General features: G+C 64.3%; 58 protein-coding genes and 1 other RNA gene (1 of these 59 running past the window's edge). 41 read left to right on the forward strand and 18 right to left on the reverse strand.

Annotated elements, in window-relative coordinates:
- Positions 1–37 precede the first annotated feature (37 nt).
- The 11 genes from HHA01_RS05725 to HHA01_RS05775 all read right to left on the reverse strand — a co-directional run bounded on the left by HHA01_RS05725 (position 38) and on the right by HHA01_RS05775 (position 8129).
- On the reverse strand, positions 38–307 hold the full coding sequence (locus tag HHA01_RS05725; RefSeq protein WP_141318639.1) for an HPr family phosphocarrier protein: 270 nt from the start codon (positions 305–307) through the stop codon (positions 38–40).
- 4 nt (positions 308–311) lie between these two features.
- A complete protein-coding gene (gene rapZ / locus HHA01_RS05730) occupies positions 312–1229 on the reverse strand; it encodes an RNase adapter RapZ (RefSeq protein WP_141318641.1) in 918 nt (305 codons plus the stop codon).
- 46 nt (positions 1230–1275) lie between these two features.
- Positions 1276–1746, reverse strand: coding sequence for a PTS sugar transporter subunit IIA (locus tag HHA01_RS05735; RefSeq protein ID WP_141318643.1), 471 nt, complete (start codon positions 1744–1746; stop codon positions 1276–1278).
- A gap of 6 nt (positions 1747–1752) precedes the next feature.
- Positions 1753–2064 carry a ribosome hibernation-promoting factor, HPF/YfiA family gene (gene hpf / locus HHA01_RS05740; protein ID WP_141318645.1) on the reverse strand — a complete coding sequence of 104 codons (312 nt, stop codon included), beginning with the start codon at positions 2062–2064 and terminating at the stop codon, positions 1753–1755.
- A gap of 100 nt (positions 2065–2164) precedes the next feature.
- Positions 2165–3577 (reverse strand): RNA polymerase factor sigma-54, encoded by a 1413-nt coding sequence (locus HHA01_RS05745; protein ID WP_141318647.1) that lies wholly within the window; start codon positions 3575–3577, stop codon positions 2165–2167.
- Positions 3578–3746: 169 nt separating this feature from the next.
- Positions 3747–4472: an LPS export ABC transporter ATP-binding protein gene (gene lptB, locus HHA01_RS05750; RefSeq protein WP_141318648.1), complete on the reverse strand. Its 726-nt coding sequence runs from the start codon at positions 4470–4472 to the stop codon at positions 3747–3749.
- Positions 4469–4999 (reverse strand): lipopolysaccharide transport periplasmic protein LptA, encoded by a 531-nt coding sequence (gene lptA, locus HHA01_RS05755; RefSeq protein ID WP_141318650.1) that lies wholly within the window; start codon positions 4997–4999, stop codon positions 4469–4471. The genes lptB and lptA overlap by 4 nt, the downstream gene beginning before the upstream one ends.
- Positions 4996–5580, reverse strand: a complete 585-nt coding sequence (lptC, locus tag HHA01_RS05760; protein WP_141318651.1) for an LPS export ABC transporter periplasmic protein LptC — start codon at positions 5578–5580, stop codon at positions 4996–4998. The genes lptA and lptC overlap by 4 nt, the downstream gene beginning before the upstream one ends.
- Positions 5581–5584: 4 nt before the next feature.
- A complete protein-coding gene (locus tag HHA01_RS05765) occupies positions 5585–6136 on the reverse strand; it encodes a KdsC family phosphatase (RefSeq protein WP_141318652.1) in 552 nt (183 codons plus the stop codon).
- Positions 6137–6150: 14 nt separating this feature from the next.
- Positions 6151–7137, reverse strand: a complete 987-nt coding sequence (locus HHA01_RS05770; protein ID WP_141318653.1) for a KpsF/GutQ family sugar-phosphate isomerase — start codon at positions 7135–7137, stop codon at positions 6151–6153.
- A 38-nt stretch (positions 7138–7175) separates the two neighbouring features.
- On the reverse strand, positions 7176–8129 hold the full coding sequence (locus HHA01_RS05775; protein ID WP_141318654.1) for a calcium/sodium antiporter: 954 nt from the start codon (positions 8127–8129) through the stop codon (positions 7176–7178).
- Positions 8130–8270: 141 nt separating this feature from the next.
- On the opposite strand from HHA01_RS05775, the gene HHA01_RS05780 reads away from it, so the two are divergent.
- The 9 genes from HHA01_RS05780 (at position 8271) to hisD (ending at position 15011) form a co-directional block, all read left to right on the forward strand.
- Positions 8271–9083 carry an ABC transporter ATP-binding protein gene (locus HHA01_RS05780; RefSeq protein ID WP_141318655.1) on the forward strand — a complete coding sequence of 271 codons (813 nt, stop codon included), beginning with the start codon at positions 8271–8273 and terminating at the stop codon, positions 9081–9083.
- On the forward strand, positions 9080–9862 hold the full coding sequence (mlaE, locus tag HHA01_RS05785) for a lipid asymmetry maintenance ABC transporter permease subunit MlaE (RefSeq protein ID WP_141318656.1): 783 nt from the start codon (positions 9080–9082) through the stop codon (positions 9860–9862). The genes HHA01_RS05780 and mlaE overlap by 4 nt, the downstream gene beginning before the upstream one ends.
- A 16-nt stretch (positions 9863–9878) precedes the next feature.
- Positions 9879–10343, forward strand: a complete 465-nt coding sequence (gene mlaD / locus HHA01_RS05790; RefSeq protein ID WP_141318657.1) for an outer membrane lipid asymmetry maintenance protein MlaD — start codon at positions 9879–9881, stop codon at positions 10341–10343.
- The gene (locus HHA01_RS05795; RefSeq protein WP_141318659.1) at positions 10343–10999 is read left to right on the forward strand and encodes an MlaC/ttg2D family ABC transporter substrate-binding protein; all 657 of its coding nucleotides are present in this window, start codon (positions 10343–10345) and stop codon (positions 10997–10999) included. The genes mlaD and HHA01_RS05795 overlap by 1 nt, the downstream gene beginning before the upstream one ends.
- On the forward strand, positions 10996–11337 hold the full coding sequence (locus HHA01_RS05800) for an STAS domain-containing protein (RefSeq protein WP_141318661.1): 342 nt from the start codon (positions 10996–10998) through the stop codon (positions 11335–11337). Before HHA01_RS05795 ends, HHA01_RS05800 begins: the two co-directional genes overlap by 4 nt.
- Before the next feature lie 113 nt (positions 11338–11450).
- Positions 11451–11705 carry a BolA family protein gene (locus tag HHA01_RS05805; protein ID WP_141318663.1) on the forward strand — a complete coding sequence of 85 codons (255 nt, stop codon included), beginning with the start codon at positions 11451–11453 and terminating at the stop codon, positions 11703–11705.
- A 14-nt stretch (positions 11706–11719) separates the two neighbouring features.
- The gene (gene murA / locus HHA01_RS05810) at positions 11720–12982 is read left to right on the forward strand and encodes a UDP-N-acetylglucosamine 1-carboxyvinyltransferase (RefSeq protein ID WP_141318665.1); all 1263 of its coding nucleotides are present in this window, start codon (positions 11720–11722) and stop codon (positions 12980–12982) included.
- A 20-nt stretch (positions 12983–13002) separates the two neighbouring features.
- Positions 13003–13656: an ATP phosphoribosyltransferase gene (gene hisG / locus HHA01_RS05815; protein ID WP_141318667.1), complete on the forward strand. Its 654-nt coding sequence runs from the start codon at positions 13003–13005 to the stop codon at positions 13654–13656.
- Positions 13657–13688: 32 nt separating this feature from the next.
- On the forward strand, positions 13689–15011 hold the full coding sequence (hisD, locus tag HHA01_RS05820) for a histidinol dehydrogenase (RefSeq protein WP_141318669.1): 1323 nt from the start codon (positions 13689–13691) through the stop codon (positions 15009–15011).
- A gap of 67 nt (positions 15012–15078) precedes the next feature.
- On the opposite strand, the gene HHA01_RS05825 is transcribed toward hisD, so the two are convergent.
- Positions 15079–16416: a Do family serine endopeptidase gene (locus HHA01_RS05825; protein ID WP_141318671.1), complete on the reverse strand. Its 1338-nt coding sequence runs from the start codon at positions 16414–16416 to the stop codon at positions 15079–15081.
- A 97-nt stretch (positions 16417–16513) separates the two neighbouring features.
- Between HHA01_RS05825 and HHA01_RS05830 the strand changes: the two genes are divergently transcribed.
- Complete coding sequence (locus HHA01_RS05830) at positions 16514–17275, forward strand: Nif3-like dinuclear metal center hexameric protein (RefSeq protein WP_141318673.1); 762 nt, start codon at positions 16514–16516, stop codon at positions 17273–17275.
- A 110-nt stretch (positions 17276–17385) separates the two neighbouring features.
- Here HHA01_RS05830 and HHA01_RS05835 read toward each other — a convergent pair whose 3' ends face one another.
- Positions 17386–17814: a Z-ring associated ZapG family protein gene (locus tag HHA01_RS05835; RefSeq protein WP_141318675.1), complete on the reverse strand. Its 429-nt coding sequence runs from the start codon at positions 17812–17814 to the stop codon at positions 17386–17388.
- 171 nt (positions 17815–17985) lie between these two features.
- On the opposite strand from HHA01_RS05835, the gene zapE reads away from it, so the two are divergent.
- The 8 genes from zapE (at position 17986) to HHA01_RS05875 (ending at position 24406) form a co-directional block, all read left to right on the forward strand.
- Complete coding sequence (zapE, locus tag HHA01_RS05840; protein WP_141318677.1) at positions 17986–19170, forward strand: cell division protein ZapE; 1185 nt, start codon at positions 17986–17988, stop codon at positions 19168–19170.
- 277 nt (positions 19171–19447) lie between these two features.
- Positions 19448–19876: a 50S ribosomal protein L13 gene (gene rplM / locus HHA01_RS05845; protein WP_141318679.1), complete on the forward strand. Its 429-nt coding sequence runs from the start codon at positions 19448–19450 to the stop codon at positions 19874–19876.
- A gap of 13 nt (positions 19877–19889) precedes the next feature.
- Entirely contained in the window at positions 19890–20279 is a 390-nt protein-coding gene (rpsI, locus tag HHA01_RS05850) for a 30S ribosomal protein S9 (RefSeq protein WP_141318681.1), read from the forward strand.
- A 310-nt stretch (positions 20280–20589) separates the two neighbouring features.
- Positions 20590–21195, forward strand: coding sequence for a ubiquinol-cytochrome c reductase iron-sulfur subunit (gene petA, locus HHA01_RS05855; RefSeq protein WP_141318683.1), 606 nt, complete (start codon positions 20590–20592; stop codon positions 21193–21195).
- Positions 21195–22454: a cytochrome b gene (locus tag HHA01_RS05860; RefSeq protein WP_141318685.1), complete on the forward strand. Its 1260-nt coding sequence runs from the start codon at positions 21195–21197 to the stop codon at positions 22452–22454. Before petA ends, HHA01_RS05860 begins: the two co-directional genes overlap by 1 nt.
- Entirely contained in the window at positions 22454–23170 is a 717-nt protein-coding gene (locus HHA01_RS05865) for a cytochrome c1 (protein WP_141318687.1), read from the forward strand. The genes HHA01_RS05860 and HHA01_RS05865 overlap by 1 nt, the downstream gene beginning before the upstream one ends.
- Positions 23171–23264: 94 nt before the next feature.
- A complete protein-coding gene (locus HHA01_RS05870) occupies positions 23265–23891 on the forward strand; it encodes a glutathione S-transferase N-terminal domain-containing protein (RefSeq protein ID WP_141318689.1) in 627 nt (208 codons plus the stop codon).
- Positions 23892–23929: 38 nt separating this feature from the next.
- On the forward strand, positions 23930–24406 hold the full coding sequence (locus HHA01_RS05875; protein WP_141318797.1) for a ClpXP protease specificity-enhancing factor: 477 nt from the start codon (positions 23930–23932) through the stop codon (positions 24404–24406).
- Between the two features lie 109 nt (positions 24407–24515).
- On the opposite strand, the gene HHA01_RS05880 is transcribed toward HHA01_RS05875, so the two are convergent.
- From HHA01_RS05880 to HHA01_RS05895, 4 genes are read right to left on the reverse strand one after another with little or no spacing between them, the layout of a single operon-like run.
- Positions 24516–25082, reverse strand: a complete 567-nt coding sequence (locus HHA01_RS05880) for a BON domain-containing protein (RefSeq protein WP_141318691.1) — start codon at positions 25080–25082, stop codon at positions 24516–24518.
- A gap of 6 nt (positions 25083–25088) precedes the next feature.
- Positions 25089–25682, reverse strand: coding sequence for a phosphoheptose isomerase (locus HHA01_RS05885; protein ID WP_141318693.1), 594 nt, complete (start codon positions 25680–25682; stop codon positions 25089–25091).
- Positions 25683–25703: 21 nt separating this feature from the next.
- Positions 25704–26069, reverse strand: a complete 366-nt coding sequence (locus HHA01_RS05890; protein ID WP_141318695.1) for a YraN family protein — start codon at positions 26067–26069, stop codon at positions 25704–25706.
- On the reverse strand, positions 26056–27813 hold the full coding sequence (locus HHA01_RS05895; protein ID WP_141318697.1) for a penicillin-binding protein activator: 1758 nt from the start codon (positions 27811–27813) through the stop codon (positions 26056–26058). Before HHA01_RS05895 ends, HHA01_RS05890 begins: the two co-directional genes overlap by 14 nt.
- Before the next feature lie 48 nt (positions 27814–27861).
- Here HHA01_RS05895 and rsmI point away from each other — a divergent pair, with 48 nt between their 5' ends.
- The 17 genes from rsmI (at position 27862) to lpxC (ending at position 46790) form a co-directional block, all read left to right on the forward strand.
- The gene (gene rsmI / locus HHA01_RS05900; RefSeq protein WP_141318699.1) at positions 27862–28719 is read left to right on the forward strand and encodes a 16S rRNA (cytidine(1402)-2'-O)-methyltransferase; all 858 of its coding nucleotides are present in this window, start codon (positions 27862–27864) and stop codon (positions 28717–28719) included.
- Positions 28720–28752: 33 nt separating this feature from the next.
- An RNA gene (gene rnpB, locus HHA01_RS05905) (RNase P RNA component class A) lies at positions 28753–29113 on the forward strand.
- Positions 29114–29207: 94 nt separating this feature from the next.
- Positions 29208–30164 carry a 16S rRNA (cytosine(1402)-N(4))-methyltransferase RsmH gene (rsmH, locus tag HHA01_RS05910; RefSeq protein WP_141318702.1) on the forward strand — a complete coding sequence of 319 codons (957 nt, stop codon included), beginning with the start codon at positions 29208–29210 and terminating at the stop codon, positions 30162–30164.
- Between the two features lie 12 nt (positions 30165–30176).
- The gene (ftsL, locus tag HHA01_RS05915; protein WP_141318704.1) at positions 30177–30515 is read left to right on the forward strand and encodes a cell division protein FtsL; all 339 of its coding nucleotides are present in this window, start codon (positions 30177–30179) and stop codon (positions 30513–30515) included.
- The gene (locus HHA01_RS05920; protein ID WP_141318706.1) at positions 30512–32236 is read left to right on the forward strand and encodes a peptidoglycan D,D-transpeptidase FtsI family protein; all 1725 of its coding nucleotides are present in this window, start codon (positions 30512–30514) and stop codon (positions 32234–32236) included. The genes ftsL and HHA01_RS05920 overlap by 4 nt, the downstream gene beginning before the upstream one ends.
- Before the next feature lie 30 nt (positions 32237–32266).
- Positions 32267–33778: a UDP-N-acetylmuramoyl-L-alanyl-D-glutamate--2,6-diaminopimelate ligase gene (locus tag HHA01_RS05925; protein ID WP_141318708.1), complete on the forward strand. Its 1512-nt coding sequence runs from the start codon at positions 32267–32269 to the stop codon at positions 33776–33778.
- Positions 33775–35142 carry a UDP-N-acetylmuramoyl-tripeptide--D-alanyl-D-alanine ligase gene (locus tag HHA01_RS05930; RefSeq protein WP_141318710.1) on the forward strand — a complete coding sequence of 456 codons (1368 nt, stop codon included), beginning with the start codon at positions 33775–33777 and terminating at the stop codon, positions 35140–35142. The genes HHA01_RS05925 and HHA01_RS05930 overlap by 4 nt, the downstream gene beginning before the upstream one ends.
- An 8-nt stretch (positions 35143–35150) precedes the next feature.
- Complete coding sequence (gene mraY / locus HHA01_RS05935) at positions 35151–36233, forward strand: phospho-N-acetylmuramoyl-pentapeptide-transferase (protein WP_141318712.1); 1083 nt, start codon at positions 35151–35153, stop codon at positions 36231–36233.
- Positions 36234–36280: 47 nt separating this feature from the next.
- Positions 36281–37663: a UDP-N-acetylmuramoyl-L-alanine--D-glutamate ligase gene (gene murD, locus HHA01_RS05940; protein ID WP_141318714.1), complete on the forward strand. Its 1383-nt coding sequence runs from the start codon at positions 36281–36283 to the stop codon at positions 37661–37663.
- Positions 37660–38850 carry a putative lipid II flippase FtsW gene (ftsW, locus tag HHA01_RS05945; protein WP_141318716.1) on the forward strand — a complete coding sequence of 397 codons (1191 nt, stop codon included), beginning with the start codon at positions 37660–37662 and terminating at the stop codon, positions 38848–38850. Before murD ends, ftsW begins: the two co-directional genes overlap by 4 nt.
- Complete coding sequence (murG, locus tag HHA01_RS05950; protein ID WP_141318718.1) at positions 38847–39932, forward strand: undecaprenyldiphospho-muramoylpentapeptide beta-N-acetylglucosaminyltransferase; 1086 nt, start codon at positions 38847–38849, stop codon at positions 39930–39932. Before ftsW ends, murG begins: the two co-directional genes overlap by 4 nt.
- 55 nt (positions 39933–39987) lie before the next feature.
- Positions 39988–41406, forward strand: coding sequence for a UDP-N-acetylmuramate--L-alanine ligase (gene murC / locus HHA01_RS05955; RefSeq protein WP_141318799.1), 1419 nt, complete (start codon positions 39988–39990; stop codon positions 41404–41406).
- On the forward strand, positions 41403–42323 hold the full coding sequence (locus HHA01_RS05960) for a D-alanine--D-alanine ligase (protein ID WP_141318720.1): 921 nt from the start codon (positions 41403–41405) through the stop codon (positions 42321–42323). The genes murC and HHA01_RS05960 overlap by 4 nt, the downstream gene beginning before the upstream one ends.
- Entirely contained in the window at positions 42320–43045 is a 726-nt protein-coding gene (locus HHA01_RS05965) for a cell division protein FtsQ/DivIB (protein ID WP_141318722.1), read from the forward strand. The genes HHA01_RS05960 and HHA01_RS05965 overlap by 4 nt, the downstream gene beginning before the upstream one ends.
- Positions 43046–43243: 198 nt before the next feature.
- Positions 43244–44533: a cell division protein FtsA gene (gene ftsA, locus HHA01_RS05970; protein ID WP_141318724.1), complete on the forward strand. Its 1290-nt coding sequence runs from the start codon at positions 43244–43246 to the stop codon at positions 44531–44533.
- A gap of 34 nt (positions 44534–44567) precedes the next feature.
- A complete protein-coding gene (gene ftsZ, locus HHA01_RS05975) occupies positions 44568–45767 on the forward strand; it encodes a cell division protein FtsZ (protein ID WP_141318725.1) in 1200 nt (399 codons plus the stop codon).
- Positions 45768–45878: 111 nt separating this feature from the next.
- Complete coding sequence (gene lpxC / locus HHA01_RS05980; protein WP_141318727.1) at positions 45879–46790, forward strand: UDP-3-O-acyl-N-acetylglucosamine deacetylase; 912 nt, start codon at positions 45879–45881, stop codon at positions 46788–46790.
- Between the two features lie 148 nt (positions 46791–46938).
- On the opposite strand, the gene HHA01_RS05990 is transcribed toward lpxC, so the two are convergent.
- Positions 46939–47364, reverse strand: coding sequence for a DUF721 domain-containing protein (locus HHA01_RS05990; RefSeq protein ID WP_141318729.1), 426 nt, complete (start codon positions 47362–47364; stop codon positions 46939–46941).
- A gap of 145 nt (positions 47365–47509) precedes the next feature.
- Between HHA01_RS05990 and HHA01_RS05995 the strand changes: the two genes are divergently transcribed.
- From HHA01_RS05995 to HHA01_RS06020, 6 genes are all read left to right on the forward strand, one after another.
- On the forward strand, positions 47510–47875 hold the full coding sequence (locus tag HHA01_RS05995; RefSeq protein WP_246053824.1) for a hypothetical protein: 366 nt from the start codon (positions 47510–47512) through the stop codon (positions 47873–47875).
- A 60-nt stretch (positions 47876–47935) separates the two neighbouring features.
- A complete protein-coding gene (secA, locus tag HHA01_RS06000; RefSeq protein WP_141318731.1) occupies positions 47936–50662 on the forward strand; it encodes a preprotein translocase subunit SecA in 2727 nt (908 codons plus the stop codon).
- A 185-nt stretch (positions 50663–50847) separates the two neighbouring features.
- Entirely contained in the window at positions 50848–52077 is a 1230-nt protein-coding gene (gene argJ, locus HHA01_RS06005; RefSeq protein WP_141318733.1) for a bifunctional glutamate N-acetyltransferase/amino-acid acetyltransferase ArgJ, read from the forward strand.
- A gap of 99 nt (positions 52078–52176) precedes the next feature.
- Positions 52177–53124 (forward strand): Nudix family hydrolase, encoded by a 948-nt coding sequence (locus HHA01_RS06010; RefSeq protein WP_141318803.1) that lies wholly within the window; start codon positions 52177–52179, stop codon positions 53122–53124.
- A 113-nt stretch (positions 53125–53237) separates the two neighbouring features.
- A complete protein-coding gene (locus HHA01_RS06015) occupies positions 53238–54479 on the forward strand; it encodes a lipoprotein-releasing ABC transporter permease subunit (protein ID WP_141318735.1) in 1242 nt (413 codons plus the stop codon).
- Positions 54472–54788, forward strand: the beginning of a protein-coding gene (locus tag HHA01_RS06020) for an ABC transporter ATP-binding protein (protein ID WP_141318737.1). 409 nt of this gene lie beyond the right edge of the window; 317 of the gene's 726 nt are visible here — the first part of the coding sequence; it begins with the start codon at positions 54472–54474; its stop codon lies beyond the right edge, outside the window. The genes HHA01_RS06015 and HHA01_RS06020 overlap by 8 nt, the downstream gene beginning before the upstream one ends.

Consider the following 54788-nt stretch of genomic DNA (forward strand, 5'->3'; position numbering starts at 1 on the left):
TTACGGCTTACGGCTTACGGTTTACGGCTTACGGCTGTCAGGCTTCCTCGTCGAACCGTGCGTGGAACAGTTGCTCCAGCGCGTCGAGCACCGCGTCGCCGTCCTTGCCGTCGGCTTCCAGGGTCAGTTCGGTGCCGCAGGGCGCGGCGAGCATCAGCAGCGACATGACATTGGCGGCGTCGGCGCTCTGGGCGCCGTTGGAGACCGTTACGCTGGCGTTGTAGGCCTGGCAGCATTGCACCAGTCGCGTGGCGGCGCGGGCATGCAGGCCGCGCTTGTTGGTCAGGGTGAGCTTGCGGCTGGCCACGTCCTCAGGGTTCCTTCTCGCAGTCGTCCGGTGCAGGGGCCGTTTCCGGAGAGAGACGGCTGAGTTGTATGCCCAGTTCCCGGTGGCGGAGACGCACGCCGGGATAGTGCGTGGCCAGGTCGTGGGCCAGGCGCTCGGCCAGGTAGACGGAGCGGTGCTGGCCGCCGGTGCAGCCGATGGCCACGGTCAGATAGCTGCGCTGACTGGCCTGATAGCGGGGCAGCCAGCGTTCCACCCAGGCGCGGATGTCGGTCTGCATTTCCTCGACCATGGTGTAGCCGGCGAGGAAGTCGACCACATTGCGGTCGCGCCCGGTGGACTCGCGCAGCGATGGGTCCCAGTACGGGTTGGGCAGGCAGCGCGCATCGAAGACGATGTCGGCGTCCAGGGGCACGCCGCGCTTGAAGCCGAAGGATTCGACCGTCAGGGCCAGGGCCTCCGAGCCGCGATCGGCGAGCTGGTCGGCGATGCGGCTGCGCAGTTCGTGCACCGACAGGCGGGAGGTATCGATCACGAGATCGGCCAGGTCGCGAATCTCGGTCAGGGCGCTTTCTTCATGATCGATGGCCTCGGCCAGCGTCATGCGGTTGTTGCGGGTCAAGGGGTGGCGTCGGCGTGTGGCCGAGTAGCGTTCCAGCAGGATGCGCGCATCCGTGGTGAGATAGACGACCTGGCACTGAATGTCTCGCTGGCGCAGCTCCTGCAGCAGGCTGGGGAAGCGCTGCAGGGCATGCGGCAGGTTGCGGGCATCGATGCTCACGGCCACCGAGGGGTTGAGCTGGTCGCTGCGCAGTTCGTCGACCAGGGAACCCAGCAGCATGGCCGGCAGGTTGTCGATGGCATAGAAGCCGAGGTCCTCGAGCGCCTGCAGGGCAATCGATTTCCCCGAGCCTGAGCGGCCACTAATGATGACGATCTGCATGGCGGTCTCCTGGAAGGGGCTTGGGGCGAGGCCGCATAGGGGGCCGTCAGGCGGAAGACTGTCGGCGGATCGCTTCGACCAGACATTCGTGAAGGGTGTGCTGACTGTCGGCACGCCGCAGGGCGTGACGTGTCTCAGCGTCGTTCATTACTGCGGCGACCTGGCCGAGCAGTGCCAGATGGGCATCATCGGCGGCTTCGGGCACCAGCAGGACGAACACCAGGTCGACTGGCTCGCCATCCACGGCGTCGAAGTCGATGGCATCGGCCAGCTTCAGGAAGCCGGCGATGGGCGCCTTGCAGTGCGGATTCCGCGAATGCGGAATGGCCACGCCGTGGCCAATCCCGGTACTGCCCAGGCGTTCCCGGCCGATCAGGCGGCTGAAAACCTCCTGGCTGTCCAGGCTGGGGGTGTTCTGGGCGATGAAAGTACTGAAGAATTCCAGCACCCGTTTTTTGCTCCCCCCGGGCACATCGAACAGGGTGCGCTCGGGGGGCAGGATGGTTTCCAGAGTCATGATGGGTCAGCGCACGCTGGCGGCGCCCTGGGCGCGGGCCTGGGATTTTTCCTTGTGCTTCACCAGCTGCCTGTCGAGCTTGTCGGCCAGGGCATCGATGGCGGCGTACATGTCGCTGTCCTTGGCCTCGGCATGCAGGTCGGCGCCAGCGGCGTGAAGGGTACAGGTGGCTTGCTGGCGTTCCTTCTCCACGGAGAGTGTCACTTGTACGGTCGTGATGTTGTCGTAATGACGTTCGAGACGCGCGAGCTTCTCTTGTACATAGTCCCGCAGGGCGTCGGTCAATTCCACATGATGGCCGGTGAGGTTGACTTGCATGACACGCTCCTTGCTCCATGGGTTGTGGCTTGATTGTAACCCTTTTTGGAGTCGTGCAAACCCCCTGTCGCCCGCTGGCTGCGTACACTGTCGTCAACGTTCAACGCAGGCGCTTGCGTTGGCTCGAGGAAGGGATGTGCATGGACTCGCGGTACTTGGCCACGGTGCGTCGTGCCACCTCGATGCCTTCCTCGGCGAGGAGGCTGACCAGCTTGTTGTCGGACAGCGGCTTGCGTGGCGTCTCGTCCTGGATCAGCTTGCGGATGCGGGCGCGGATGGCGGTGCTGGAGTGGGCCTCGTCACCATCGCCGACGTGGCTGGAAAAGAAGTACTTGAGCTCGAAGACGCCGCGTGGGGTGTAAATGTATTTCTGGGTGGTGACCCGGGAAATCGTCGATTCGTGCATGTCCACGGCCTGGGCGATATCGGCCAGGATCAGCGGTTTCATGGCCTCCTCGCCATGCTCCAGAAAATCGATCTGGCGCGCCATGACCTCATGGCCGACCCGCAGCAGGGTGTCGTTGCGGCTGGCCAGACTCTTGAGCAGCCAGCGGGCTTCCTGCAGGTGATCCTTGAGGAACTGGTTGTCCTGGCTCTTGTCGGCGCGGCGGATGAGCGCCGCGTAATCGGGCTGAATGCGCAGGCGGGGCAGGGCGTCCGGGTTGAGTTCGACCTGCCAGCCCTGCTCGCCGCGTCGCGCGATCAGGTCGGGAATGACATAGTCATCGCCGCCGGCGGTGAAGGCGCTCCCGGGGCGCGGGTCGAGCTCTCGAATCAGCGTGATGACCTCATCGAGCGCCGCGTCGTCCAGGCTCAGGCGGCGCTTCAGCAGGCGTCGGTCATCGCCGGCCAGGGCCTCGAGGAACTGGCGGACCAGGCGCCTGGCCTGGGGCAGGTGGGGCGTCTCTCGAGGCAGGGTGGCGAGCTGCAGCAGCAGGCATTCGCTCAGGTCGCGGGCGAGGACACCGGTCGGTTCGAACTGCTGTAGCCGCTGCAGCACCCGCTCGACATCCTGGTCCGTCAGCTCGTCCAGGCCCTGGGCGCGCAATCCTTCGCGGATGTCTTCCAGTGGCTGGTCGAGGTAGCCATCGTCATTCACGGCGTCGATCAGGCTCTCGGCGACGCGCGTGTCGGGTTCTTGCATGCCGCTCATGGCGAGCTGCCAGGTCAGGTGTCCCTGCAGGCTCTGGCCGGCGGCCTGGCGTTCGAAGTCCGGCGCCTCGCCACTGCCCGTGCTGCCCAACCCGGCATCCTGATAGGTATCCGACCAGTCACTGTCGACGGTCAGTTGATCGGGAATGTCACTGGCCCAGTCGTCTTCCGGGTTGTCGCTCACGGCCTGTTCGCCGAAGTCTTCCTCGAGCTCCAGCATGGGGTTGGATTCCAGTGCCTGCTGGACTTCCTGGCGCAGGTCGAGTGTCGAGAGCTGCAGCAGGGCGATGGCCTGTTGCAGCTGAGGCGTCATGGTCAGCTGGGTGCCGAGCCGCAGTTGCAGAGAAGCCTTCATGGCCATAGACGAGAGGTCCGGGTGACGGTCTTGGGGCTTCTACCCTAATCCGGCGAGGCTCTTCATGCAAGACTCGGGCCAAATGGAGCGGGGCCGGTGGCTCGGTTCATGATTCTTGACGATGCTGTGCTGCACGGTCGGGTGGCGATCGGTGACCGAGCTCCGGTGTGCGGGGTCAGAGGCGGAAGTCCTGGCCCAGGTAGACGTCACGCACGCGCTGGTTGGCGAGAATCGTCTCGGCATCGCCCTCGGCGATGATCTGACCGTCGCCCACGATATAGGCGCCGTCGCAGATATCCAGTGTCTCGCGCACATTGTGGTCGGTGATCAGCACGCCGATGCCGCGGGTCTTCAACTGGCGAATGATGCCCTTGATCTCGCCCACCGAGATCGGATCCACCCCGGCGAAGGGTTCGTCCAGCAGGATGAAGTCGGGCTCGGTGGCCAGGGCGCGGGCGATCTCCACGCGGCGACGTTCGCCGCCGGACAGGCTCATGCCGGCGTTGTCGCGGATATGCGTCACATGGAAGTCCTCGAGCAGGGTTTCCAGTCGCTGGCGACGACCACTGCGGTCGAGGTCCTTGCGGGTCTCGAGGATCGCCATGATGTTGTCGGCCACGCTCAGCTTGCGAAAGATCGAGGCTTCCTGGGGCAAGTAGCCGATGCCGGCGCGGGCCCGTACGTGCATGGCGGCGCTCGATAGGTCATGGTCGTCGATGGCGACTCGGCCGGCATCGGCACGCACCAGTCCCACGATCATATAGAAGGAAGTGGTCTTGCCGGCCCCGTTGGGGCCGAGCAGGCCGATGACATGGCCCTGGCCGATTTCCAGACTGATGTCGTGGACGACCCGGCGGCGCTTGTAGCTCTTGGCCAGGTGGCGAGCGTGCAGCGTCTTCATTGGCCTTCCTGCTGTTCGGGTTCCAGAGTCATGCGCACGCGCTGCTTGCCCTCCACGCCTTCCGCCGAGGAACGCGCCTGGACGACCCGGCGATCAAGGAAGTATTCCAGATAGCCGCCCTTGAAGGTGTCATCCCCCTTGTGCAGTTCGGCCTGGTCGACCAGTTCGAGGCGGCGTTCCGCGACATGGTAGACGATGCGCCTGGCCCAACCCTGGACGAGGTCGGCATCAGGCGCCGGTTTCTGCTCGATGTAGGCCCGTCCGCCGGTGGCAATGGCACGCGATAGCTGACCGGCATCATTGCGGCGAATTTCCACGCGCTCGCCCTGCAGCTTCATGCTGCCCTGCTGGATGCGCACCTCCCCCTGATAGACGGCCGTGCCGGCTTGATCATCGAGCACGAGGCGGTCGGCCTCCACCTGGATGGGGGCACTGGCATCGCCCTCGAGGGCCAGGGCCTGCGGAACTGGCGTCAGCAGCAGCGTCACTGCCAGGCCCAGCAGCGGGGCCAGGGTCGGTCGCATCATGGCGCGGGATCCTCGTCGGTTGCCGGCGGGTGGTAGCCGCGGACATTGTCGGACAGTCGGGCCCGGCTGTCATCGAGCCAGACATCGAAACGTTCGGCCTGCATGCGTTGCGGCGGCTGGCGCAGCGTGACCGGTGCCTCGCTCCAGGCATGAGCCGTATCGGCATTGTAGTGCAGGACCCGGGTCGTCAGCTGCCAGCGCTCTTCGGGCGCTGCCAGGCGTACATTGCCGCTGAGCACCAGCGGCGAGCCGCCGCCTTCCAGGCGCCCCTGTTCGGCGCGTGCCGTCCAGTGGCGTCCGCTGTCATCGCGCAGCCGCAGGTATGGGCTTTCCAGTCGGGTGACATCGTCGCCGGGCGTGTGAGACAGGCGCGGCGCCTGAAGCCGCTGATGCGGGCGTCCCTGGACGTCATAGCGCGTCGCCTCGACGTCCTCGAGATAATAATCTGGCTCGCCGGATGGGCTCGGTGGCAGCGGTCCGCTCGAGCCGCTCTGGCGCTGGTCGAGCAGTGTCAGGCCGCCGCCCATGGCCAGCAACAGCAGAAACAGCCAGGTCCGAAAACCGGGTCTCGGGAGTCGCATGACGTCACTCCGGATCCTTCAGGTGGCGGGCGAGCATGGCCTCCCAGTCTCCCCGGGCCTTGAGCAGTGCATCGCAGATCTCGCGAACGGCGCCGTGGCCACCCGGGCGCTCGGTGATCCAGTCGGCATGGGCGCCGATATAGGGCGGCGCATTAGGCACACTGATGCCGATCCCGGCGTGGTGGATAGAAGCCAGGTCGGGCAGGTCATCGCCACAGTAGGCCACCTCTTCGAGCTCGAGCCCGAGCTCGTGGCTCAGCCGGCGCAGCACGGGCAGCTTGTGCGTGATGCCCTGGTGAAGGTGTGCGACCCCCAACGCCATGGCCCGCTCGGCGACCATGGGGGAATCGCGCCCAGTGATCAAGGCCACGCGCACGCCGACGCTCTGCAGCATCTTGATGCCCTGGCCGTCCAGAGTGTGAAACGCCTTGGTTTCACTGCCGTCGGACTGGAAGTAGAGCCGGCCATCGGACAGCACGCCGTCCACGTCGAGGGCCAGCAGTCGAATCCTGGCCATGCGCTCGAGCAGGGGTGAGGCGAAGGTCGTGTCAGGCATGACAACTCCGGTGATCAGATGACGCCGCTGGCCAGCAGGTCATGCATGTGCAGGGCACCGACCGGGTGACCGTCCGGATCCACCACGGCCAGCGCGGTGATGCGGTTGTCTTCCATTATGCGCACGGCCTCGGCCGCGAGGGTGTCGGGGGAGATGCGCTTGCCGGGAGCGGTCATCACGTCGTCCACCGTCAACTGGCTCAGGTCGGCATGGTGGTCCAGGGTACGCCGCAGATCACCGTCGGTGTAGACACCCACCAGGTAATCACCGGGATCGACGACACAGGTGAAGCCAAGCCCCTGTCGAGTGATTTCCAGCAGGGCATCGCGCAGCGGGCTGCCGGAAGCCACGCGCGGCAGGCGACTGCCGTGGTGCATCAGGTCCGATACGCGTAGCAAGAGTCGCTTGCCGAGGCTGCCGCCGGGATGGGACAGGGCAAAGTCTTCTTCGGTGAAACCGCGGGCCTCCAGCAGGGCCACGGCCAGGGCATCCCCCAAGGCCAGGGCGGCGGTGGTCGAGGAGGTGGGCGCCAGATCCAGGGGGCAGGCCTCGCGTTCGACGCCGGCAAAGAGGTGGGCGTCGGCATGGCGACCGAGAGTCGAATGCGGGCGTCCGGTCATGCTGATCAGGGGAGTGCCCAGGCGCTTGAGCAGGGGCAGCAGGGCGGTCACCTCGGCCGTCTCGCCGGAGTGCGACAAGGCCAGGACCACATCGCCGGGCGTGATCATGCCCAGGTCGCCATGGCTGGCCTCGCCGGGATGCACGAAGAAAGCTGGGGAGCCGGTGCTGGCCAGGGTGGCGGCAATCTTGCCGCCGATATGGCCGGACTTGCCCATGCCGGTCACCACCACACGGCCCGAGCAGCCCAGGATGAGCTCGCAGGCATGTTCGAAGTCGCCATCGAGATGCTCGATCAGGGCGCCGATGGCCTGCTGCTCCAGAGTCAGGGTGCGTATCGCGCTGTTGCGCAGCAGATCGGAAGGAGAAGTCGTGTCAGTCATGGTGTGATTGTTGCCCGTCCCGGGAGTTCTCTCAAGGCTCAAGCGCCTGCGGTGATGTGCTGGCTGCCCAGAACGATCAGGTAGGCAATGTAGATGGCGGCCAGCAGGAAGCCGGCCAGCCGCCGGATGTATCCGTGGCGTTGCCAGAGTAACAGCATGCCCAGTGCCAGGGTCAGCAGCAGCATGACCGGATAATCGCGACCGGCGGCAGCAGGATCGGTGGCACCCGGACGCAGCAGGGCGGGAATTGGCAGCACGGCGAGCATGTTGAACAGGTTGGAGCCGATGACGTTGCCGATGGCCAGGTCGTGGTGGCGTTTCAGAGCACTGGCTATGCAGGCAGACAGCTCAGGCAGGCTGGTGCCGATGGCGACGATGGTCAGGCCGATGACCAGCTCACTGATGCCAAAGCCCCGCGCAATTTCGCTGGCGCCCCAGACCAGAGCGCGCGAGCTTGCCACCATGATGGCCAGGGTCAGGGTCAACCAGAGCAGGGCGCGCAGCAGCGACATATCGGGAATTTCGGTGTCGGTATCCGAAGCGCCGGGTGTATCGGCGCGGAACAGCCACCACAGGCTGAATACCAGCAGTATCACCAGCAGCAGGCCATCCAGGCGGTCCAGTTGCCCATTGGCCAGCGCATAGCCGGCCAGGCCGGTGGCGCCGAGCAACAGCGGCAACTCCTTGCGCACAATGGAAAAACGTACCGGAATCGGCACTACCAGGGCGGTGATCCCGAGCACAAGACCGATGTTGGCGATATTGGAGCCCAGGGCATTGCCGGTGGCCAGGTTGGGCACGCCATCCAGTGTGGCCATGAGCGAGACCACGATTTCCGGGGCCGAGGTGCCGATCGACACGATCGTCATGCCGACCAACATCGTGCTCATGCCGGCGCGGTAGGCGGTCGCGGCGGCGGCGCCGACGAAGCGGTCGGCACTCCAGAGCAGGCCGACAAGACCGAGGACGACAAGCAGGGCGGGTATCAGCATGGTAGGCAGAATGTCCAAGGTGGAAAAGTGGCCTATTGAACATGCTCCATCGAGCCGGTGCAAGCGCCGCCGGTCTGCGCTGGCGCGCCGCGACCCAGTTAGGATACGATGTTCGATAATTCTCTTCAGGAACGCATACGGATGACCGACTCTCCCTTCGTTGAAGTGGAAGGCCTGCACTATGCTCGCGGCGAGACGGCGATCTTCCGCGGCATCGACATGGTCATTCCGCGTGGCCAGGTGACCGCCATCATGGGGCCCAGCGGCACCGGCAAGACCACCCTGCTCAAGCTGGTCGGCGGCCAGTTGGCCCCGGATGCCGGGCGAGTGCGCATCGATGGCGAGGACGTGCACCGGCTGTCGCGCAAGTCGCTGTTCGGCCTGCGGCGGCGCATGGGCATGCTCTTCCAGAGCGGGGCACTCTTTTCGGACCTGAATGTCTACGAGAACGTCGCCTTTCCGCTGCGGGTGCATACCGACCTGCCGGAGTCGATGATTCGCGATCTGGTACTGCTCAAGCTGCAGGCCGTGGGGTTGCGCGGTGCCCGTGAGCTGTCGCCCGCCGAGCTTTCCGGCGGCATGGCGCGCCGGGTGGCGCTGGCGCGGGCCATTGCCCTGGATCCGGAACTGATCCTGTATGACGAGCCCTTCGTCGGTCAGGATCCGATTTCCATGGGCGTGCTGGTGCAACTGATTCGGCGGCTCAATGACGCCCTCGGGCTCACGGCGGTGGTGGTATCACATGACATCAAGGAGACCCTGTCCATCGCCGATTATGTCTATGTCATCGCTGATGGCCAGGTCATGGCGCATGGCACCCCCGAGAGCCTCGATGTGGATCAGGACGCGCGAGTGCGCCAGTTCGTGCATGGCGAGCCGGATGGGCCGGTGCCCTTCCACTATCCTGCCACGGACTTCCATGCCGACCTGATGGATGCGGGAGGCCGGCAATGATCGAACGCATCAGGCGCCTCGGTCGCTGGGGTTGCTCGGCCCTGGAGAGCCTTGGCGACGCCGGAATCTTCCTCGCCCAGTCGATGTTCGGCATCCCCTCTGTCGAGGGCATTCGTCTCTGGCTGCGTCAGGTGCACTTCGTCGGTGTACTGTCGTTGGCGATCGTTCTGGTCTCGGGGTTGTTCATTGGCATGGTGCTGGCCCTGCAGGGCTATACCATCTTGGTCGACTTCGGGGCCGAGGATGCGCTGGGGCAGATGGTGGCACTCTCCTTGCTGCGAGAACTGGCGCCGGTGGTGGCCGCCCTGCTGTTTGCCGGGCGCGCCGGTTCGGCACTGACCGCGGAAATCGGCCTGATGAAGGCCACCGAGCAGCTCACCAGCATGGAAATGATCGGCGTCGACCCCTTGCGCCGCATCGTCGCGCCGCGCCTCTGGGCCGGTTTCGTGGCCCTGCCGCTGCTGACCATTGGCTTCGGGGTGGTCGGTGTCTGGGGCGGACAGCTGGTCGGGGTGCAGTGGCTGGGCGTATTCGAGGGCTCCTACTGGGGCAATATGCAGGCCAGCGTCGACTTCATCGGGGATGTCGGCAACGGTTTGCTCAAGAGCCTGGTGTTTGCCCTGGTGGTCACCTGGATCGCGGTGTATCAGGGCTATGCCCTGGTGCCCACTTCTGAAGGCATTTCGCGAGCCACCACGCGCACGGTGGTATATGCCTCCTTGGCGGTTCTCGGTCTGGATTTCCTGTTGACCGCCGTCATGTTCGGAGGTTTGTCCTGATGTTCGGAGACACGCAATGAAGCGTAGCAAGACAATGGAACTCGGCGTTGGCCTCTTCATGCTGGCCGGCATCATCGGATTGGTGTTTCTCGGTCTGAGAGTCAGCGGGCTGAGCCTGCAGACCCCGGAAAGCCGGTTCGAGCTGCAGGCCAACTTCGCCAATATCGGCGGTCTGAAGCCTCGGGCCCGGGTCACCATGGCGGGTGTCACCGTGGGCCGGGTCGAAAGCATCGAGCTGGACACCGAGTGGTATGATGCCCGGGTGGTGATGGAAATCGATGGGGAGCTGGAAGGCAAGTTGCCCGAGGACAGTACCGCGGCCATTCTGACTTCGGGATTGCTGGGTGAGCAGTACATCGGTCTCTCGGTGGGAGGCGCGCCCGAGACCCTGGAAGGTGGTGACCGGATTCGTGATACCCAATCCGCCCTGGTGCTGGAGGAGTTGATCCAGCAGTTTGTATCCAATATGGCTTCGGAGTGATGAATATGCTGACTATACCCATGGCCCGGCTGCGTGCCGGCCTGTTGCTGCTGGTTGTGTCGATGGTGGTACTGCCGGTTCAGGCGCAGGAAGGCGAGAGCCCGGAAGCCTTGATTCGCGACAGCGTCGATACCCTGATGTCGCAGATCGAGGGACGCAAGGATTATTTCGCGCAGCATCCAGACGAACTGGCGAGTGTAGTCGAGGACAATCTGGCCAAGGTGGCGGACATGCGTTACATCGCCGCCAGCGTGATGGGCCGCTATTTCAGTAATGCGACGCCTCAGCAGCGTTCGCGCTTCGTCGATACCTTCCGTCAGACCTTGATCGACACCTACTCGAAGGGGCTGGTTACCTTCGACTATCGCGAGATTCGTGTCCTCGATGACCAGGAAGGGTCGCGCTACGAGGACCAGGCCAGTGTCCACATGGAGGTGGTCGGTACGGACGGCACTGTCTATCCGGTCAGCTACACGATGCGCCTCGATGATGGTCAGTGGAAGGTTGTCAATGTGATCGTCAATGGCATCAATCTGGGACTGACCTTCCGCAACCAGTTCGATCAGGCCATGCGGGCCAACAACCGCGATTACGATGCGGTGATTGATGGTTGGGGGCCCGAGCTCGATGTGAAAGAACTGGAGGAAGGTGAGTGAGTGTCCTGCTCGAGGACGGTGCCAACCGGCTGGAGGGTGAGGGCACCACGCTGCGCGTGATCGGTCGCGTGGACTTCGAGAGTGCGGCCTCGCTGGCTGCCGCCGGCCGTGAGTGGCTGGCGGGTTGCCCGTCGGGCGGCGCCGTGACCTTCGATCTGCAGGGCATCGATCGTGTCAGCAGTGCTGCGCTCAGTGTGCTGCTCGAATGGTTGCGCACGGCCGAGCACGGCGGCCTCGACGTCGCCGGAGTGCGCCTCTCGGCGCCGCTGGCCCGGCTGACCGAGGTCGCGGAGCTGAACCGCCTGTTGCCTGATCCGAGCTGTGCCTCGAGCGCTTGAGACGATGCCAGCGGCATCGCCAAGCGCCATGCTTTTCTTTACCATGTCGGCGACAATGACGCCGACATTTTTATGCGGTGCATCCACCGACGACAGCGAAACGCGAGGACTCCATGCATCCCAGTGACGTCAAGGCGCTTCTCGAGAGCCGTATCGACGATTGCGAGTTTTATATTCAGGGCGAGGGCTGCGACTTCCAGGTGACCGCCGTGGGTGAAGCCTTCGACGGGCTGTCGCGCGTCAAGCGGCAACAACTGGTCTATGGCGCACTGTCCGACGAGATCGCCTCCGGCGCCCTCCACGCCATCACCATTCGTACTTACACCCCGCAGCAATGGCAGGATGCTGCCGAGAGCAAGGGGGCCTGAGGGTCGACCCAAACATGGACAAGCTGATCATCACCGGGGGTGGCCCCGTCGACGGAGAAGTCTGGGCGAGCGGCGCCAAGAATGCGGCGCTGCCCATTCTGTGTGCCACTCTGCTGGCCGACGAGCCCGTGACCATCGGTAACCTGCCGCACCTGCAGGATATCACCACGACCCTCGAGCTGCTCGGTCACATGGGCGTGCAGCCGGTCATGGGCGAGCGCATGAGCATTCAGCTCGATGGCGGGCAGGTCACGGACTGTCACGCGCCCTATGAGCTGGTCAAGAAGATGCGCGCCTCCATCCTGGTGCTGGGCCCCTTGCTGGCGCACTTCGGCAAGGCGGATGTCTCCCTGCCGGGGGGTTGCGCCATTGGCTCGCGTCCGGTGGACCTGCACTTGCGTGGCCTCGAGGCCATGGGCGCCGAGATCCGCGTCGAGAGTGGCTACATTCGCGCCCGGGTGGACGGACGCCTGAAAGGGGCGACCATCTTCTTCGATACGGTGACCGTGACCGGCACCGAAAACCTGCTGATGGCCGCGACCCTGGCCGAGGGCACCACCGTGCTCGAGAATGCCGCCCGCGAGCCTGAGGTGGTCGACCTGGCCGAGTGTCTGATCAAGATGGGCGCCGACATTCGTGGCCACGGCTCTGACACCATCACCATTCACGGTGTCGAACGCCTGCATGGTGCCGAGCATGACGTCATGCCCGACCGCATCGAAACCGGCACCTTCCTGGTGGCGGCGGCGTTGTCGCGGGGTCGGGTGCGGGTACGCAATACCCGGGCCGATCTGCTGGATGCCGTGCTCGCCAAGCTCGAGGAGGCCGGTGCCAAGGTGACGCATGGCGATGACTGGATCGCGCTGGACATGCAGGGCAAGCGGCCCCGGGCGGTCAGCATCCGCACGGCGCCCTATCCGGCCTTTCCCACCGACATGCAGGCCCAGTTCGTGGCAATGAATGCGGTGGCCGAGGGCACCTCGCGCGTCGTGGAGACGATATTCGAGAATCGTTTCATGCACGTCCAGGAGCTCAACCGCATGGGCGCCGATATTGCGCTCGAGGGCAATACCGCAGTGATCTCGGGCGTGGAGAGCCTGTCGGGAGCGCCGGTGATGGCGACAGACCTACGTGCCTCGGCCTCGCTGGTGATCGTGGCCATGATGGCGGCCGGCGAGACACTGGTGGACCGCATCTATCACATCGATCGTGGTTATGAGTGCATCGAGGAGAAGCTGCAACTGCTGGGCGCGAAGATTCGACGCGTGCCGGGCTGAAGTCGACAACGGGCAATACCATGAGCAAGCAATTGATCCTGGCCCTTTCCAAGGGGCGTATTCTTGACGAGACCCTGCCGCTGCTGGCGGATGCCGGCATCACGCCGGTGGAGGACCTCTCGTCGAGCCGCAAGCTGCTGTTCGATACCAACCTGGCGGATGTCAAGCTGGTGGTGATTCGGGCGACCGATGTGCCGACCTATGTGCAGTTGGGGGCCGCGGATGTCGGCGTGGCCGGCAAGGACGTGCTACTGGAGCATGGGGCCGAAGGCCTTTATGAGCCGCTGGACCTGGAGATTGCTCGCTGCAAGCTGATGACGGCCGGCATGACGGGGGCCGCGCCGAGTCAGGCACGCCGACGCGTGGCGACCAAGTTCGTCGAGGTGGCGCGGCGCTACTATGCAGAGCAGGGCGTCCAGGCCGAGGTCATCAAGTTGTACGGCGCCATGGAACTGGCTCCCCTGATGAATCTGGCCGACGAGATCGTCGACATCGTCGATACCGGCAACACCCTGCGCGCCAACGGCATGGAGCCGCGCGAACTGATCGCGCCGATCAGCACGCGTCTGGTGGTCAACAAGGCCGCCATGACCATGAAGCACGACCGCCTCAAGCCGCTGATCGCACGCTTGAACGAGGCCGTGGCCAGCCGCCGGGAAACCCAGGACGCCTGAGGCGACCAATCGTTGCAAGGGGAAGAATCATCATGCGTGAAGCGTCTGCCAACAGCCTGGAGATCAACCGGCTGGCTACCAGCGATGGCGACTTCGACACACGACTCGAGGCCCTGCTGGCCTGGGAAGGGGTGTCCGATGCCGAGGTGCAGCAACGTGTCAGCGGTATCCTGGCGGCCGTTCAACAGCGCGGCGATGCCGCCCTGGTGGAATACAGCAACCGTTTGGACCGCCTGTCCGTGGCCGGCATGGCCGAACTGACGCTCGACGCCGAACGCCTGCGTCAGGCCCATGACAACCTGCCGGCCGAGCAGCGCGAGGCATTGGCGCATGCCGCCGAGCGGATTCGCCACTATCACGAGCAGCAGAAGCCGACCTCCTGGCAGTACACCGAGGCCGACGGTACCGTGCTGGGCCAACAGGTCACGCCGCTGGATCGCGCCGGCATCTATGTGCCCGGCGGCAAGGCGGCCTATCCCTCCTCGGTGTTGATGAATGCCATTCCGGCCCATGTCGCCGGGGTTGCCGAGATCGTCATGGTAGTGCCGACCCCGGATGGCGTGCTCAACGACCTGGTGCTGGCGGCGGCCTATCTCGCCGGTGTCGACCATGTCTTCACCATCGGCGGGGCCCAGGCGGTGGCGGCACTGGCCTACGGAACCGAGACGGTGCCGCGGGTCGACAAGATCGTCGGGCCCGGCAACATCTATGTGGCGACCGCCAAGCGGGCGGTCTTCGGCCGCGTGGGCATCGACATGATCGCCGGTCCCTCGGAGATTCTGGTGGTTTCCGACGGCCAGACCGATGCCGACTGGCTGGCCATGGACCTGTTCTCCCAGGCCGAGCATGACGAGGATGCCCAGGCGATCCTGATCAGCTGGGATGCCGAGCACCTGGAAGCGGTTGCTGAGGCCATGGCGCGTCAGTTGCCGACGCTCGAGCGTGAGAACATCGTGCGCGCCTCGCTGGCGAGCCGCGGGGCCCTGATTCACTGCCGCGACCAGGACGAGGCGCTGGCGCTGATCAATCGTGTCGCCCCCGAACATCTGGAATTGTCGGTGGCGGAGCCGCAAGCCTGGCTGCCGCAGGTTCGCCACGCTGGTGCCATCTTCATGGGCCGCCACACCGCCGAGGCGCTGGGCGATTATTGCGCCGGGCCAAACCATGTGCTGCCGACCTCGGGCACGGCACGCTTCTCGTCGCCGCTGGGGGTCTACGACTTCCAGAAGCGTTCCTCGTTGATCCAGTGTTCGCCCCAGGGAGCTTCGCGGCTCGGTACCACGGCGTCGGTGCTGGCGCGGGGCGAGTCGCTCACCGCTCATGCGCGCAGTGCCGAGTACCGCATTCGCGATTGAGAGGTCCCTGGCTCCGCCTCCCCTCGATGCCCCGCCTGGCGGGGCATCGTCGTTTTCAGGCGGTGGGCTAGGGCGTCTCGCCCGCCGGGGTAGCGTTGTCTCGCCGCGCCGTGTCGTCGGCTTCGGTTCGATCCTTGGTCGAGGCGCTGGCCTCGTCATCGTCGCTACTCTCCGGCGATGACGGCGCCTCCTGGCTGTCATCCGGCTCGTCAGCGTCGCGCGGGCTGGTTGGACGAGGGCGGCTCGGGGTCGGGCGTTCGGCAACGGTGAGCGTGATTTGCCGGGTTTCGCCGTTACGCACGATGGTCACCGGTAATTGACTACCGGGCTTCACGGCTGCGATATCGCTCATGGTCTTGCGTGGGTCGCGGATGGGCTTGCCGTCGACCTTCAACAGCACGTCGCCGGGCTGCAGGCCGGCTTTGGCGGCGGGCCCGTTGGGCACGACATTGGCGATGACCACGCCATTGGTGGACTCGAGGCCGAAGGAGGCAGCCAGTTCGGCGTCGAGCTCCTGGACTTCGATGCCCAGCCAGCCGCGAATGACCCGCCCCTTGGTGACGATCTCCTTGAGAATGTTGCCGGCCAGGTTGGAGGGAATGGCGAAGCCGATGCCCTGGGAGCCGCCCGAACGCGAGAAGATGGCGGTGTTGATGCCGACCAGGGCACCCTTGGGGTTGATCAGGGCCCCGCCGGAATTGCCCGGGTTGATGGCAGCATCAGTTTGAATGAAGTCCTCGTAGGCACTCAGCCCCAGGTGGCTGCGTCCGGTGGCGCTGATGATGCCCATGGTCACGGTCTGCCCCACGCCGAAGGGGTTGCCGATGGCCAGGCTGACGTCGCCGACCGCCACTTTCTCTGAGTCACTCAGCTCGATGACCGGCAGGTCCGGCAGGTCGATGCGCAGCACCGCCAGGTCACTTTCCGGGTCGGTGCCGACCACTTCCGCCAGGGTCTCGCGGCCGTCGCGCAGCGCTACCTGAATCTGATCGGCGCCCTGGATGACATGATGGTTGGTGAGCACATAGCCTTCCTCGCTGACAATCACGCCCGAGCCCAGGCTGGAGAGCATGCGCCGCCGGCTGGGGGCATCATCGCCAAAGAATTGCCGAAAGAAGGGGTCCGACATCAGGGGGTGGGAGTCGCGCTCGACCACGCGTGACGAGTAGATGTTGACCACCGCCGGCGCGGCGCGCTTGACCGCCTGGGCATAGCTGACCGGGCCTTCATCGCGTGACAAGGGGGCGGCCTGGTGAATCTCCGGGGTCCGGGCCTGCTGGCCGCCGCTGTCGCCAGCTGTTTCACTGGCCTGACGCCCGAGCAGCTGAGGAAAGGCATTGAGCAACACCACAGCAGCCAGCACGCCGATCAGAACGGGCCAGAGATAGGGGAGAGCGCGTCGCATGCGGGAGAAGTTCCTTATGCCTGGTCGCGGGGGCTTTGGGCGCTGGTTACAATGTGCTGATGATAACATTTCCTCTCTTACCACGCCCGGAGGGTTCATGACGACGCGCGATGAAGTGGTCACCATCTGCGAGCGGGAGCTGGCCGCGTCAAGCTTCAAGGACTTCACTGCCAATGGCCTCCAGGTGGGCGGCCGGGCGCAGATCCAGCGGATACTGAGCGGGGTCACGGCGTGCCAGGCATTGCTCGACGAGGCCGTGGCCTGGCAGGCCGACATGGTGCTGGTGCATCACGGCTACTTCTGGAAGAACGAGCCGGTCAATGTCGTCGGCATGAAGCGTCAGCGCCTGGCGACCCTGCTGGGGCACGATATCAATCTGCTGGCCTATCACCTGCCGCTCGATGCCCATGGGACGCTCGGCAATAATGCCATGCTGGCCGATCGACTCGGCTTCGAGGTGGCCGGCTGTCTGGATGGTGAGCTCGGGCAGGGGCTGTTGTGGCATGGTTCGCCCAGCGCGCCGCTGACGCCCGGGGAGCTGGCCCAGCATGTTGGCGAGCGGCTGGCCCGCGAGCCCCTGTTGATCGAATCACCACAGGCCGGCGAGATTCGGCGTGTCGCCTGGTGTACCGGCGGTGCCCAGGACATGATCACTCAGGCGGCCGAGGCCGGAGCCGATGCCTTCATTTCCGGCGAGATATCCGAACGCACGACGCATCTGGCACGAGAGATGGGAATTCATTATCTGGCCGCGGGTCATCATGCCACCGAACGCTATGGCGTTCAGGCGCTGGGCGAGTGGCTGGCGCAACGTTTTGCCATTGAGCATCGTTTCGTGGATATCGATAACCCGGCCTGATCCCCATCGGCCCGCATGCAACGCCGCTGTCGGGCCTGCGGCAGGGGTTACCGATCGGGGAGAAGGGTAATGCCCGGCGGTGAGCCTGCCGGGCACGCCTGGCGCATTGGTCAGTAGCGGGGCGGTTGTGCGGGGGCGTTGTCGCCGGACTTCAGGCCGAAGTCCTCCGACAGGGTGCCGCGATTGCCATCGGCATAGTCGCGCGGGGTATCGACCCCCTGGTTGTCCTCATCGGCCTGCCCCAGGTCTGGCCGGCTGGGCTGTGCCGAGCCGAAGTGCGCGGCCGTGTCGTGCATCTCCTGCTGCAGACTGCGGCCATTGGCCAGCAGGGCCGACAGTAGACCATCGGCGCGCTCGAAGTGCTCGCTCAGCGTGCCGCGCAGCTCGGTGAGCTCGCGGTCGCGTTCGGCCAGGCGCTTGCGCAGCTTCTGGGCGCTCCGGGCGCCGCCATTGAGCAGGTGGTATCCCAATGCCCCGATACCGGCGCCGGCCAGCAGGCATGCCATGATCAGCACCCAGTTGATATTGCCTTGTTCCACGTGTGTCTCCCTGTGCGTTCGTTCGGCCTGACGGTGGTGGCTGTCAGTGGAAATTCCGTTGCCATTATAGGGCGGGCGTCAGTACCGCGGTCAACGACAGCAATGTCAGGGCCAGACGCGAAGCGTATAATCCTTTTCCTTTCGATGTCAGTCCAGAGTGGATGGTGAACCATGCCCAACAGCAATCACGGCAAGCCGCCCGAAACGTCGCCCGCGACCTCGCCGCTGGCGCGCTATCGTGCGGACCTCGAGCGTGAAGGCTTCGCACATGATCCTGCCCAGGAACGGGCTGTCGAGCACCTGCAGCGTCTCCATGACGACCTGCTGGCAACGCCGCGGGCCCGGTCCACTGCGACAGCGGGCGTGGTCGCGGGGTGGAAGGCGAAGGTCTCCGGGCTCTTCGGCAGGAAGGAGACGACGCCCGAGGTCGAGATGCCTCGCGTCACGGGGCTGTACTTCTGGGGCGGTGTCGGACGCGGCAAGACCTATCTGGTGGATGCCTTCTACGAGTCGCTGCCCTTTACCGAGAAGATGCGCACCCATTTCCACCGCTTCATGCAGCGGGTGCACAACGAGCTGGAGCACTACAAGGGAAGCTCCAATCCATTGACGCTGGTGGCCGACCGCTTCGCCGACGAGGCCAGGGTGATCTGCTTCGACGAATTCTTCGTCAAGGACATCACCGATGCGATGATCCTGGCCAACCTGCTGGAGGCCCTGTTTGCCCGCGATGTGGTGCTGGTCGCGACCTCCAACATCGAGCCGGCCGAACTCTACAAGGATGGCCTGCAGCGCGCCCGCTTTCTACCGGCCATCGACCTGCTCGAGCGCCATTGCGAGGTCGTCAACGTCGACTCGGGGGTCGACTATCGGCTGCGTACCCTGGAGCAGGCCGAGATCTTTCACTCGCCCCTGGACGATGCCGCTGAGGCTGAACTGCAGCGCAGCTTTCACTCCCTCGCGGGTGGCGAGGGCAGGCAGGGCGCGGCCATCGAGATTAACCACCGCAGCCTGATGACGCGGCGCCAGCATGAAGGCGTCGTATGGTTCGAATTCACCGAGCTGTGCGAGGGTCCGCGCAGCCAGAATGACTATATCGAGCTGGCCCGCGAGTATCACAGCGTGCTGGTCTCCAATGTGGTCCGCATGAATGGCGCCACCGACGATACGGCAAGGCGTTTCATCAACATGGTCGATGAGTTCTATGACCGTGGCGTCAAGCTGTTGATGTCCGCCGAAGCACCGGCCGAGCAGCTGTATCAGGGCGGCAGGCTCGAATTCGAGTTTCAGCGCACCCTGTCGCGGCTGCAGGAAATGCAGTCGCATGAATACCTCGCACTGCCGCATAAGCCCTGACCCGGGCTGCGCCCGGAGCTGTAAGCTATAAGCTTTAAGCGGTAAGAAAAATCTTGACCCCTTGGGGGCGGGTAGAAATCCGCTTGCTTACGGCTTACGGCTTACGGCTTACGGCTTACGCATCGTCGTTGCCATGCCAGCCGCGCATCGTGTAGAATGCGCGCTCGCTCGAACGTTGTTGTCTGCTCCACGGAGCGGGTCGGCAACCAAGAAAAATAGGGACGGTCCTGTCGCGATTCGCCGCCAGGGCTCAACGCATCAATTTGGTGATTCACCCATGAAGACGTTCACTGCCAAACCGCAGTCCGTCCAGCGCGACTGGTACGTCGTAGACGCGGCGGACAAGACGCTTGGTCGATTGGCCACTGAAATCGCTCGTCGCCTGCGCGGCAAGCACAAGCCGGAATACACCCCGCATGTCGATACCGGCGATTATATCGTCGTGATCAATGCCGAGAAGGTGAAGGTGACCGGCAACAAGGCCACCGACAAGAACTACTACCGCCATACCGGTTATCCGGGTGGCCTGCGCTCCATGAGTTTCGAACAGATGATCGATCATGCGCCTGAGCGGGTCATCGAGTTCGCGGTCAAGGGCATGCTCCCGAAGGGTCCGCTGGGTCGTGCCATGCACTCGAAGCTTAAGGTGTACGCCGGCACCGAGCATCCCCACGCCGCCCAGCAGCCGCAAGAACTGAACATCTGAGGGAGTCTTCGCCATGACACAGCAGTATTACGGCACCGGTCGCCGCAAGACCTCTACCGCACGCGTCTTTCTCAAGGCGGGTACCGGCAAGATCACCGTCAACAATCGCGAACTGAATGATTACTTCGGCCGCGTGACCGGCCACATGGTCGTGCGTCAGCCCCTCGAGCTGACCGAGACCCTGGGTCAGTTCGACGTCTACGTCACCGTCAAGGGCGGTGGTGGTTCGGCACAGGCCGGCGCCATTCGTCACGGCATCACCCGTGCGCTGATGCAGTACAATGAAGACTTCCGCAAGCCGCTGCGTGACGCGGGCTACGTGACGCGTGACGCGCGTGAAGTCGAGCGCAAGAAAATCGGTCTGCGCAAGGCGCGTCGTCGTCCGCAGTTCTCGAAGCGTTAAGTTTTTCCGCTTGCCGATACAAGCGCCCGGGCCCTGCGGCCCGGGCGCTTTTTTTATGTCGTGGGCAGTCTCGACTCAGGATTGCGTGAAACGCCCGAGTGTGGCTTCGGGGATTTTGTTGCTATGTTGTTAGCAGCAGGATGCCGCAAGGCGTAGCGACAGGATAAAAAACGGGCACCCCTGCAGTACATGACGACCGATGGCGCCCGAGCCGCCGAGCCGGATCGGGCAGGGTCCGTGGGCAAGCGGCGCCGGATGGAAGGTTGCATGGTTGTATGCTGCACGGGCCAGTCGACGGAGAGACCTGCACATGGCAGATGGTGGCGTGAACAAGGGGAGGCGCCGTTTCCTGGTGGCGGCGACCACGGTCGTTGGCGCCGCCGGAGTGGCTGCCGTGGCCGTGCCGTTCGTCTCGGCCTGGCAGCCGAGTGCCGAGGCCCGGGCGGCCGGTGCGCCGGTCAAGGTCGATATATCCAAACTGCAGCCTGGTCAGCGCATGGTGGTCGAATGGCGTGGCCGTCCCGTGTGGATTCTCGACCGTTCCACCGAAATGATCCAGCGCACCGAGATGCTGGGCGGGGAACGCCTCGCCGATCCGGCGTCCAGCAAACCGCAGCAGCCGGAATACGCCAGTGGGCCACTGCGCTCCATCCGTCCCGGGATCGGCGTCTACGTGGGCATCTGCACCCATCTGGGCTGTTCACCCTTGTTCCGTCCTGAGCCGAACGCCGAAGGCGTCGGCGTCGATGACTGGCCGGGGGGCTTCTTCTGTCCCTGTCATGGGTCGCGCTTCGATCTGGCCGGGCGGGTCTTTCGCAACGTGCCGGCGCCACTCAACCTGGAAGTGCCGCCTTACCACTTCGAGAATGACTCGGTCATCGTGGTGGGCGTCGGCGAAGGCGAGGAGGTCGGCTGATGGAACGTTCCGACAAGCCCAAGGCCGAGCGTGGCCTGATGCGCTGGGTGGATGACCGTTTCCCGGCGACCCAGATGCTGCGCGACCATCTGACGGGGTATTATGCCCCACGCAATTTCAACTTCTGGTATTTCTTCGGTTCGCTGGCGCTGCTGGTGCTGGTCAATCAGATCCTGACCGGCATCTGGTTGACCATGACCTACACGCCGACGGCGGAAGACGCCTTTGCCTCCGTCGAAACCATCATGCGTGACGTGGAGTGGGGCTGGCTGATCCGCTACCTGCACACCACGGGGGCATCGGCGTTTTTCGTGGTGATCTATCTGCACATGTTCCGCGGCCTGCTGTATGGCTCCTACAAGGCACCACGCGAGCTGGTCTGGGTATTCGGCATGGCCATTTATCTGGCCCTGATGGCCGAGGCCTTCATGGGCTACTTGCTGCCCTGGGGACAAATGTCCTATTGGGGAGCCCAGGTGATTACCTCGCTGTTCTCCGCCATTCCGGCCATCGGACCGGGGCTTGCCGAGTGGATTCGTGGTGATTACCTGGTGACCGGCATCACCCTCAACCGCTTCTTCGCCCTGCATGTCGTGGCACTGCCCATTGTGATTCTGGCGCTGGTGGTGCTGCATATCGTGGCCCTGCATGAGGTGGGCTCCAACAATCCGGACGGTATCGAGATCAAGGACAAGCTCGATACCAATGGCAAGCCGCTCGACGGTGTACCCTTTCACCCGTACTACACTCTCAAAGACCTGGTCGGTGTGGCGGTGTTTCTGTTCGTTTTCTGCGTGGTGGTCTTCTATTTCCCCGAAGGCGGCGGCTATTTCATCGAGAAGCCCAACTTCGAGCCGGCGAATCCACTGCAGACGCCGGACCACATTGCCCCGGTCTGGTATTTCACACCCTTCTACGCCATTCTGCGCGGCGTTACCTTCTCGGTATTTGGCCTCGAGGCCAAGTTCCTCGGAGTGATGGCCATGGGGCTGGCCATCGGTCTGCTGTTTGTCCTGCCCTGGCTGGACCGCAGCCGGGTACGTTCCATGCGTTACAAGGGCTGGGTGTCGCGTGCCATGCTGGGGCTTTTCGTCATCTGCTTCGTGACCCTTGGGGTGCTGGGCGTGCTGCCGTCGACCGAGACCCGCACGACCATCGCCCAGGTGTGCACCCTGGGGTATTTCGCCTATTTTCTGCTGATGCCTCTCTACACCAGGCTGGAAGGGACCAGGCCCGTGCCGGAAAGGGTGACTGACTGATGAGAAAATCACTGTTGGTATTGTGCCTCGTATGGCTGCCGATGACGGCGATCGCGGCCGGGGGCGAGAGTGCCGGGCTGCGCAGCATGACGCCGGCCTTGCAGGACAAGGCGTCGCTGCAGAACGGCATGCAGATGTTCGTCAACTACTGCATGGGATGCCATTCACTGGAGTATCAGCGTTTCTCCAGGGCCGCCGAGGACCTCGATATCCCCAGGGGACTGGTCGAGGACAACCTGATCTTTGCCGACGGACTGGCCTTCAATGATCAGATGCGTATCGCCATGGCGTCGACCCAGAGCGCGACCTGGTTCGGCACATCGCCGCCTGATCTGACCCTGGTTACCCGCCTGCACAGCAGTGACTGGGTCTATTCGTATCTGCTGGGCTTCTATCGCGACCCCGAGCGGCCGACCGGCGTGAACAACAGCGTCTTTCCCTCGGTGGCCATGCCCAATGTGCTGGAGCCCTTGCAGGGGGTCCAGGCGCAGGTCTGTCACGGTTCGGATTGCCAGCTGGAGCTGGTCGAGCCGGGCCAGCTGTCGCCCGAAGTCTTCGAAAAAGCCATGTTCGACCTGACCAACTTCCTGGTCTATGTCGGTGAGCCCTCGCGCTTGCAGGCCCGGTCGCTGGCACCCAAGGTCCTCATCTTCCTGCTTGTCTTCGCCATCCTGGCGTACATGCTGAAACGCGAATACTGGCGAGACCTGCACTGAGTCACGTTGATTCCACGCTGAGACATTCCACGGCACCCCCGGCGAGGATGGCTCGTGTTATGATGGCGTGACGAACTGATGCGAGGGTTGTTTCATGGGTGTAGTGACCAAGCGGTCATCGATGATCTTCTATTCCGGGGGCGATGATCATTGCAGTCATCGCGTGCGTATTGTGCTCGCCGAAAAGGGTGTCGCCGTGGACGTCGTCGAGGTCACCGAGGAGAGCCATCCCGAGGAGCTCGCCGACCTCAATCCGTACAACAGCGTCCCCACGCTGCTTGACCGCGACCTGGTGCTGTATGAATCCAAGGTGATGATGGAGTACCTGGACGAACGCTTCCCGCATCCCCCTCTGTTGCCCGTCTATCCGGTGGCGCGTGCCCAGAGCCGGTTGTGGATGCACCGTGTTGAACGCGAGTGGTGCCCACTGGTCGAACGCATACGCACCGCGCCCAAGAAGGAAGCCGACAAGGCACGCAAGGAATTGCGCGAGAGCCTGGTGGGCATCTCGCCGATCTTCGAGGACATGCCGTTCTTCATGAGCGAGGAATTCACCCTGGTGGACTGCTGCCTGGCCCCGATTCTGTGGCGTCTGCCGTCGCTGGGGATCGAGTTGCCGGAAAAGCAGGTGCAGCCGCTGGTGGAGTACATGGAGCGGGTCTTCGAGCGTGATGGTTTCAAGGCGGCGTTGAGCGAAGCCGAGCGCGAGATGCGCCCCTGAATTTTTTTGAAGTAGCGACCCAAGAGGGCCGAATGACGATGCATTCAAGCCGTCCCTATATTGCCAGAGCCTTGTACCAATGGCTGCTCGACAACGAGCTGACGCCCTATATCGTGGTAGATGCCGAACAGGAAGGTGTCGAGGTGCCTAGGGAGTTTGTCCAGAATGGCCAGATCGTGCTCAACATGGGCGTATCGGCGATTCGTGACCTCTCCATGGAGAACGACGCCATTGCCTTTTCGGCGCGCTTCGGCGGCAAGCCGACCCAGCTGATGGTGCCCATGGAGGCGCTGATTGCCATCTATGGCCGGGAGAATGGTGTCGGCATGGTCTTCGGTCATGAACCCGAGATGCCCGAGCCGGCCGCAGACGATGAGACCCAGGACGACAGCGCCGGGCCCTCCCTGGCAAGTGTCGACGACAGTGATGAGTCTTCCGGCGGTGAAGACAGCGCCGATACCTCGGGTGAGGACGCCCCGAAAAAGGCGCGGCCTTCGCTACGCGTCGTCAAGTGAGTGCAGGATGATTGACGGCCCTCGGCCCGCCAGCGAGTTGGGCGGGGCGTGCCGGCAACCAGCAAAACGGCAGGCCGGGTAGCCTGCCGTTTTATCTTGGTCATGCGGTTCAGTCGAGATAGTCGAAAACCTTGACAATGCGCTGCATGCCGCCGGCATTGGAGGTCACCGAGACGATGCGTTCGGCCTCGGCACGGCTGACGATGCCCATCAGGTAGACGGTCGCGTTCTCGGTGACCACCAGCAGACGACTTTCGTCGGTGGCCTCGTTGGTTGCCAGCGCGGTTCTCACCTTGGTGGTGATCCAGGTGTCGTTGAGCCGCTGCGAGTTGGGGAGGTTGGCGGCAACACTCAGCTGATTGTGAACCTTGCGAACGTGTCGGACCTGCTCGGCGACCTGTCCGGCCATGCCCTTGAGTTTCTGACTGGGCACCTGTCCGGTGAGCAATACGACACCATTGAAAGCGTCCACATTGATGCGGGCGTCGTCGAGGCGTGCGTCGGTGGCGCCGAGGTTGCGCGCGATCTTGTCCTCGATATTGTTGTCCTCGACCTTGGTTCCCTCGGTGCGCTGACCGTAGTTTTCATTGACAGGGTCGGCGTTCATCGCCGCGCAACCGGAAAGGGCCATCAGTACGATCAGTGTCAGGGCGGTGCTCAGAGTCTTGTAGGTCATAATCGGTTACTCGCTTGCGCCAAAGAGTTGTTCGTCGATCAGGTCGCACAGGCAGTGGATCACCAGCAGGTGGACTTCCTGAATACGCGCGGTCGAAGTGGCTGGTACACGAATCTCGCAGTCGTCCTGGCCCAGCAGGGAAGCCATGTTGCCGCCATCTCGCCCGGTCAGCGCCACGACCGTCATCTCGCGATCATGGGCCGCCTGGATGGCCTGAATGACATTGCCCGAGTTACCGCTGGTGGAAATGGCCAGCAGGACGTCACCGGGCTGCCCCAGCGCGCGAACTTGCTTGGAGTAGACATCGTTGTAGGTGTAGTCATTGGCGATGGAGGTCAGCGTCGAGGTGTCGGTGGTCAGGGCCACCGCCGGCAGGCTGGGACGCTCACGCTCGAAGCGGTTGAGCAGCTCCGAGGAGAAGTGCTGGCAGTCACCGGCACTGCCCCCATTGCCGCAGGCCAGGATCTTGCCTTCCGTGACCAGCGCCTGAACCATCATCTGACTGGCGACCTCGATGAAGGGCGGTAGGACTTCGCTGGCATAGGTCTTGGTATCGATGCTGGCGTTAAAGTGTCCGAGAATGCGAGTCTGGAAATCCATCTTGGCTTCCTGGTCCTTGGGTCAAAACGCTTCGAAGGCTCCCGCCACCCATTCGTACTCGAGCTCGGGAGGCGTGCCGGTCACGGCCAGCACATCGAAGCGGCAAGCACATGATAGCCCGTTGCGCTGCAGATAAAAACGCGCTGCCTGGATCAAGCGGCGCTGCTTGGTCATGGTGATGGTTTCCAGGGGGTGGCCGTGGCGCGAGTCGGCGCGATGCCGGACCTCGACAAACACCAGAGTGTCCCCGTCACGCATGACGATATCGAGTTCGCCGCCCTTGGCGTGCTGGTTGGTGGCGACCAGCTCGAGGCCGCGCGCCACCAGCCAGTCGCTCGCCAGGCGCTCGATGCGCGCGCCTCGGGTGCGTGCATCAGGGCAGGGCATCGCTGAGGCTTCCCGGTGATATCATTGGCTGTGGAATGCCCTCGCTGAAGCGGGCCCAGGGCAGCTGGCGCTGGATACGGCCATCCTCGGTGGTCGACAGGGTGCCGGTGGCACCAAAGAGCTCGCTGCCCGGAATCGCCTGGAATTGCGGCAGGCGGCGAGCCAGTTCATAGGCATCCACGCCCATGGCCATCAGGCGAAACATGGAAGGCTCGGACTCCTCACGCAACTGGCGGTAGCTGTTCACATAGGGCAGGGCATTTTCCCCACCGACGGCGGCTTCAGGGATTTGCCACGGAATATCCACGAAGCGCACGCCGTTGAGATCCCTGTCCAGTCGTGGCTGTGGGTGGCCCGTATACAGGTGGGACGTCGCGTACACCGGTAGGTCGGCGGCGTTGTAATACTCCAGCGTCGGGGGTACCTGGCGGGCGTAGTCCGGCAAGGCGAGCAGGAAGAGCATGTCCGGTTGTGGAGAGCGCACGGCCCGACGCGTGCTCTCGGTGGCCGACTGCTCCGGGTTGTAGCGCACGGTACGCACGATGTCGCCGTTGTTGGTCTGCCAGGTGTCGCGGAAGGCGGCGCCGACCCGGCGTCCCCAGTCATTGTCGGGGATCAGCAAGGAGGCGCTCTGCATGCCGTCGATCCGGCCGCGCCGGGCGACCTGGCGGGCCTCGTTTTCGGCGGACAGGCCATACTGGAAGAGCCCTTCGGCCTGGTTGTGTTCACTCGTGCCATAGTTCAGGGCCAGGGTCGGCATCGGAACCTGGTCGCGCTGCTCGAGGCGCGTGACCAGATCCTTGTCGAGAGGACCGATGACTGCCTGGGCGCCCATGCTTTCGGCCTCGGCATAGAGCGCTTCGAGGTTGCCGTCTGAGGAATCGATGAAGCTCAGCTGGGTGCCGCTGGCGCTTCGGTTGACCACCTCGAGATGGTGGACGTTCATGCCTTGCTCGATGGCGTCGGCGACGCGTTCCAGAGGGCCGGATTCGGGCAGGAAGATGGCGATATGACGAATCTCGCTGCCCCTGAGGTCGCGCAACGCCTGAAGTTTGGTGGGTAGCTGGCGGGCGGCGGGATGATTCGGATAGCGGCTGCGCCAGTCCTCAATTCGTTGGAAAAGTCGTTCGATGTCGGCACTGGTGTCGCGGGTCAGGTCAGTCAGGGCAAGCCAGGCCCGGGTATCGGACTCCTGGCTGTTGCGCAGCCTGTCCAGCGAAGGCCCGGGCAGGTTGGAGAGCTGGTTCCAGATCGGGTCATTGAGGCTGGTGTCGTCGTTGGCCGCCTGAAGACGCAGGAAGGCGGCGGCGGCCGGCAGCGGCCGGTCGAGTTCGGCCAGTGCCCGGCCCAGGCGACCCAGCAGCAGGTTGGCCTGTTCGCGCGGCGGTGTATCGTTCTTGAGCAGTTGGCCGGCCTGAACAACGGCGCGCGGATCCCCCAGGGATTCGCCCAGCTCGGAAAGCAACAGCGCCCAGCGACGACGCTGTTCGATGGATAGCTGGTCCGAGTCGAGATTCTTGACGATATCCAGTGCCTGGGGGCCACGCCCCTGACGTGCTAGGATATGCGCGGCCTCGAGTCGGGAAGCGGCAGCCGCAGCGGGTGCCTGTTGGTCAGCTCTCTGCAACAGCTGTGCCGGATCATGTGCAGGCTGGCGTTGCGTCACGCTTTGCTGCGAGGCACACCCGACCATCAGTAGTGCCAAAAGCACGGCGGCCAGCGGGCCGCGAGACGAAATCTTCATCGATCCTTCCTTGTCGCATGGTGGCGGATAGCATCCCAGGGGGCCGAAATGTCAGACGCGATAGCAGGTTCATTGTACGTGGTCGCCACGCCGATTGGGAATCTCGAGGACCTCTCGCCGCGCGCGGCGCGTCTTCTGGGTGAAGTGGCGCTTGTCGCCGCCGAGGATACCCGACATACGTCGCGGCTGCTGCGTCACCTGGGGGTCGCCCCGGCGGTGATGTCCCTGCACGAGCATAATGAAGCCGGGCGGGTCGAGCAGATCGATCGGCGACTGGCCGCCGGCGAGGACGTGGCTCTGGTCAGCGATGCTGGCACTCCCTTGATCAGTGACCCCGGCTTCGTGCTGGTGCGCGAACTACGTGCCCGACAGCGTTGCATCGTGCCGGTGCCCGGTGCCTGTGCACTGGTGGCCGCCCTGTCCGCAGCCGGGCTGGCTACTGACCAGTTTCTGTTCAATGGTTTTCTGCCGGCCAAGAGCGGCCCGCGGCGGACCCGCCTCGAGGCCCTGGTCGAGCATCAGGCCAGCCTGGTGTTCTATGAGTCACCCCATCGCATACATGCCACCCTGGCTGACCTGGCCCGAGTCTTCGGCGAGCGGCCTCTGGTTCTGGCTCGCGAGCTGACCAAGACCTTCGAGACCTTCCTTGCCGGCACGGCCGATACCCTGATCGCCAGGCTCGAGGCGGACCCGGATCAGGCGCGTGGTGAGTTCGTCATCATGGTCGAAGGGGCGCCGCCGCGGGACGTCAGCGAGAGCGTCACTATCGAGGCCGACGCACTGCTGAGCAGCCTGCTGGCCGAGGGTGTGGGCGTCAAACAGGCGGCCGGCAGCGTGGCACGCCTGCTCGGCGGCGCGCGCAAGACCTGGTACGCCCGGGCGCAACGCCTCAAGGACGGGGATTGAGGGGGTGTCGCGGCACTGGTATGCTTGGCTCCGGGAGTTGGCCAGACAGTCGCCGCCGATCGCCGCTGGCGTGTCGGGGGAGGAAAGTCCGGGCTCCACAGGGCGGAGTGCCAGGTAACGCCTGGGCGGCGTGAGCCGATGGAAAGTGCAGCAGAGAGCAGACCGCCTACGCCTCCTACGGGAGGCCGGTAAGGGTGAAAGGGTGCGGTAAGAGCGCACCGCGCGCCTGGCAACAGTGCGTGGCACGGTAAACCCCACTCGGAGCAAGACCAAATAGGAACCCCAAGGCGTGGCCCGCGCTGGGTTCGGGTAGGTTGCTTGAGAGCGCCGGTGACGGCGTTCCTAGACGAATGACTGTCCTCGACAGAACCCGGCTTATCGGCCGACTCCCACCCGGTTTACAGGGTTTTGCAGATTGTTGCCCATTGTTCATCTTTTGTCGCCGTTGCCGACGCGCACGGCCCTTCCCGAACCGCCACGAGAGCCGCATGTCGTCACCCGCTTCTGAACAACCCCCGCGCGGATTTCGCCATGCCAGCGTGCTGCTCGATGGCGCGGTCGAGACCCTGATGCATCGAGCCGAGGGCGCCTACCTGGACGCGACCTTCGGGCGGGGCGGACACTCGCGGGCGATTCTCGAACGCCTGGCCCCGCAGGGTCGCCTGCTGGCCATCGACCGTGACCCTCAGGCCATCCAGGATGCCGGCCGCATCGAGGACCCACGCTTTGCCATCGAGCGGGGCGACTTCGCCCGCCTGGGCACCATTGCCGACGCCCATGACCTGTATGGCAAGCTGGACGGTATCCTGCTCGACATCGGAGTGTCGTCGCCTCAGCTCGATGACCCGGAACGCGGCTTCAGCTTTCTGCGCGACGGCCCCCTGGACATGCGCATGGACCCGGATCAGGGCGAAAGTGCGGCGGACTGGATCGCGAAAGCCGAGGAAGGCGAAATGGCCCGCATCTTCAAGACGCTGGGCGAGGAGCGCTTTGCACGTCGCCTGGCGCGCGCCATCGTGGCCCGGCGTCGCGAGCGCCCCTTCACGCGCACCGCCGATCTGGCCGAGGTCATCAAGACGGCTCACCCGGCCTGGGAAAAGGGCAAGCACCCGGCAACGCGAGCCTTTCAGGCACTGCGCATCCATATCAATGGCGAGCTCGAACAGCTCGAAGCTGCTCTGGATGCGGCCCTGGAGGCGCTGGCGCCCGGCGGTCACCTGGTGGTCATCAGCTTCCACTCGCTGGAAGACCGTCGCGTCAAGCGCTTCATTCGTGATCATGTGCGCGGTGACACGCATCTGCCGCGCGGCGTGCCGTTGCGCGATGACCAGATCCAGCGTCGCCTGGAGGCGCTCGGCAAGGCGTGGCGTGCCAGTGCGCAAGAAGTCGAGGCTAACCCTCGCGCTCGCAGCGCCGTCATGCGGGCGGCGCGTAAACGCTATTGAAGGAGTGGTGACATGGCACAGGGACGCAATGCCTCCACGACGACGTCAACCGGCTTCGGCTGGCCGGCGGTCCGACCACGGTTGTCGATGCTGCTGCTGGTCAATGCGGTATTGCTGGGGCTTTGTCTGGCCTCGGCGCTGGCGGTGATCGCCACCAGCCATGAAGTCCGCGAACGCTATGCACGCTTGCAGAAGCTCGAGAACGAGCAGCAGCAACTGCAGACCGAGTGGGGTCGGTTACTGCTCGAAGAGAGCGCCTGGTCGTCACCGTCACGCATCGAACGCCTGGCCTCGCAACGCCTGGAGATGCGGTTGCCCGATGTGGATGAGGTCGAGGTGATCCGACCATGAGCAGAACGTCTTCCAATGGGGTAACGTCGCGCCGTCCGCGACCCATGGAGCCCATGGGTCGCGCGCGATATATCGTCATGATGGGATTGGTGCTGATCGGCCTGGGGTTGCTGGCTGGTCGCATCGTCGATCTGCATGTCTTCGAGCGTACCTTTCTCAAGGGCCAGGGTGACGCGCGCACCCTGCGCGTCGACGAGATCCCCGCTCACCGCGGCATGATCACCGACCGTCACGGCAGTCCTCTGGCCATTTCGACGCCCGTGGTCACGCTCTGGGCCAACCCTCAGGATGTACCGGAGGATGGCATTCAACGTTTGAGGCTGGCTCAGGCGTTGGGGCAGGATCTGGATGCATTGAACAAGCGCTTGGCGCGTTATTCGGAGCGTGAGTTCATGTACCTGGAGCGTCGCATGACCCCGGGAGCGGCGCAGAAAGTGCTCGACCTCCGGGTGCCGGGTGTCCATGCCCGCAAGGAGTACAAACGGTATTATCCTGCAGGGGAAGTGGCGGCCCAATTGATTGGCGTGACCAATATCGATGACAAGGGGCAAGAAGGCCTCGAGCTGGCGTACCAGCCCTATTTGGCCGGGGTGCCCGGCAAGCGGCGGGTGTTGAAGGATCGTCGCGGCCGCCTGGTGCGGGACCTCGAAGTGCTCAAGGAAGCCGAGCCCGGCGGTGACCTGACGCTGTCCATCGATCAGAGCCTGCAGTACATGGCCTATCGGGAGCTCAAGGCGGCGGTGGAAAAAAACGACGCCGATGGTGGCACTCTGGTGATGCTCGACGCGGACACCGGTGAGGTGCTTGCCATGGCCAACCAGCCCTCTTATAACCCCAATAACCGAGCCAGTCTGGACCCGGCCGGTTTGCGCAATCAGGCGATCGTCGACACCTTTGAGCCCGGCTCGGTGATCAAGCCGTTGGCCATGTCAGCCTTGCTGGAAACCGGCAAGTTTCCGCCGGATACGGTGGTGGATACCTCACCCGGCTGGATGGTGATCGATGGCTATACCATTCGTGACGTTTCCAACAACGGCAAGCTGACGCTGACGGGCATCCTGCGCAAGTCCTCCAATATCGGCATGTCCAAACTGACTCTGCAACTGGATAAGCCCGTGGTGCCTCGGCGCTATCGTGCGCTCGGTTTTGGTAGTGCACCCGGTACGGGTTTCCCGGGTGAGGCGACAGGCAGTGTGCCATCGCCGCGGGTCTGGTCGAGCAGTCAGTGGGCCGCGCTTTCCTATGGTTATGGATTGTCGGTTTCGGCACTGCAACTGGCCAGCGCCTACACGGCCATTGCCAATCACGGCAAGCGCCTGCCGCCTTCGCTATTGCGGCTGGATCAGGCACCTCAGGGGAAGCCGGTCATCGAGCCAGCGATTGCCGACAAGGTGCTGGGCATGATGGACGAGGTGGTCGCTCCCGGCACGGGCGCGCGGCGAGGCATGGTGCCTGGCTACCGTGTGGCGGGCAAAACCGGCACGGTACGCAAGGTGGGCAGTGACGGCTACCAGCAAAGCACCTATCGAGCCCTGTTCGTGGGGATTGCACCGGTCTCTGACCCGCGCATCATCACCGTGGTGATGATCGATCACCCGCGTGGCGATGAGTACTATGGTGGTGCCATCGCGGCGCCTGTCTTTTCCCGAGTGGCCGGCAGTGCACTGCGCATGCTGGATGTGCCCCCCGATCGATCGAGCCAGGACGATGATGATGAATGATCTGCGCCATGCACGGCCAATGGGGTCTGCATGCGAGTAAACGCTGCACGCCTGACGGCAGTGCTGAGCCGGTACTGGCCGGAGCGGGCCGAAGCCCTACAGGTCTTCGCATCGAGTGACGATACCCGGCTGTGTCTGGATAGCCGTGAGCTGGGCGAGGGCGATGTCTTTCTGGCCTTGCCCGGCGTGTCGGTCGATGGACGTGATTTCATCGACCAGGCCCTGTCGTCCGGTGCCCGGGTGGTACTGTCGCATTTCGAGCCCGGCGACTCGGGCGAAACATCCGCCCGAGTGCTGGGGCTGGAAGGGCTGGCCGAGCGGCTGGGTGACATCGGGCGTGAGCTCTTCGAGGTACCCGAAGACCTCGAGCTTATCGGTGTCACCGGGACCAACGGCAAGAGTTCGGTGACGCACTATATCGCCGCGCTCAGTCAGGTGCTGGGTCGCGAGGCCGGGATGATCGGCACCCTCGGGCACGGACGACCCGGAGCGCTGCAGGAAGGCAGGCTGACCACCCCCGGCCCGCTAGCGATGCAGGCGGCCCTTGGCGAACTGGCGCAGGACGGAGTACGGCGCGTGGCCATGGAAGCCTCGTCTCACGCCCTGGAGCAGCAAAGGCTGGCGGGTTGCCGAGTGGCGGCTGCGGTGTTCACCAACCTGAGTCGCGACCATCTCGACTATCATGGCGGCATGGGCGCCTACGCTGCGGCCAAGGCGCGGCTTTTCCAGCGCCCCGAACTCCGGCTGGCGGTCGTCAATGGCGATGACCCCCTGGCACGCCTGATGCTGGCGGGTCTGCCGGAGGGGGTGCGGGTGCTGGCCGTCGGTGATGATGAAGCGGTGACCCTGCGCGTGGTGGGGGTCGAGCCCTTGCCCCAGGGGCAGCGTGCGGTGATTGCCACGCCGGATGGCGAGCGGGTGCTGGAAATCGGCCTGGTGGGGAGCTTCAACCTGACCAATGTGCTGTTGGCCATGGCCGTGCTGCATGGCCTGGGCGAAGACCTCGAGGCATTGTTTGCCGCGGCGGGCGAGCTGACCCCGGTGCCTGGTCGTATGCAGGTACTGAGCGACACGCGGGGGCCGAGCGTGGTCATCGACTATGCCCACACCCCGGATGCACTGGAGAATGCGCTGGAGGCGCTGCGCCTGCATCTCCCCGACCACGGGCGCCTGTGGTGCCTGTTCGGCTGTGGCGGCGATCGCGACCCGGGCAAGCGGCCCTTGATGGCCGCCGCCGTGGAGCGCCATGCCGATGTGCCGGTGATAACCGATGACAACCCGCGCAACGAGTCGGCCGCGGCAATACGTGAGCAGATGCTGGCCGGCTTGAGCGCGGAGGCGCGCTCCCGAGCCCGCGTTCACGACGGCCGAGCGGCGGCCATCCGGCGAGTCGTTGCGGAAGCCGATGCCGAGGATGTCATCCTGATTGCCGGCAAGGGCCACGAGACCTATCAGGAAATCGCCGGGGTGCGCCACGCCTTCTCCGATCTGGAAGAGGCCAGGGCCGCCTTGGCCGAGCGTCATGCGGAGGGCGCCTCATGACGGCGGTCGGCCTGCACTATCTCAGCGACGTGGCGCGCGCGCTGGGGGCCGAGCCGCCGCGGCAGGATGCTGCGTTGACGACCATTGTCACGGACACGCGACGACTCGAGCCGGGTGCCTTGTTCGTGGCGCTGGTCGGTGAACGCTTCGATGCCCATCGCTTCCTTGCCGAAGCCAGAGAGGCGGGGGCCGTGGCGGCACTGGTCGAGACGCGTCAAAACGATCCGCTGGCGCAGATCGAAGTGGCCGACACCCGCTTGGCGTTGGGGCTTCTGGGGCGCGAGAGACGGCGTGCCTGGGCCGGTCCGCTGGCGGCGGTGACCGGCAACAGCGGCAAGACCACCGTCAAGCAGATGCTGGCCGGTATCCTGTCGCGTGGCGGCGAGACGCTGGCGACCCACGGCAACCTCAATAACGATTTCGGGGCGCCCATGACACTGCTGGGGCTGACCGCCGAGCATCGTCGGGCCGTGGTCGAACTGGGTGCCAATCATCTCGGCGAGATTGCCTGGACCACTTCCCTGGCGCTGCCTGATGTTGCGGTGATCACCAATGTCACCGGCGCACATGTGGGCGAGTTCGGTGGCATGGGTCGCATCGCCCAGGCCAAGGGCGAGATCCTGGCGGGCCTGGCCGCGACCGGCGTGGCGGTGCTCAATCGGGATGATGCCTACTTCCCGCTATGGGCCAGTCTGGCCGCGCCCCGCGAGGTGCTCGACTATGGCCTGCAGGGCCGGGGGCGTCTGCGAGCCGAGACACTGGTCTGTGATGAGCTGGGGCGCTATGCTTTCACGCTGTCCTTCGAGGGGCGGGAACTGGGACGCATTCAGCTGCCGTTGATCGGCCGCCACAATGTGTCCAACGCCCTGGCCGCGGCGGGGGCCGCGCTGGCGATGAACGTTGATCCGACGGATGTGCTGGCCGGCCTGGCCGAGGTCGAGCCGGTAGCCGGGCGGATGGGCATCATGGCTGGCCGCAATGGCGCTCGGCTGCTGGATGACACCTACAATGCCAATCCGGGCGCCGTGAAGGCGGCGCTGGAGGCCCTGGCATCCCTGCCGGCACCGAGATGGTGCCTGTTGGGCGCCATGGGCGAGCTGGGCGATGCCTCGGCGGCATGGCACGCCGAGGTGGGGCGTCATGCTCGCGCGCTCGGCATCGAGTTTCTCGGTACCCTGGGTGAGGCGGCTTTGCCGGCCAGCCAGGCCTTCGGCGAAGCGGGGTACCATTTCAATGATAGAGAGGCGTTGACGCGCCATGTTCTCCACCATCTGCCGCCGGCGGCCAGTGTGTTGGTCAAGGGCTCGCGCAGCACCGGCATGGAAGAGGTGGTGGCCGCGCTGCGCTCGGATGCATCAAGGTAACGCATTACATGCTGCTTTTTCTGGCTGACTTCCTGGCGCAGTTTCAAAGCGCCTTCAACGTCTTCGAATACCTCACCCTGAGGATGATTCTCGGCACCCTGACGGCCCTGGTGCTGTGCCTCTGGCTGGGTCCACTGGTCATACGCCGCCTGGTGGAACGCCAGATCGGCCAGGCGGTGCGCGACGATGGCCCCCAGTCACATCTGTCCAAGGCCGGCACACCGACCATGGGTGGGGCGATGATCTTGATCGCCATCGCCATCAGTACCCTGCTGTGGGCCGACCTGACCAACCACTACGTCTGGGTCGTGCTGGCGGTCACGCTGGGCTTCGGCGCCATCGGCTGGGTCGATGACTTCCGCAAGGTGGTGGAGAAGAACCCGCGTGGCCTGCCGGCACGCTGGAAGTACTTCTGGCAGTCGGCGATCGGCCTGGGCGCCGCCGTGATCCTGTATGTCACGGCCGCCTCGAGCGTCGAAACGAGCCTGATCGTGCCCTTGTTCAAGGAATTCGTGTTGCCGCTGGGCGTCTTCTATGTCGTGCTCACCTATCTGGTGATCGTCGGCAGCTCCAATGCGGTCAACCTGACCGACGGCCTCGATGGCCTGGCCATCATGCCCACCGTGCTGGTGGCCATGGGGCTGGCGGTCTTCGCCTATGCGAGTGGCAATGTGGTCTTCGCCGAGTACCTGCAGATCCCCATGATCCCCGGTGCCGGTGAGCTCGCCGTGTTCTGCGCGACCATCGCCGGCGCCGGTCTGGGGTTTCTGTGGTTCAATACCTATCCGGCCCAGGTCTTCATGGGCGATGTCGGTGCCCTGGCGCTGGGCGCCGCCCTCGGCGTGGTAGCAGTCATCGTGCGCCAGGAAATCGTGCTGTTCATCATGGGCGGTATCTTCGTTCTCGAGACGGTCTCGGTGATGCTGCAGGTTGCCTCCTACAAGCTGACCGGGCGGCGTATCTTCCGCATGGCTCCCTTGCATCATCATTATGAGCTCAAGGGCTGGCCCGAACCGCGTGTCATCGTGCGTTTCTGGATCATCACCGTGGTTCTGGTGCTGGTCGGTCTGGCCACACTGAAGATTCGTTGAGGCTCCCGCGCGGAGCTTTCGGTCGATCACGACGCGAGGAGCCGTTCATGGTCAAGGTACCCGAGGGAGTCACGCTGGTGGTCGGGCTGGGTATCTCGGGGCGTGCCATCTGCCGCCACCTGGAGCGCCTGGGCCGTCCCTTCATGGTGGCCGATACGCGTGACCGCCCACCGGGGCTGGACGCCTTTCGCGCGGCGCACCCCGGGGTCGAGGTACATTGTGGTGCCCTGGCCGATGTCGACATGCGTGCGGCGCGGGAGGTCGTCGTCAGCCCCGGGGTCGACCCGCGCGTCGCCGAGCTCGCCGCTCTGGATGACTGCTGCAGCGAATCGGGCGACCCCTTGGTGGTCGGCGAGATGGCCCTGTTCAGCCGCGCCTGTCGGGCGCCCATCGCTGCCATCACCGGGTCGAATGCCAAGTCCACGGTTACCACGCTGCTGGCTGAAATGGCCGACGCAGCCGGCCGCAAGGTGGCCGTCGGCGGCAACCTGGGAACAGCGGCGCTTGACCTGTTGGCCGAGCAGCCGCATGCCGAGCTTTATGTGCTGGAGGTTTCGAGCTTCCAGCTCGAGACGACCCCCTGTCTGGGAGCGACTACCGCGGCCTTTCTCAACCTCTCCGAGGATCACCTCGATCGGCATGGCGACATGGATGGTTATCGCGACGCCAAGCAGGCCATCTTTCGTGGTGCGCAGCATGCCGTGGTCAATGCCGAGGAACCGGCGACCTGGCCGGACAGGGCGTTGCCGTCTGTCGAGCGCTTTACCACGCAACACCCGGCTGACGGCGAGTGGGGCATCGCCAAGCACGGCGAGGGTGCGGATACCTGGCTGGTACATGGCGCCACCCCTCTGATGCCCACGGCGGCCATGCGGCTCCAGGGGCGTCACAATCAGGCCAATGCCCTGGCCGCACTGGCCATGGGGCAGCACCTGGGGTTGCCGATGCCCGAGATGAGGCGCGTGCTGGAACGCTTCATCGGCCTGCCGCACCGTTGCGAGTGGGTCGCCGATGTTGACGACGTGCGCTGGATCAATGACTCCAAGGGCACCAATGTGGGGGCCACCCTGGCGGCCATCGCCGGGATCGGCCCGACCCTGGAGGGCCGCCTGGTCCTGCTGGCGGGCGGGGTCGGCAAGGGGGCGGACTTCTCTCCTCTGGTAGCGCCGCTGCAGCAGTATGGCCGTGAGGCGATATTGTTCGGCCAGGATGCCGAGCGGCTGGCTACGAGCCTTCGTCATGGCTTGCCGATACGGCGCGTGGAAAACCTGTGTGACGCCATGCAACAGGCGGCCGAATCCGCTCGGCCGGGCGATTGTGTGCTGCTGTCGCCGGCCTGTGCCAGCCTTGATCAATTCAGCGATTATCAGGCGCGCGGCGAGGCCTTCCGCAAGGCCGTGAAGCAGATGATACGCAAGGAGGCGCCATGAGTCGCTTATCTCGTCTACGCGAGCAGCTTTCGACCCGTGACCAGGTCTGTGATGGCTGGCTGCTGGTAACGACGCTGTCACTTGTCTTGATCGGCTGGGTGATGGTCACTTCGGCATCAACGGGGGTCGCGACCAGCCTGACCGGCAATCCCTGGTATTTCAGTATTCGTCACGGGGTGTTCGTGGTGGTCGCGGTGGGCATCACCCTGGTGGTGCTGCGCATCCCGCTGGCCTGGTGGAAGGCTAATGGCCCCTTGTTGTTGTTGGGCGGCCTCATACTGCTGGCCCTGGTGCTGCTGGTCGGGCGTGAGGTCAACGGCAGCAAGCGGTGGCTTTCGGTCCCTGGTGTGCCCATCAATGTCCAGGCATCGGAAGTCGCCAAACTGTGCCTGATCGTTTATCTGGCCGGCTACCTGGAGCGCTTTCTGCCCCAGGTGCGTCGTCAGTGGGGGGCCTTTCTGCGGCCGCTGGCGGTGATGGCGGTCGTCGGAGTACTGCTGATTCTCGAACCCGATTATGGCGCCGTGGTGGTGATGACCGGCTGTGTCATGGGCATGCTGCTGATGGCCGGGGCTCCCTGGGGACGGTTTCTGTTGCTGATGGTGCTGGTCGCCGCCCTGGGTGGCTTGCTGGCGGTGGCCGAGCCTTATCGCATGGAGCGTTTGACCAGTTTCATTGATCCCTGGGCGGATCAGTTTGCCAGCGGTTATCAACTGACCCAGGCGCTGATCGCCTTCGGTCGCGGCGGATGGTTCGGCACCGGCCTCGGCAACAGCGTGCAGAAGCTATTCTATCTCCCCGAGGCGCACACCGACTTCGTGTTCGCGGTGCTGGCCGAGGAACTTGGTTTGATCGGGGCGATTGCCGTGATCGGGCTGTTCGCCCTGCTTGTGTGGCGCGCCATGGCCGTGGGGCGTCGCGCCGAGCTGGCGCAGTGGCCCTTCGCGGCCTACCTGTGTTACGGCATTGCGCTGGTGATCGGCGCCCAGGCCTTCATCAATATGGCCGTGAGCACCGGCATGTTGCCGACCAAGGGGCTGACCCTGCCGCTGCTCAGTTATGGCGGTTCGAGCCTGGCCATCAGTGCCGCCATGGTGGGTATCCTGCTGCGTGCCGATATCGAGACGCGGCAACTGGTACGTCGACAGCAACCCACGGCCCCCAAAGCCAAGGAGGCCCACGCATGACAACACAGTCAGGTCGTCGTGTACTGGTGATGGCCGGTGGCACCGGGGGGCATGTGATTCCGGCCCTGTCGCTGGCACGTGCCCTGGCTGAGCGCGGCGTGGAAGTTGAATGGCTGGGCAGTCCGCGCGGCATCGAGAATCAGCTGGTGCCGCAAGCCGGGTTTGCCCTGCATCGCATCGCGGTGAATGGGCTGCGCGGCAATGGCGTGACGGGCTGGCTGGTGGCGCCCTGGCGGCTGGGCCGGGCGGTCTGGGAGGCGTATCGGGTGGTGCGTGACTTCGACCCCCAGCTGGTGGTCGGTCTCGGCGGTTTTGCCAGTGGTCCGGGTGGCCTGGCAGCCTGGCTGACTCGGCGGCCGCTGGTCATTCATGAGCAGAATGCCGTGGCAGGCCTGACCAACCGGGTGCTGGCGCGCCTGGCCAGGCGGACCTTCGCGGCCTTTCCCCAGGCCTTTGCCGGCCGCGCCGAAGTGGTCGGCAATCCGGTACGCGCCGAAATCGCCGCGCTCGGCGAGCAGCCGCGTGCCGCGGGCAGCATGCGTCAGCGGTCACTCCGGCTGCTGGTGGTCGGCGGCTCCCTGGGGGCCCTGGCGCTCAACCAACGTATGCCCGAGGCGCTAGCCCGCCTGGCGCCCGACCAGCGTCCCGAGGTGTACCATCAGGCGGGACGCGACAAGGATGAGGCGACGCGGGCGAGCTATGTGGAACAGGGCGTGGAGGCACGTGTTTCGGCTTTCATCGACGACATGGCGGCCGCCTATGACTGGGCGGACCTGGTAGTCTGCCGCGCCGGCGCGCTGACAGTGGCAGAGCTGGCAGCAGCCGCCAAGCCGGCCCTGTTCGTCCCCTTTCCGCATGCCGTGGATGACCATCAGACCGCGAATGCCACGGCGCTGGTGGAAGAAGGCGCAGCCTCGCTGATGCCCCAGGACGAGATGAGTGCCGCGGTGTTGTGCGAACGATTGGCGACGCTGCTGGATCCCGATTCATTGGCCGCCATGGCCTCCCGGGCGCGGCGCTGTGCGCGTCTCGATGCCATGGAGCGTCTGGCGGCAGGCTGCATGGAGACAGGTTTTGAGTGACGACAGTCAGGGACCGATTCACGGTCAGTCTCATCCCCCACGGCGAGGGCGCGGCATGGGCATGCGGCGTATCCGGCGCATCCACTTCGTCGGCATCGGTGGTGCCGGCATGTGCGGTATCGCCGAGGTGCTGTCCAACGAGGGTTATGTCGTCAGCGGCAGTGACCTCAAGGTGTCGCCGGTCGTCAGCCGCCTGCGCGAGTGCGGTATCGAGGTGGCCATCGGCCATGACGAGGCCAATATGCAGGGGGCCGATGTCGTCGTGGTCTCCACCGCCGTCGACGAGACCAACCCGGAGATCCGCTGGGCCCACGAGCATCGCGTGCCGGTGGTGCGGCGCGCGGAGATGCTCGCCGAACTGATGCGCTTTCGTCATGGCATCGCCGTGGCCGGCACGCACGGCAAGACCACTACCACCAGCCTGACAGCCACCCTGCTGGGCGAGGGCGGGCTCGATCCGACCTTCGTGATCGGCGGGCGTCTGACCAGTGCCGGCGTCAACGCGCGCCTCGGCGAGGGCGAGTACCTGGTGGCCGAGGCCGACGAGTCGGATGCTTCCTTCCTGCATCTTCAGCCTTTGCTGGCCATTGTCACCAATATCGATGCCGATCACATGGCGACCTATGGTGGTGACTTCGAACGCCTCAAGTCGACCTTTGTCGAGTTCCTGCACAACCTGCCGTTCTACGGGCTGGCGGTATTGTGCATCGACGACGCCAATGTGCGGGGACTGCTCGAGCGCATCAATCGCCAGTTCGTGACCTATGGCTTCAGCGAGGATGCCGACTATCGGCTCGAGGACTTCGTCCAGGAAGGCGGCGAGGTCCGCTTCAGCGTGCGCCGCCCGGGGCATCAGACGCCGCTTCAGGTGCGGCTGGCCATGCCCGGGGAACACAATGCCCTCAACGCCCTGGCGGCGATCGCCGTGGCGAGTGACGCCGGCGTGGCCGACGAGGCGATACTGCAGGGGCTGGCGAGTTTCGCCGGTGTCGGCCGGCGCTTCCAGGTACATGGCCACTTCCCGGCGCCGGCGGGGGAGGGCGAAGTCATGCTGGTAGACGACTATGGCCACCATCCCCGGGAAGTGGAAATGGTCATCAAGGCCGTGCGGGACGGCTGGCCCCAGCGGCGTCTGGTGATGGTCTATCAGCCGCATCGCTATTCGCGCACCCGCGAGCTGTTTGAGGATTTCGTGCGGGTACTGGCCGGCGTCGATACCCTGTTGCTGCTGGATGTCTACAGCGCCGGCGAGTCGCCGTTGCCCGGCGCCGACGGCCGGACCCTGGCGGGCTCGATCCGCCAGCGCGGCGAAGTGGATCCGATCTTCGTGCAGGACAAGGCCGAACTTCCGGATCTGCTGAACAAGGTGCTGCGACCGGGAGATATTCTGATCACCCAGGGTGCCGGGGATGTTGGGGGTATCTCCCAGCAGCTCTGTGATGCCCAGCTGGTGCTTGATGAGGTGAGCCTATGACGATCGACCATGGACGGGTAGTGGTGTTGTATGGCGGCGAGTCCGCCGAGCGCGAAGTCTCGCTGAAGAGCGGCGAGGCCGTGGTGGCGGCGCTGCAGCGTCAGGGCGTGGCGCCCATTGCGTTCGATCCGGCCGAGGGCGGTCTGGCCGGACTGGAGGCGCTGACCCCGGATCGAGTGTTCATTGCCCTGCATGGCCGTGGTGGTGAGGACGGCACCATGCAGGGGGCCCTCGAGCTGCTGGGCGTGCCCTATACCGGCAGCGGCGTCCTGGCTTCGGCGTTGGGCATGGACAAGCAGCGCTCCAAGCTGGTCTGGCAGGCCATGGGACTGCCTACCCCGGAATGCGTGATGCTGTCCGAGCAGGCGGATTGGGACGCCGTCGTCGAACAGCTGGGGCTGCCGCTGATCGTCAAGCCGGTACACGAGGGCTCGACGCTCGGCATCACCATCGTCGAGAGCGCCGCGGCCTTGGCGGCGGCGTATCGTGATGCGGTTCGCTACGACGCCCGCGTGATGGCCGAGCGCTTCGTGCGTGGCGCCGAATACACGGTGTCGGTTCTGGGCGACGTAGCCTTGCCGGCGATTCGCGTTGAAGTTCCCGGCGGCTTCTATGACTATGAAGCCAAGTACCTCTCGGATGAAACCCGCTATCATCTGCCGTGTGGCTTGTCCGAGGACGATGAGCGCAAACTGGCCGACCTGTGTCTCGAGGCGTTCGCCGCCATCGGCTGCCAGGGCTGGGGACGAGTGGACGTCATGGGCGATGACCAGGGTCGTTTCTGGTTGCTGGAAGTCAACACCGTGCCGGGCATGACCGACCACAGTCTGGTGCCCCAGGCCGCGGCGCATGCCGGCATTGATTTCGACAGCCTGGTCATGCGGATTCTCGACACGGCCGATCGGTGCGACGGATGACGCGGCATTCTTCCCTTCTCGGCATACTGCTACTGGCCCTCTTGCTGGGCGCCGCGGGGCGCACGCTGTGGGTGTGGCTGGATCGTCCCATCGAGCGCGTCTCCATCAGCGGTGACCTGCGCCATGTGAGTCCGGACTATCTACGCAACCAGTTGGCGCCGCTGGTTCGGGGAAAGAGCTGGTTGTCGGTGGATATCGATGACATGCGCCATAGTGCGCGGGAAATCGGCTGGCTGAAGGAGGTGCGCATCCATCGTGAGTGGCCCGATGCCCTGCGCTTCGAGCTGGAGGAGCAGCAGCCGGTAGCACGCTGGAATGATGATCGCCTGCTCAATACCCAGGGCGAGCCGTTCAAGCATGGGCCGGTGCCGGCGCCCGAAGGCCTGCCCGATCTTTCCGGCCCGCCGGAGAGTGGCCCGGAAGTGCTGGCGTATTATGATGACCTTGTGTCGCGCTTCACTGACAGTGGCCTGGGGGTGAGTCAGCTGCGTCTAGAAGCCAGGGGCGCCTGGCGCTTTCAGCTCGATGACGGCATCTGGGTCATGCTGGGACGCACCCATCGTAATGGTCGCCTGCAGCGGTTCGAAGCCGCCTGGAGCAGAGAGCTCAACGACTGGGCGTCGCATATTCGCTACATTGACCTGCGATACCCGAACGGTGTCGCGGTTGCCTGGCACGGCGAAACCGAACCGGTAGAAGAGGAATCGTCGCAGGAAGGTTGAGCGGTTTTTTTGAGTGGAGCTTGCGTCTAGCGTAGCCTGTGGGTATTCCTTTAACGTGAAAATAGCCATATCGTTAAAGATTGTTTTTTGCAGATGGGCTGGTGAAACACCGCAAGTTGTTCCTATAATTAGCCCAGATTTTTCGCGCTAAACATGTACTCACCCTAGCGGGTCAGGCTCGAGGAGAATTCCCGGCTCATGGCAGGTCCTTCCAATGTGTCCAATATGGTAGTCGGGCTGGATATCGGAACATCCAAGGTCGTGGCGATCGTGGGTCAGCCCACCGACGATGGCGGAATCGAAATTGCCGGTATCGGCTCTCACCCCTCTCGTGGCATGAAGAAGGGGGTGGTAATCAATATTGAGTCCACTGTGCAATCCATTCAGCGTGCCGTGGAGGAAGCGGAGCTCATGGCCGGCTGCGATATCCATTCCGTGTATGTCGGTATCGCCGGGAGCCATATCAGCTCGATGAATTCCGACGGTGTCGTGGCGATCAAGGAGCGCGAAGTCGCCTCCGCCGATATCGACCGCGTCATCGATTCAGCGCGTGCTCGCGCCATCTCCGAGGGGCAGCGTGTGCTGCATGTGTTGCCCCAGGAGTTTGCCATCGATACCCAGGGCGGCATTCGCGAGCCCCTGGGCATGTCGGGGGTACGCCTCGAGGCCAGGGTCCACCTGGTCACGGCGGCCCTCAATGCCGTGCAGAACATCGAGAAATGCGTACGTCGCTGTGGGCTCGACGTGGACGCCATCATCCTCGAGCAGCTGGCATCGAGTCATGCGGTGCTGACAGAGGATGAACGCGAGCTGGGAGTCTGTGTGGTCGACATCGGTGGCGGTACCACCGATATTGCCGTGTTCACCGAAGGGGCCATTCGCCACACGGCGGTGATCCCCATCGCCGGTGACCAGGTGACCAACGATATCGCCATGGCGCTGCGCACGCCGACCCAGCATGCCGAGGAAATCAAGGTCAAGTACGCCTGTGCGCTGACCCAGATGGCCTCCGGTGATGAAATGATCAAGGTGCCGAGCGTCGGCGACCGTGCCGCTCGTGACCTCTCCAGGCAGTCCCTGGCCGAAGTCGTCGAGCCGCGCTATGAGGAACTTTTTACTCTGGTACGTGACGAACTACGGCGGAGCGGCTATGAAGACCTGGTCGCCGCCGGTGTCGTGCTGACGGGTGGAACCGCGCGCATGGAAGGCGTCGTTGAACTGGCCGAAGAGATCTTCCACATGCCCGTGCGGATCGCGTGCCCGCAGAATGTGCGCGGGCTCGCCGATGTGGTACGTAACCCGATTTATTCGACCGGCGTCGGTTTGCTACATTACGCTTTAAACGAGAACCGTCAGGGCCTCGGCCCGCAAGAGCAGGATGGCGGCCTATCGGCGCAACCGAGACGCAATGACGTCTCCCGGCGTGGACCAGAGGAAGGGACTTCAGCGCTGGTTAAGCTCAAGAGCTGGTTCAAAGGAAATTTTTGACAGGGCCGCTCCAGCGGTCCAGGAGACGGGGCAAATGTTCGAACTTGTCGATAGCGCACCTTCTAGTAGTGCGGTTATCAAGGTAGTCGGTGTCGGTGGCGGCGGTGGTAACGCTGTCAACCACATGGTCGAGAGCAGCATCGAGGGCGTCGAGTTCATCTGCGCCAATACCGATGCGCAGGCGCTCAAGAGCGTCTCGGCCAAGACTGTCCTTCAGTTGGGTAGCGAAATCACCAAGGGACTGGGGGCTGGCGCCAACCCGGAAGTCGGTCGCAATGCGGCCATGGAAGATCGCGAACGCATCGCCGAGCTGCTGAGTGGTGCCGACATGGTCTTCATCACCGCCGGCATGGGTGGTGGTACCGGTACCGGTGGCGCGCCCGTCGTGGCACAGGTAGCCAAGGAGCTGGGCATCCTGACCGTGGCCGTGGTCACGCGACCCTTCCCCTTCGAGGGGCCCAAGCGGATGCGTGCCGCGGAAGAGGGCATGAAGGAGCTTTCCGAGCATGTCGACTCGCTGATTACCATCCCCAACGAGAAACTGCTTTCGGTGCTCGGCAAGAGCGCCAGCCTGCTGTCGGCCTTCAGCGCGGCCAATGATGTGCTGCTGGGAGCCGTTCAGGGTATCGCCGAACTGATCACCAGCCCGGGCATCATCAACGTCGACTTTGCCGACGTACGCACCGTGATGTCGGAGATGGGCATGGCGATGATGGGAACCGGCGGGGCGACCGGCGAGAGTCGGGCCCGCGAAGCGGCCGAGAAGGCGATTCGCAGTCCATTGCTCGAGGATATCGATCTGCATGGTGCGCGCGGCATCCTGGTCAACATCACGGCTGGCCCGGATCTGTCCATCGGCGAGTTCAACGACGTGGGTGCCACCGTTCAGGAGTTCGCCTCCCAGGACGCCACCATCGTCGTCGGTACCTCGATCGACATGGAGATGAGCGACGAGTTGCGCGTGACCGTCGTGGCCGCCGGCCTGGATGGTCAGCGTCAGGCGCCTTCGGCGACCACGACCAGCCGCGAGAAGCCGACGGCACGTCGCAACGATGCGGCCGCCATTCGTCAGCAGGCCGCCGCCAGCCGCTCCCAGGGTCAGCAGGGTCGCACGGCCGCCGCGTCCAAGCCCGAGCCCCAGGAGCCGCAGCGCGCGCAGCCGGACAACCGCAAGTCCCAGGAGCTCGATGACTATCTCGATATCCCGGCCTTCTTGCGTCGTCAGGCTGATTGATCCGCACAATGCCGATGATAGGCAGTGGTTGAGGTGATATTTTTGTTAAAACGCTCGTTCGGTGCTATAGTGAACGGTGTTTGATAATCAACGACTGCCTGGCGAACGCCCATGATCCGACAACGAACGCTCAAGAATGTCATTCGCGCCACCGGCGTCGGCCTGCATTCGGGTAAAAAGGTCTATCTGACCCTGCGCCCGGCACCCGTCGACACCGGCATCATTTTTGTGCGCACCGACCTGGAGCCGGAAGTCCAGATTCCGGCGCGTGCCGAAAACGTCACCGACACCACCCTGTGTACTGCCCTGTCTCGCGATGGTGTCAAGGTGGCCACTGTCGAGCACTTGATGTCGGCCCTGGCCGGACTGGGCATCGACAATGCCTATGTCGATGTCAGTGCCCCCGAAGTCCCGATCATGGACGGCAGTGCCGGGCCTTTCGTGTTCCTCATTCAGTCGGCCGGCATTGCCGAGCAGCAGGCGCCCAAGCAGTTCATCCGCATCAAGCGCGAGGTCGTGGTGCGTGACGGTGACAAGGAAGCCATCTTCCTCCCGCACCAGGGGTTCAAGGTATCCTTCGCCATCGACTTCGAGCATCCGGTCTTCGAGGATCAAAAGCAGACGGCATCGGTCGATTTCTCGACCACCTCCTTCGTCAAGGAAGTCTCGCGCGCCAGAACCTTCGGCTTCATGCGTGACCTGGAGTACCTGCGTTCGAACAACCTGGCACTGGGCGGCAGCCTGGACAATGCCATCGTGGTCGATGACTACCGCATCGTGAACGAAGGCGGGCTCCGCTATAATGATGAATTCGTCAAGCACAAGGTGCTGGATGCCATCGGCGATCTCTACCAGCTGGGGCACAGCCTGATCGGCGAGTTCCGCGGGGTAAAATCCGGGCATGCCCTCAACAACCAGCTGTGCCGCGCCCTGATCGACAACCCCCAGGCCTGGGAGCTGGTGACCTTCGAGGATGAGGCGCAAGCGGCGCCGATCTCCTATGCCGCCCCGGCCATGGCCTGAACCCGGCTGCGCCGGGAGCTGTGAGCCATAAGCTTTAAGAAGAAGGCCCGCCATTTCTGGCGGGCCTTCTTCAGATTGTAGGGTACGGAATCAATGGCAGGCTGCCTCACGCCTCACGCCTCACGCCTCACGCCTCACGCCTCACGCCTCACGGCTTGCGCTCGGCGTGGGAGGCGAGGCGTTCCAGCGCCTGCCTGAGGCGCGGGTTGTCGACCTCTTCGGCGCAACTGGAGATTTCGTCGGCGGCGCTGGCGGGCAGCTGGCGTGTCTGGCGCAGCGGCGCCTTGGGCGGGCGCACCGGGCGTACCTTGAGATCGAAGCCGGTCACCGCCTCGAAGCCCTGCAGTTCGTGAAGGCGTTTCAACAAGCGGGGCTGCTCGTAACGCAGGCGGGTCAGCCAGGCGGCACTATCGGTGATCAGCGTCAGGCGGCCGTTCTCGAAGCCGCCGACGAACAGGTGCTCGCCCAGTTCGCCGGATAACTGGTTTCTCAGGTGCTCCTGGGCCTGCTCGATGAGTCGTGCGGTGCGCATCAGCGTGCCCAGCTCACCTTTCCCTTCCAGGAGCCTCGACATGGGCTGGGCTCGGAACCGCTTAACCTTTATACTCATCAGCTTGATTCTCGGGACAAACCCTGTACGGGGTGGATGATCGCCGCGCCGCTTGTCGGCGCTCAATTGACAGGCCTGAGCCTAGCACGCACGGGAGTTCCTCGACAGCATGGCGACGCTTGGAGTCGATAGCCAGAGCCCAACAGTGTCATCGCGGCGTTCGCGCGGGGCGCCGGCGCGATGGTGGCTGGCCGGCCTGCTGGTGGGCTGCCTGCTTCCCGCCGGGCTGGCCCAGGCAGAATGGCGGTCTGTCGAGCGCGTCGTGCAGATGTGCATCCTGGCGCCGGCACTGATACGGGCCAGTTCCCAACTTCAGGCGCGGCGTCGCTCGCGTTGCCGCTGGCCATCCCGGCAGCTGAAACGCCGCCGCGACACCGCGCGGCCCTTGCCGACAAGACGCTGTCTGCCGCTGCGTGCCGTGGCGGCGCATGATGTCCTGACCCGGCGTGGCCCACCAGCACTGTCACCTTCCTGAGTGATTCAGCGGTCGCCCCCGAACGGCGGCCGAATGCCATATGTTGTGACAGGACCCTTCATGATCAATAATTTGCTACGCAAGGTCGTCGGCTCCAAGAACGACCGCGAAGTCAAGCGCATGAACCGTGTGGTGACGCGCATCACTGCGCTGGAGACGGAATACGAGGGGCTCGATGACGCGACCCTCAAGGCGCGCACTGCAAGCTTCCGTGAACGCCTGGACAATGGCGAGACACTCGACGCCTTGCTTCCCGAGGCCTTCGCCACGGTTCGCGAGGCGAGCAAGCGGTTCATGGGCATGCGCCATTTCGATGTACAGATGGTCGGTGGTATCACCCTGCACAATGGCCACATCGCCGAGATGAAGACCGGTGAGGGCAAAACACTGGTGGCTACCCTGGCCGTCTATCTCAATGCGCTGCCGGCGCGGGGCGTGCATGTCGTTACCGTCAACGATTATCTGGCCTGCCGTGATGCCGACTGGATGCGTCCGCTCTACGAGGCCATGGGACTCAGCGTGGGCACCATCTATGCCGGCCAGAGCCCGGAACAGAAGCGCCATGCCTACGGCTGCGATATCACCTACGGCACCAACAACGAGTTCGGCTTCGATTACCTGCGCGACAACATGGCCTTCTCGCTGGAGGACAAGGTGCAGCGCGATCTGCACTTCGCGATTGTCGACGAGGTCGACTCGATCCTGATCGACGAGGCGCGCACACCGCTTATCATCTCCGGTGCCGTGGACGAGAATACCGAGCTCTACCGGGTGGTCGATCGGCTGGCCACCAGCCTGACGCCCTGTAGCGACGAGGAGGATCCGGACAGCGGTGACTTCACACTGGACGAGAAGCAGAAGCAGGTGGAACTGACCGAATGGGGTCACAATCGGGTCGAGGAAGTGATGCGCGAGGAGGGCCTGTTGGGGGCCGAGGACTCGCTCTATGCCGCGCAGAACCTCAATCTGCTGCAGCACATGCATTCGGCACTGCGGGCCCGCCATCTGTACCACCGCGATGTCGATTACATCATCGATGACGGCCAAGTGGTGATCGTCGACGAGCACACCGGCCGCAGCATGCCCGGTCGGCGCTGGTCGGAAGGGCTTCACCAGGCGGTGGAAGCCAAGGAAGGTGTCACGGTGCAGCGCGAGAGCCAGACACTGGCCTCGACCACCTTCCAGAACTATTTCCGCCTCTACGACAAGCTATCCGGCATGACCGGGACGGCGGACACCGAGGCGTTCGAGTTTCGCCAGATCTACGGCCTCGATGTCGTGGTCATACCCACCAATCGTCCGCTGATCCGCAAGGATCACAATGACCTGGTCTACCTGAGTGCCGAGGAAAAGTTCGACGCCATCATCGAGGACGTCAAGGAGCAGACCGCTCATGGCCGCCCGGTGCTGGTGGGTACCGCCTCCATCGACACCTCCGAGTACCTGGCCGAACTGATGACCCGGGCGCAGCTCGACTTCAATGTACTCAACGCCAAGCAGCACCAGAGCGAGGCCGAGGTGATCGCCCAGGCGGGTCGCCCGGGGGCCATCACCATCGCCACCAACATGGCGGGGCGTGGTACCGATATCGTGCTCGGCGGCAACTGGGAAGCCGAGGCGGCCAAGCTGGAAGCTCCCGACGCGTCGCAGATCGAGCGTCTCAAGGCCGAATGGCAGCAACGCCATGATGCCGTCCTGGAAGCCGGCGGGTTGCACGTCATCGGCTCCGAGCGCCACGAATCGCGGCGCATCGACAACCAGCTGCGTGGCCGTTCGGGGCGCCAGGGTGACCCGGGTTCAACGCGCTTCTTCCTGTCGCTGGAAGACAACCTCATGCGCCTCTTCGGGTCGGATCGGGTACAACGCATGATGCAGGCCATGGGTCTGGAGAAGGGCGAGGCCATCGAACACAAGATGGTGTCCAACGCCGTCGAAAGGGCCCAGAAAAAGGTCGAGGGGCGCAACTTCGATGTCCGCAAGCAGCTGCTCGAGTACGACGATGTGGCCAACGACCAGCGCAGCGTGATCTACGAACAGCGTAACGACATTCTCGGGTCGGATGATGTTTCCGACAATGTCACGGGCATTCGCGAGGAGGTGCTGGAAGAGGCCATCAGCAGCTTCGTGCCGCCCCAGAGTCTGCCGGAGCAGTGGGACCTCCCCGGACTCCAGGACCATCTCAAGAACGAGTTCAATCTGGATGCACCGGTCGTCGAGTGGTCGGACAACGACGAGCGGCTCAACGAGGAGCAGCTTCGCGAGCGTCTGCATACCATGCATCGCGAGGCCTATGAGGAGAAGATCGAGGTGGCCGGCCCCGAGCTGATGCGGCGCTTCGAGAAGCAGGTCATGCTGCAGGTGCTGGACACGCGCTGGAAGGAACACCTGCAGTCCATGGACCACCTGCGGCGGGGCATTCACCTGCGTGGCTATGCGCAGAAGAACCCCAAGCAGGAGTACAAGCGCGAGGCCTTCGAGCTCTTCCAGTTGCTGCTCACCAACATCAAGTCCGACGTCACGCGGATTCTCAGCCACGTCAAGGTGCGCCAGCCCGAGGAAGTCGAGGAGCTGGAGCGCCAGCGTCGCGAGGCCCTGGAGCGTGAGCAGGCCGCGTCCGCCAGCCGGCGTGACGAGGCGGACGACACCGAGGAAACCGCCACTGCAGGCTCCGAGACGGCCGAAGACGCGCGTCCGGCACGTCGCGAGGGGCCCAAGGTCGGCCGCAATGACCCCTGCCCCTGCGGGTCGGGTAAGAAGTTCAAGCAGTGCTGTGGCAAGTTGAGTTAACTTTCGCGAGAGGCGAGAGGCGAGAGGCGAGAGGCGAGAGGCGAGAGGCGAGAGGCGAGAGGCGAGATACCATTGTCGACACTCGAAGCTCGAAGCTCGAAGCTCGAAGCTCGAAGCCCGTAGCTCGCAACTCGAAGCCCGTAGCTCGCAACGCGCAGCTGACCAGAACATGAGGAGGCCTGAGCATGGCAGTGGGGGAGGCGTATTTCCCGGACATGCCCCGTATCGAGGGGCTTCGGCTCGGCACGGCGATGTCGGGCATCAAGACCGCCAACCGGCGGGACCTGGTGGTAATCGAGGTTCCCGAAGGCGGCGCGGTGGCCGGCACCTTCACGCAGAATGCCTTCTGCGCGGCGCCGGTGACGGTCGCCAGGGAGCATCTGCAGGCATGTGCCACCCGGGGTAGCGCGCCGCGCTACCTGGTGATCAACACCGGTAACGCCAATGCCGGCACAGGCGATGTCGGGATGCGCGATGCCCGCGCCACCTGTGCCGAGCTGGCCGGCCTGGTGGACGTCGATGAGACCTCGGTGTTGCCGTTTTCCACCGGTGTGATCGGCGAAGCTCTGCCCATGGGCCGCCTGCTGGCCGGTCTGCCCGAGGCACTGCGTGGCCTGGACGATGGCCCCCGGGGCTGGCAGGCGGCCGGCGAAGGTATCCTGACCACTGACACCCGGGCCAAGGGGGCCAGCGTGACGCTGCCGATGGGCGACGAAACGGTCACCATCAATGGCATCAGCAAGGGCTCGGGAATGATCAAGCCGAACATGGCTACCATGCTCGGCTTCGTGGCCACGGACGCCGATATTGCGCCGGCGGTACTCGACGAGGTGCTGCGCGAGGCCGCGGACCACTCGTTCAACTGCATTACCGTGGATGGTGATACCTCCACCAATGATGCCTGCATGCTGATTGCCACGGGACGTGGCGCGGCAGTCCGCGATACACAGCGTCTGGCTGTCTTCCGCGAGGGATTGCAGCGCGTCATGAACGAACTTGCCCAGGCCATCGTGCGGGATGGCGAAGGCGCGACCAAGTTCGTCACGCTGCAGGTGGACGGCGCCGTTAGCCGTGACGAAGCACTGGATGTAGCCTTCACGGTGGCGCATTCGCCGCTGGTCAAGACGGCCCTGGCGGCCAGCGACGCCAACTGGGGTCGCATTCTCGCCGCCGTGGGCCGTGCTCCGGTGGCAGACTTCGATGTCTCGCGGGTGACCATCGACCTGGGCAGTGTCCGACTGGTCGAGCAGGGCGGGCGTGCGCCGGGTTACACCGAGGAAGCCGGCAGTGAGGTGATGGCCCAGGAAGAGGTCGGGATCCGTATCGACCTGGCTCGCGGTCAGCGCGGGGCCACTGTGTGGACCACGGACCTGACTCGCGAGTACGTCGCCATCAACGCCGACTATCGCACCTGAGTGACCCGGGCGCATGCACGCCGGGCCGGCTGATAGTCGAAAGCCCCATAGCAATCCCCACCGAGCCAGGTGGCAACGTTGGATAGGTGAATGAACGCAATGGTGAAAAGAAGGGTGCATGTGGCGGCTGCCGCCATCATCAGCGCCGATGGTCGTCAAGTGCTGCTGGCCCGGCGTCCCTCCAATGTGGATCAGGGCGGTCTCTGGGAGTTTCCCGGCGGCAAGCTGGCACCTTACGAGACCGGCCTCGAGGCCCTGAAGCGTGAACTGCACGAAGAACTGGGCGTGGAGATTCGTCGTGCTCAGCCGCTGATTCGTATCCATCACGAGTACGCCGACAAGCACGTGCTGCTGGATGTCTGGCAGGTACATGACTTTGCCGGCGAGCCCTTCGGGCGTGAAGGTCAGGCGGTGCGCTGGGTGCCCATGCAGGAACTGCATGGCTATCCGTTCCCGGCGGCCAACCTGCCGATCCTGCGCGCCGTCATGCTGCCGAGCGAGTATCTGATCAGTGCCGACGAGGACGATGACGACGTCTTCCTGGAGCGTCTGGAACGCGCCATGCGCGAGGACAGCGTGCGCCTGGTTCAGCTGCGCGCCAAGAACCTGGATGACGATGCCTATGTCCGCCGTGCCGAAAAGGCCCTGGCCCTGTGTCGGCGCTACGAGGCGCGGCTGATGCTCAATGGCGAGCCACATTTGCTGGAGCGGGTCGACGCCGATGGCATTCACCTGACCAGCCAGCGCTTGATGAGCCTGGAGCGTCGTCCCGTGGGTGACGACAAGTGGCTGGCGGCCTCGACGCATGACCATGGGCAGCTGGTGCAGGCCCAGCGCATCGGCTGTGACTTCGTCACCCTGTCGCCGTTGCGCACGACTCCCTCGCACCCCGAGGTGGCGCCGATCGGTTGGCACGACTTCCAACGTCTCGTCGAGCATGCCGGCATGCCGGTCTTCGCCCTCGGGGGCATGACACGCCATGATGCCAACCATGCGCGTGCCGTGGGCGCCCAGGGCATCGCCTCCATCCGCGACTTCTGGCGCTAGGCCGCACGGCCCGGGCGGCCGATCATGCAAGGAAAGCGCAAATGTTCGGGGCGGGCGATGCAGCCAGCCCCGAAACGTCTTACCATGAGCGTCCGCCGACAAGGAACGCTGATATGCTGGATCGTCTGCCACTATTGCTCGGGTTGCGTTATGTGCGTGCCAAGCGACGCAACCACTTCATTTCCTTCATCTCTCTGACCTCCATGCTGGGCCTGACGCTGGGCGTGGCGGTGCTGATCCTGGTGCTCTCGGTGATGAACGGCTTCGACCGCGAGCTGCGAACCCGCATTCTGGGCATGGTCCCGCATACCCAGATCGAGAAACCCGCCGGCATGACCGAGTGGCAGTCCCTGGCCGAGCGCCTGACCGAGCGCGAGCATGTCGTCGGGGCAGCTCCCTATATCCAGCAGCAGGGCATGTTTGCCGTGGATGGCCGCAACCAGGGCGCCATGGTCAACGGCATCAAGCCCGACTGGGAACGCCGGGTGTCCATCGTCGATGACCACATGACGCAGGGCAGCCTCGATGACCTGAAACCCGGCGAGTGGAATATCGTGCTGGGTTCGGCGCTGGCCCGTCAGCTGGGGGTCGGCGTGGGCGATAGCGTGACCCTGCTGGTGCCCGAGGCATCGATCACACCGGCCGGTGTCTTCCCGCGGCTCAAGCGTTTCACCGTCAGTGGGCTCTTCAGTGTCGGTGCCGATCTGGATGCCAATCTGGCTTACGCGCATATCGAGGACATGCAGACCCTGGCGCGCATGGGAGATGCCGTGGGCGGCCTGCGTCTGGAACTGGACAACCTGTTCAAGGCCGGCAGCGTGACCCAGTCCATCGTCGATGAACTGGGGGCCGGCTATCGGGGCCTGGACTGGACCTACTCCCGCGGCAATCTCTTTCAGGCCATCCAGATGGAGAAGCGCATGATCGGCCTGCTGTTGACCGTGATCGTGGCGGTGGCAGCCTTCAATATCGTCTCGACCCTTGTCATGGTAGTCACCGACAAGCACGCCGACATCGCCATACTGCGCACCATCGGCGCCACGCCGCGCTCCATCATGGGAATCTTCATGGTCCAGGGGCTGACCATCGGCATCATGGGGATTCTCATCGGGGTCGGGCTCGGTGTGCTGCTGGCGTTGACGGTGTCGGACATCATCGCCTTCGTCGAATCGACCCTGGGGATTCACTTCCTGGATGCCGGCGTCTACTTCATCAGTGACCTGCCGTCCCAGCTGCTGTGGTCCGATGTGGGCACTATCGTGCTGGCGGCCTTCGTGCTGACCTTCCTGTCGACGCTATACCCGGCCTGGCGTGCCGCCAAGGTTCAACCCGCGGAGGTACTGCGCTATGAATGATCCAGCGAGCAAGTCCGCTGCAGCAGCGGGCGAGGTGATGCTCGAGTGCCGAGAGCTGACGCGCACTTACCGTGAAGGTCCTCATGATCTGACGGTGCTCGACTCGCTGGCGCTCAGCGTGCGGGCCGGCGAGCGGGTGGCGGTAGTCGGCAGCTCGGGTTCCGGCAAGACGACCCTGCTCAACCTGCTGGGAGGACTGGACCGCCCCAGTCACGGCGAGGTGCGGGTTGCCGGCGAGGTGCTGCACCGCATGGGCGATGCCGCCCTGGGGCGCTTTCGCAATCAGCACATCGGCTTCGTCTACCAGTT

This window comes from Halomonas halmophila (assembly GCF_006540005.1).
GTDB classification, from domain to species: Bacteria; Pseudomonadota; Gammaproteobacteria; order Pseudomonadales; family Halomonadaceae; genus Halomonas; species Halomonas halmophila.

Bases quoted from the DNA above. Each gene is read 5' to 3' on its own strand.
- HHA01_RS05795 (WP_141318659.1), top strand. From the start codon at position 10,343: ATGAATATGCTGACTATACCCATGGCCCGGCTGCGTGCCGGCCTGTTG.
- rpsI (WP_141318681.1), top strand. From the start codon at position 19,890: ATGACACAGCAGTATTACGGCACCGGTCGCCGCAAGACCTCTACCGCA.
- HHA01_RS05880 (WP_141318691.1), bottom strand. From the start codon at position 25,082: ATGACCTACAAGACTCTGAGCACCGCCCTGACACTGATCGTACTGATG.
- rsmH (WP_141318702.1), top strand. From the start codon at position 29,208: ATGTCGTCACCCGCTTCTGAACAACCCCCGCGCGGATTTCGCCATGCC.
- HHA01_RS05930 (WP_141318710.1), top strand. From the start codon at position 33,775: ATGACGGCGGTCGGCCTGCACTATCTCAGCGACGTGGCGCGCGCGCTG.
- HHA01_RS05775 (WP_141318654.1), bottom strand. From the start codon at position 8,129: ATGCTGATACCCGCCCTGCTTGTCGTCCTCGGTCTTGTCGGCCTGCTC.
- murG (WP_141318718.1), top strand. From the start codon at position 38,847: ATGACAACACAGTCAGGTCGTCGTGTACTGGTGATGGCCGGTGGCACC.
- ftsW (WP_141318716.1), top strand. From the start codon at position 37,660: ATGAGTCGCTTATCTCGTCTACGCGAGCAGCTTTCGACCCGTGACCAG.
- lptC (WP_141318651.1), bottom strand. From the start codon at position 5,580: ATGCGACTCCCGAGACCCGGTTTTCGGACCTGGCTGTTTCTGCTGTTG.
- mlaE (WP_141318656.1), top strand. From the start codon at position 9,080: ATGATCGAACGCATCAGGCGCCTCGGTCGCTGGGGTTGCTCGGCCCTG.
- murD (WP_141318714.1), top strand. From the start codon at position 36,281: ATGGTCAAGGTACCCGAGGGAGTCACGCTGGTGGTCGGGCTGGGTATC.
- HHA01_RS05890 (WP_141318695.1), bottom strand. From the start codon at position 26,069: ATGCCCTGCCCTGATGCACGCACCCGAGGCGCGCGCATCGAGCGCCTG.
- HHA01_RS05765 (WP_141318652.1), bottom strand. From the start codon at position 6,136: ATGCCTGACACGACCTTCGCCTCACCCCTGCTCGAGCGCATGGCCAGG.
- hisG (WP_141318667.1), top strand. From the start codon at position 13,003: ATGAGCAAGCAATTGATCCTGGCCCTTTCCAAGGGGCGTATTCTTGAC.
- HHA01_RS05825 (WP_141318671.1), bottom strand. From the start codon at position 16,416: ATGCGACGCGCTCTCCCCTATCTCTGGCCCGTTCTGATCGGCGTGCTG.
- HHA01_RS06015 (WP_141318735.1), top strand. From the start codon at position 53,238: ATGCTGGATCGTCTGCCACTATTGCTCGGGTTGCGTTATGTGCGTGCC.
- HHA01_RS05830 (WP_141318673.1), top strand. From the start codon at position 16,514: ATGACGACGCGCGATGAAGTGGTCACCATCTGCGAGCGGGAGCTGGCC.
- HHA01_RS05960 (WP_141318720.1), top strand. From the start codon at position 41,403: ATGACGATCGACCATGGACGGGTAGTGGTGTTGTATGGCGGCGAGTCC.
- HHA01_RS05805 (WP_141318663.1), top strand. From the start codon at position 11,451: ATGCATCCCAGTGACGTCAAGGCGCTTCTCGAGAGCCGTATCGACGAT.
- hpf (WP_141318645.1), bottom strand. From the start codon at position 2,064: ATGCAAGTCAACCTCACCGGCCATCATGTGGAATTGACCGACGCCCTG.
- ftsL (WP_141318704.1), top strand. From the start codon at position 30,177: ATGGCACAGGGACGCAATGCCTCCACGACGACGTCAACCGGCTTCGGC.
- mlaD (WP_141318657.1), top strand. From the start codon at position 9,879: ATGAAGCGTAGCAAGACAATGGAACTCGGCGTTGGCCTCTTCATGCTG.
- HHA01_RS05770 (WP_141318653.1), bottom strand. From the start codon at position 7,137: ATGACTGACACGACTTCTCCTTCCGATCTGCTGCGCAACAGCGCGATA.
- petA (WP_141318683.1), top strand. From the start codon at position 20,590: ATGGCAGATGGTGGCGTGAACAAGGGGAGGCGCCGTTTCCTGGTGGCG.
- HHA01_RS05995 (WP_246053824.1), top strand. From the start codon at position 47,510: ATGGCGACGCTTGGAGTCGATAGCCAGAGCCCAACAGTGTCATCGCGG.
- lpxC (WP_141318727.1), top strand. From the start codon at position 45,879: ATGATCCGACAACGAACGCTCAAGAATGTCATTCGCGCCACCGGCGTC.
- murA (WP_141318665.1), top strand. From the start codon at position 11,720: ATGGACAAGCTGATCATCACCGGGGGTGGCCCCGTCGACGGAGAAGTC.
- HHA01_RS05860 (WP_141318685.1), top strand. From the start codon at position 21,195: ATGGAACGTTCCGACAAGCCCAAGGCCGAGCGTGGCCTGATGCGCTGG.
- argJ (WP_141318733.1), top strand. From the start codon at position 50,848: ATGGCAGTGGGGGAGGCGTATTTCCCGGACATGCCCCGTATCGAGGGG.
- HHA01_RS05895 (WP_141318697.1), bottom strand. From the start codon at position 27,813: ATGAAGATTTCGTCTCGCGGCCCGCTGGCCGCCGTGCTTTTGGCACTA.
- HHA01_RS05875 (WP_141318797.1), top strand. From the start codon at position 23,930: ATGCATTCAAGCCGTCCCTATATTGCCAGAGCCTTGTACCAATGGCTG.
- zapE (WP_141318677.1), top strand. From the start codon at position 17,986: ATGCCCAACAGCAATCACGGCAAGCCGCCCGAAACGTCGCCCGCGACC.
- HHA01_RS05745 (WP_141318647.1), bottom strand. From the start codon at position 3,577: ATGGCCATGAAGGCTTCTCTGCAACTGCGGCTCGGCACCCAGCTGACC.
- HHA01_RS05780 (WP_141318655.1), top strand. From the start codon at position 8,271: ATGACCGACTCTCCCTTCGTTGAAGTGGAAGGCCTGCACTATGCTCGC.
- HHA01_RS05870 (WP_141318689.1), top strand. From the start codon at position 23,265: ATGGGTGTAGTGACCAAGCGGTCATCGATGATCTTCTATTCCGGGGGC.
- HHA01_RS05920 (WP_141318706.1), top strand. From the start codon at position 30,512: ATGAGCAGAACGTCTTCCAATGGGGTAACGTCGCGCCGTCCGCGACCC.
- rapZ (WP_141318641.1), bottom strand. From the start codon at position 1,229: ATGCAGATCGTCATCATTAGTGGCCGCTCAGGCTCGGGGAAATCGATT.
- ftsA (WP_141318724.1), top strand. From the start codon at position 43,244: ATGGCAGGTCCTTCCAATGTGTCCAATATGGTAGTCGGGCTGGATATC.
- secA (WP_141318731.1), top strand. From the start codon at position 47,936: ATGATCAATAATTTGCTACGCAAGGTCGTCGGCTCCAAGAACGACCGC.
- HHA01_RS05735 (WP_141318643.1), bottom strand. From the start codon at position 1,746: ATGACTCTGGAAACCATCCTGCCCCCCGAGCGCACCCTGTTCGATGTG.
- rplM (WP_141318679.1), top strand. From the start codon at position 19,448: ATGAAGACGTTCACTGCCAAACCGCAGTCCGTCCAGCGCGACTGGTAC.
- HHA01_RS05865 (WP_141318687.1), top strand. From the start codon at position 22,454: ATGAGAAAATCACTGTTGGTATTGTGCCTCGTATGGCTGCCGATGACG.
- HHA01_RS05885 (WP_141318693.1), bottom strand. From the start codon at position 25,682: ATGGATTTCCAGACTCGCATTCTCGGACACTTTAACGCCAGCATCGAT.
- ftsZ (WP_141318725.1), top strand. From the start codon at position 44,568: ATGTTCGAACTTGTCGATAGCGCACCTTCTAGTAGTGCGGTTATCAAG.
- hisD (WP_141318669.1), top strand. From the start codon at position 13,689: ATGCGTGAAGCGTCTGCCAACAGCCTGGAGATCAACCGGCTGGCTACC.
- HHA01_RS06010 (WP_141318803.1), top strand. From the start codon at position 52,177: ATGGTGAAAAGAAGGGTGCATGTGGCGGCTGCCGCCATCATCAGCGCC.
- rsmI (WP_141318699.1), top strand. From the start codon at position 27,862: ATGTCAGACGCGATAGCAGGTTCATTGTACGTGGTCGCCACGCCGATT.
- lptB (WP_141318648.1), bottom strand. From the start codon at position 4,472: ATGAAGACGCTGCACGCTCGCCACCTGGCCAAGAGCTACAAGCGCCGC.
- lptA (WP_141318650.1), bottom strand. From the start codon at position 4,999: ATGATGCGACCGACCCTGGCCCCGCTGCTGGGCCTGGCAGTGACGCTG.
- murC (WP_141318799.1), top strand. From the start codon at position 39,988: ATGGGCATGCGGCGTATCCGGCGCATCCACTTCGTCGGCATCGGTGGT.
- HHA01_RS05925 (WP_141318708.1), top strand. From the start codon at position 32,267: ATGCGAGTAAACGCTGCACGCCTGACGGCAGTGCTGAGCCGGTACTGG.
- HHA01_RS05965 (WP_141318722.1), top strand. From the start codon at position 42,320: ATGACGCGGCATTCTTCCCTTCTCGGCATACTGCTACTGGCCCTCTTG.
- HHA01_RS05990 (WP_141318729.1), bottom strand. From the start codon at position 47,364: ATGTCGAGGCTCCTGGAAGGGAAAGGTGAGCTGGGCACGCTGATGCGC.
- mraY (WP_141318712.1), top strand. From the start codon at position 35,151: ATGCTGCTTTTTCTGGCTGACTTCCTGGCGCAGTTTCAAAGCGCCTTC.